Origin of the sequence: Methylocystis sp. MJC1 (assembly GCF_026427715.1) — a bacterium.
Classification (GTDB): Bacteria; Pseudomonadota; Alphaproteobacteria; order Rhizobiales; family Beijerinckiaceae; genus Methylocystis.
Map to the genome: position 1 here is coordinate 3,849,222 of NZ_CP107558.1, position 56,845 is coordinate 3,906,066.

The following is a 56,845-nucleotide window of genomic DNA, read 5'->3' on the forward strand; positions in this document are numbered from 1 at the left end:
AATGACGAAGTCGAGCGAATGATCGACATGCGGTCGGGTCCAACCGCGTTTCTCGGCGACTTCGGCAAGCGCGCTCGCGACATCGAGCCGGGCGAAAGATTGCGCCAGCGCTTGCAGCTCCTTCGAGCTAGCGAGAATCTCTCCGGCGAGCGCGTCGAAGATGGCAAGCTCACGCGCCAGCGCGCGATCGGCGGCTGATGCGATCTTGCTCTGCAGCTCGACAAGCTCCAGCGTCGAAAAGCGCATGGCGTCCGCCATGGTCTGACGATGCGTGAAGATCGAATCGAAAGGCGGGCGCAAGAGCTTCTCGCCCTGCGCCGCAGGCGCTTCGAGGAAGAAGCCGAGAAAGTTGTTGTGCTTGACTTTGAGCTTCGCGCCGGCCTGCTCCGAGTAGCGCGCTTGCAGAGAGGCGATCACCACGCGGCTCTCGTCGCGCAGCGAACGCGCTTCGTCAAGCGCGGCGTCGCGACCCTCGCGGATGAAGTCGCCATTGCGCTTGTCGAGCGGCGGGCTGTCCTTCAGGCTTGTCGCAATCTCATTGGCGAGCACTGCGTCGGCTGTTGCCAGCGTCGCCGCTTCGCGGGCGATCTCCGCCGGCGCCTCGGAGCCTGCGAAGATCGCAGCAATGTCGCGGGCCGCGGAAAGCGCCGCGCCGACGCTCGCGACGTCGCGCGGCCCGCCGCGCTGCAAGGCGAGACGCGAGACGGCGCGCGCAAGATCGGGCGCGCGCGCGAGCTTGCCCCGCAAGGACGCGCGGATTTCCGGCTTTTGGAGAAAGAAAGCCACGGCGTCGAGCCGCGCGTCGATCAAAGCCGGATCGGTTGACGGCGCGGCAAGCCGTTCGGCGAGAAGCCGCGCGCCGGCCGACGTCACAGTCAGATCGACGACCGAAAGCAACGACCCCTCGCGCGCGCCTGAGAGCGTGCGGGAAAGCTCCAGATTGGCGCGCGTCGCGGCGTCGATGTCGAGCGTGGCGCTTTCGCGCAGGCTCATCGGCCGCGACAGCGCCGGGCGGCAGCCCTTTTGCGTGCGCTCGACGTAAAGGATAGCGGTCGCCGCCGCGGCAAGCTCAGCCTCGCTCAGCGCGCCAAAACCTTCGAGCGTCGAAACGCAGTAGAAATCCATGAGTCGGCGCGCCGCATCGCCGGCGTCGCGCCCCAGCGGGGCGACGGGCGCGTCAAGCCCAGAAAAGATCGTCGCCAGCGTCTCTTCCCGGCACAGCGTTTCGGCAGCGACGATCTCGCGCGGCTCCAAGCGCGCCAGCGTGGAGGACAATTCGCTTTGCGCGCAATCGGCCACCGTAAAGACGCCCGTCGAGATATCCACGCTTGCCACGCCATAGCGCCAGGACCCATCGCCCCGCCCGCGCGCGACGGCAGCAAATGCATTGGCGCGCGCAGGGTCGAGCAGCGCGTCTTCGGTGATCGTGCCCGGCGTGACGAGGCGCACCACGTCGCGCTTGACGACGGATTTCGCGCCGCGCTTTTTGGCTTCGGCCGGGTCTTCGATCTGCTCGCAGACGGCGACGCGAAAGCCGAGGGCGATGAGCTTTTGCAGATAATCATTGGCGCGCTCGACCGGCACGCCGCACATCGGAATATCTTCGCCGAGATGCTTGCCGCGCTTGGTGAGCATGATGCCCAGCGCGCGCGAGGCGATTTCGGCGTCCTCGAAAAAGAGCTCGTAGAAATCGCCCATGCGGTAGAAAAGCAGGCAATCCGCGTTCGCCGATTTGATCTCGATATATTGGGCGATCATCGGCGTCGCGCGCGCCGCGCCGGTCTGATCCTGTCCTTGCTCCGCTACTTTTTCCATGGCCGCACTTTAGCGGCGGCCCGGCGGCGACGCCATTCGAGGGCGCCTTTCTGTTGTGGAACGCAAGAAAAAAGCCCCGGATCGATGATCCGGGGCTCGCGCTTACCTCCAGAACGCCAGCAGGATAATGATGGGGATCGGCACCCCGAGGAGCCAGAGCAGAACGGAACGGCCTACGCCCATTTTCGCCTCCTACCAACGCATGATGGATGAGAAGCCCAGATTCTCGTCGCGATGACGCCCGCCGAGCGTCGCGCCGCCCCAGGCGGACGCCGCCGCGAGCAGCATTGCCGTCGCGGCGACGAAGCTCGCGATGATTCCGGCCTTGCGGGCCTTGTCGGCAAGCTGCTTGGCGCGCTCGTGATCGTCCTTCACCTGCTGCGCAACGGCGTCGACGCGGGTGCGGGCGTCGGCGGGAGAAACGCCGCTCGTGGAGGCGAGCACGTTTTGGAGATAGCTGCGGTCCTCGTCGCCGATCTCGCCTGTCGCCTGGCCGCGCGCGACGATGCGGGAGACGATCTGGCGCGTTTCGGTTTCATTGGCGCCTGACGGAGCGGCCCCGGCCCGCGCGCCGCCGTCGCCGCGCATGAGCGTGTCGACGCGATAATCGACCGGGTTGGTCATCCCGCTCTGCTGCGCCTGCTGGGTCGCCTTTTCCACGCCCGCTTTGCCGATGTTGTAAAGCGACGAGCCAGCGGCGAAGGCGACGATGAGCACGGCGGTCGCCCAGACCACGAGCCCATGCGCGCCGTCACGCACTTCCGCCTCGTCGCGGGGCGCGTCGATATTGCGCCGGCGCAGACGCCCGCAGACATAGCCCCCGGCGACATAGCTCGCGACCGTCACCCAAAGCACCCAGAGCGCAAGCGCGAGGGCGTGGGTGAAGGGCGAGGCGCCTTCATAGGGCGAGGCGAGCGACAGCCCGATTCCGGAGCCGAAGGCCGCCATGACGAAGGAGATGGCCGTCGTCACGGCGACGCCCGCGAGAATGGCGCCCCAGTCGACGGCGGTGAAACGCGAGAGCGCCAGGCGCTCGGCGGTGGGCTCGATGCCCCGCCCGATGACGTCTGCCATGGCGACCTCCTACCGCAAACCGAGGAGAGACAAGATCGCCATGACGATCACGACCAGACCCACCAGATAGATGATATTGTGCATCGCGGCCTCCCTTGCGGCGCGCAGGTGCGCCGGGAGCTGAAAAGAGATGCGACAACGCGGAAGTGGGGCGAATGTTCCGGCGAGCGGCCGGGGGCGAGGAGGCCAGGCTGCGCGCCGCTTATGTTCGATCTTATGGCACAGCCAGGAGCGCCAACGCTTTTTTTGGAGATGCTACTCCGAATTGGGTGTCCTCAATAAAACGGACAAGTCCGTGTATAAATTGCCCCCTCAAACAGAACATTATTCTCTTCGGAGACTTTCCTCTCAACGCAATTAGAGTGTCCAAGCGGCGACTACTTAACAAGAAATAAACCACCCTGTTTTACAAAGCTCGGTCTGCAACTTCAGGATTCTGTAGGCCCCCGAAACCCCGATATGACAGCGCGCCTCCATCTGTCGCCAGCCTCTTCGGCGCCTTGGCTTTCCGTCATCATGCCTGTCTACCGGGGCGAGCGATGGATCGACGCCGCGCTGCGCTCGATTGCCGCAGAGCCCGAGGATGGCGTTGAGATTCTCATTTTGGACAGCAGCCCGGACTCGACCACGTTGGAGATCGTCCGGCGATACGATTCCTTGCTAAACCTGCGCATCATGAAACTCGACGAGGGTTTGATATGGCACGCCAAGACCAACATCGGCGTAGAGAGGGCGCAGGCGCTACATATTTGCTGGCTGCACCATGACGATCTTTGGCTGCCAGGGCGCATCGAGGCGATCAGAAAGTGGATAGAACGCGCTCCCAACGCCGCGCTTCATTTGGCGCCGAGCGCTATTATTGACGCCAATGGCCGAACGCTAGGGGAATGGCGCTGCCCGCTGGATAAAGACGCCGAGACCGGCTCCGAGGAGACCATGCAACGCCTGCTTGTGCAGAATTTTATTTCGGCGCCAGCGCCGGTCTTCCGAAAAGACGCTTGGCTTTCCTGCGGCGGGCTGGATGAATCGCTCTGGTATACTGCCGATTGGGATTTGTGGCTGAAGCTCGCCGCACTGGGCCCGGTTCATTACCACAGCGAGGTAACGACCGCATTCCGGGTCCACAACAGCTCTCTCACGGTGACAGGCGCCCGCAAAATCGAGGAGTTCTCGCAGCAGATGCAGATCGTTTTCGACCGGCACCTGCCCACTCTCGCTGAAATTGACAAATGCGCGGAAGCGGCCGGCCGCGCCTCTATCCGTGTCAACGCCGCGCTTGCCGCAGCGTCCGGAGGCGATTTCAGCCTATTGGCGCCGGCCGTTGCAGCGGTGATGGGACTCGGGCCGCGGGGCGTCGCGCGATATCTGAGAGACTCCCGCATTTATGATCGGCTGGCGCCTCGCCTGCGGGCGAAGTTCGCGGGAGCCTTCTGATCATGGCGCTAGGCCCTCGTATCCGTGGCATTTTTGGCCCCTATGAGCGCCACGTCGCCGAAGCGTACAGGGCGGTCTTCCTCGATATCGACGCCTTAGCCGATCGCATCCGCAAGTGGGCTCCCGATGCAAAGGAGATATTGGAAGTAGGGTGCGGCGAAGGTGCGGTGACCGAGCGTCTGAGCGCCGCCTACCCCAACGCCCAGATTACGGCGATTGATCTGACGCCGCGGCTTGGTCGCCTTTACGCTGGGCCACGCGAAAGGGTGCGTTTTTTGCAAGTAGACGTTCAAGAAATCGCGAGGGTGAATCCGAATGCCTTCGATCTCGTCATTATGTCAGATGTCTTACATCATGTTCCCACCGAAGGACGGCGCGCCCTGCTTGATGCGATCCGACGGGCAACGGCTGCAAATGGCAAATTCGTGCTCAAGGATTGGGAGCGGACCCCGACGCCGATCCACTGGCTTTGCTATGCGTCCGATCGATACATCACTGGCGACGCCATTAGCTATCTGACGAGTGACGAACTGATAGGAGAGATTGGGGAAAGCTTCGGGCGGGCCGGATGCGTCGACGAGGCGCGCATTGCGCCATGGCGAAACAACATCGCCATATTGGTTGCGCCATGACCTTGCGTTTGGCGGCGGAAAGGTCCGCACGCTATACGCTCATCGGCGCATTCTGCGCCGCGATGCACAACGTGCTTTTGATTGGCGGGGATTACCTCGGACTCCATTACGCCCAGATGAATCTGGCGTCCTTTTCTTTCGTGACGCCTATAGGCTATCTGCTCCATTCTGCCTTTACTTTCCAGACGCCCAAATCGATACGCGCCTTTTTGCGTTATGCGTCCGCCATCGCCGCGGGCGTGCCGCTTTCCATCGGCATCATGGCGTTTCTCTGCGACGGCCTCCGTCTCCCAGTCGCCATCGCAACGCCGATCGCGACTCTCGTGCTGTTCCTATGGAACTATTGCCTTGCCCATTGGGCGATACTCGGCCGGTTCTGGCGGCGCGAGACATGGTCCAACCTCTCGCGATAGGCCCCGGCGCGCTTTCCGCTAGATCGGTGTCGGGCGGCAAGCGCGCCAATTCGCTTTAGCGCCCGTCCGCCCGCGCCTGGCGGCGAAGACCTTGGGGCGGAACGCCAAAGGTTTGGACAAAGGCGCGACGCAACCTTTCGGGGTCCCCGAAGCCCACCTTGTCTGCGATTATTTCGATCGGTTCGACTCCCGCCTCCACCCGTTCGCGCGCGACCTCGAGCCGCATCCGCTCCACGGCCTTGGCGGGGCTCAAGCCGGTTGCGGCCGCGAAGGCGCGGCTGAAATGGCGCGGGCTCATGCAAGCCTCTTCCGCGAGCTTCTCGACTGTCCAGCGTCGATCGAGCCGCCCGCGCACTTTTTCGAGCAGAAGCGCGAAGCGATGGTCGGGACTATCGAGGTCGAGCAGCGTCGAAAATTGCGACTGACCTCCCGGCCGGCGAAAATAGACGACCATCTCCCGCGCCGCGCGCTTGGCGATCTCCTCCCCCAAATCCTCCGCCGCCAAAGCAAGGGCCAGATCGACGCCGGCGCTGACGCCCGCCGACGTCCAGACCCGGCCCTGACGGATGTAGATTCTATCGGCTCTGGTCCGCACGCGCGGAAATTTCTGCGCGAAAGCCGGCGCGGCGCGCCAATGTGTCGTGGCGGATAATCCGTCCAGCAAGCCCGCGGCGGCCAGGATGAACGCGCCCGAGCAGACGCTGCAGAGCCGGCGTGCGCGTCGGTCGGCGTCACGGACGGCGTCGAGCGTCGGGTTGCAGGCCATTGCCGTTCGTGCGCCCTCGCCGCCGACCACAATCAAAGTGTCGATCGTCTCGATGTCACAAAGCGCTTCAACTTGCAGCTCCACGCCGGAAGAGGCGCGCACGCGCCTCTTTTCTTTCGCCGCCAGAACGATGCGATAGGCGCCGCCCGCCGCAAAGCGCGAAGCGATCTCGAAAACCGTGATGGGACCGGCGGCGTCGAAGAGCTGAAAGTCCTCATAAAGGAAGAAGACAATGGTCCGGGTCATAGCCTAAAATGAGGGAAAAAGGTCATTTCGACAATGGCGCGCCCAATGTGAAATAAGAGCGCCCGAAAATGGAGGCGCCCCATGAGCACACGCCCTTTCACCATCGTCTTCGCGCTCTACGACGGAATGACCCAGCTCGATTTCACCGGCCCGCATGAGTTTCTGAGCCGGGCGCCAGGAGCCGTGACCATTATCGCCAGCCGTGACGGCGGCTCGGTGAAATCGGAGCGGCTCGAATTCGGCGGGACCGTTCCTTTGGTGACTGTTTCGAGCTGCGATCTTCTTTGCATCCCCGGCGGGCTCTCGGCGACCGCGGTCGCGCTCGACCGGATCTTCATCGCGGAGATTCGGCGTCTCGGCCTCGGCGCGCGTTATGTGACGTCGGTCTGCACGGGGTCGCTCATTCTTGGCGCGGCCGGTCTTCTGAAAGGAAAGCGCGCTGCTTGCCACTGGGCGTGGCGCGATCTTCTGCCGCTGTTCGGCGCCATCCCCCAAGCCGACCGGGTGGTTCGCGACGGCGACATCATCACCGGCGGCGGCGTGACGGCGGGGATCGATTTTGCCTTGAGCGTTCTCGCGGAGATCGCCGGCGCCGATGTGGCGCAGGCAATCCAGCTCGGCCTCGAATACGACCCTCAACCGCCCTTTCATTCGGGCTCGCCCCAGTCGGCGCCGCCCGAAATCCTCGCCCGCTTCCAGGCGACGGCCGCCCCGCTCATTGAAAAACGGCGCGCCCAGGCTGAGGAGGCCGCGCGCAATTTAGGGGCCGAGACGTCGGCGCCCGATCTCCAGTGATGAAACGGCGGGCAAAGCCCGCCGTTGCAAGCGTCAGAATTTGACTTTGATGCCGCCTTGGACGCCGATCGGCGCGCCGGCGTAAATCGAGCCGGTGGCGTTCTGCGCCAAATAGGCGCCGGGGGCTTGAAAGCCGTACATCAGGGTGTTCGTGACATTCGTCGCCCCCGCGACCCAATTCTGGTTCAGCAGATTATTGACCTGAACAAAGGCGGTGAACTCCTTGAGGAAGCTGTCCGATAGCTCCCGCTTGTAGTGGGCGTTTAGGTTCACCAGCCCATAGCTCGGGATGGTGAGCTGGTTTCCATTGTCGATATAATAGGAATACTGGTAGATATACTCGATGAAGGCCCCGATCCCTCTGAAGTCCCCATTCGGCTGATCGTAAGTCAGCCGCGTTGTGAGCTGATGGGCGGGCACGTTGGGGACTTTATAGCCGGCTCTGTTCAGATAATAGGTGTTGGCGCTGTAGGGCGCGCCGCCGCCGCTATTTCTCTGCTCGATGTAATCCGTGAAGACCTGGTTGTTGTAGGTGTAGTTCACCAGCCACTTCAATCCCTCGCGCAGCTCGTAATCCGCCGCGAATTCGGCGCCGCGGTGGACGGAGCCGGGGGCGTTGAACTGGTAGCTCAATTTGCCTGCGCCGGGCCGCTGCGCCAGAATCTCGTCGGTCCACCACTCGTAGAAACCGGTCAAAGAGACGGTGAGCTTGTCGTTCGGGGTCCAGACAATGCCGCCGTCGACGCCCGTATTGGTTTGCGGCTTCAAGCCGGTGTTCGGTCCGAAATTGCCCTGCTGGTCGACAAAAAACGCCCCGTAATTCGGCGTGCCGAAGCCGCGCGACGTGCGCGCCCGCACCTGCCACTCGCTGTTCGGCTGCCAGGTGAGCGAAGCCTCATGCGCCCAGTTCACCCAAAGATTATTGAACTTCGCCGATCCGAAGCTCGTCGGAAGAAGCGGGTTATCGGCGTTGGCGTAGCCGAGGTTGTCGGACTGCGAATTGTTTCGGCTCGCCTCGATGTCCATGCCGATGACGGCGGTGAGCGTCGGCGCAAGCGCATATTCCGAACGGAAGCGAGAGCCGAAATTGGAGACGAGCACGTCCTGCTTATTGGTGAGCTGCGGCATCACATTGCCCGGGCCGAACATGGCCAGAGGCTTGGTGTTGGTCGTGAAGCGGCTGCTGTTGTAATAGACTTCCACATTGTTGCGCAGATCGCGCCCGAGGAATTGGCCGAGGGTCGTCACATCGGTTCGGATGTCCACCCCAGGGACGTTGGCATAGGTGTTTGGGGTGTCGATCGGCTGCCAGAAATCCTTGTCGTAATAGATTCCCGTCGTGCGGATGACGGTGCTGGCGTCGACTTCATGTTCCCAGCGCAAGCCGAGCGCGTCGAAACGATCGTTGCGCAACCAGCCGCTCTGCGTGCCGGTGATCGGCAGCGACGCGCCGTTCACGCCGTTGATGAACAGGCTGGTGCCGCCACACGATTGGTTCGCGAGGCCCAGCGCCGGCGAAATGGCGTAGCACCCCCTTTGGAAGGGGTTCGCATAATACTGGTTGAGCGACAAGCGCGCCGGCAGCTCGCCATAGAGCTGATTATGGATGAATTTGAAGGTCACCTTATCCTGCGGAGTCACCTCATAGGTCGCGCGCAGATTCACGGTTTGCGTGTTGCTGTTGTTGTTGAGCGTAAACCCTTCGAGCCGCATGTCGCTTGCGAAGACTGCGAAATCGAGCTTGCCGACCTTCTTGCCGAAAGTCATATAATTATTGACGTAGCCGAAGCTGCCCCCTTCGCTCCCCGCTTCAACGCCGTCGATCTCCGCGCCGCTGCGCGTGCGGAAATTGATGGCGCCGCCAACCGCGAAATTACCGAACAAAGCCGATGACGGCCCGCGATACACATCGAAGCCGGCATAGGCATGGGGATCGACCCAGTCGGTGCGCGAATAACCGTCCGGCATCGCCATTCTGAAGCCGTCGTCCATCAGAATGATCCTTTGGATCGCGCCGCCGAACCGCGCGCCCGAGCCGCGGATCGAAATGGTCATGTCCCTTGGACCATTGCCCTGTTTGAACGACACGCCCGGGGCGTAGCGAAGCATGTCGCCGACTGTGCCCAAGGGTTGTTCGGCGAAGGTTTTGGCGCCGATTTCCGTGACCGTCTGACCGGTTGGCGCGCGGTAAATGGGGAGCTTCAATTTTTCGGGGCTGAAACCCGGCGCGGCCTGCGCGCTGATGAGCGGCGAAGAGGCGGGAGCGACGTCCGTCCGCCCGGTATGCGCCGAACGATTTGGTACGCTCGCCGCAGGCCTTCCGCCTGTGTGTTTTTGGCGTTGCCCGCTGATGTCGATCATCGGCAGACTTTGTTGCGCGCAGGCGTGAGAATTCGCGATAATTGCGATAGCGAGCAGCGACGCGCCCGCCGTTAGAGACTTCCGGCACATGGGAAGAAGCTTTCGTATCTCGAAACAGGAAAGAACGCCCGAAAAGCGCTGCGCCATGCGATCGCGCGATCGCTTATGCGAGAGACTATCGAGAACGCTTCGGGGCGCAGCTTGCGCTCGTATCGAGCGGCGTCTCCTCGGACGCGCAATCGATCGAGGCAGGAAAAGAACTAAATCGTCGGCGGCGCAGTGGCCGACCAAGCAGTCAGCGCGCCCTCTACAGGCGCGGGCGGAATATCCACTGCTGGGAATTCGAGCGCAGTCGGCGCGTCAGGAAACTCTACGAGTAGGACAATCGCCTCGATCAGACCGAGGCGGACATGATCCTTATCGCTATCGAAGCGGCAAAAAACGCAGCATTCGAGGCCATCCGCATGATGATCCGTTTGATCGCCGGCATGCTCTCGGCGCTCGCAGATGGTATTTTGCGGGCCGGCGGAACGCTCGACGCCCACGTCCGTCGCGCTTGCAGCCCAAAGCAGATTGCCGAAAACGCGCGGCGCGACGCTGAGCATAAGGCAAACGATCAGCGCCGCATGCATCACGCGCGCTGCTAGAGCCGATCGTTTTACTTTCCGCCGCATGACGTTAGGGAGTAATACCCACCGCCAAGCTGGCGCAAGGCGGACCAACGAAGGCCGTCTCATGTTTCTTGGCATGTTGCACATCCGCAACACATTGCTTGCATTGTTTTCGACGAGACGCGCATCCATCGCGTTTCAAACGCTTGTGATCCGCCCCCCGCCGCCGCTATGCTGCGCCGCCGAAGGCGCTGCAATCGGAAAGGCTTGCGGAACATGAATGAGAGCATGAGCGATCGTCCCGTGGTCACCGACAAGGAGGCGCTGCTCTTCCACTCGCGCGGGCGGCCGGGAAAGCTCGCCGTCGTCTCGACCAAGCCCATGGCGACGCAGCGCGATCTGTCGCTCGCCTATTCGCCGGGCGTCGCCGCGCCGGTGCACGCCATCGCCAAAGACCCGACGCTCGCCTTCGATTACACGACGCGCGGCAATATGGTCGCGGTCATCACCAATGGCACGGCGATCCTCGGCCTCGGCGATCTTGGGCCCCTCGCGGCAAAGCCGGTGATGGAAGGCAAGGCAGCGCTCTTCAAGCGCTTCGCCGACATCGATTCGATCGATCTCGAAGTTGACACCAAGGAGATCGACGAATTTGTCGCCGCCGTGCGCTATCTCGGGCCGTCGTTCGGCGGCATCAATCTCGAGGACATCAAGGCGCCCGAGTGTTTCGTGATCGAAGAGCGCTTGCGCGCGCTCATGGATATTCCCGTCTTTCATGACGACCAGCACGGCACGGCGATCATTTCCTCCGCCGGCCTCATCAATGCGCTGCTGCTGACGGGCCGCGACATCAAGACCGCGAAGCTCGTCTGCAATGGCGCGGGCGCGGCGGGCATCGCCTGTCTTGATCTCGCCAAGGCGCTCGGCTTCGACCACCGCAACGTCACGCTCTGCGACACCAAGGGCGTGGTCTATCGCGGTCGCGAAGCGGGCATGAACCAATGGAAGAGCGCCCACGCCGTCGAGACGAGCGCGCGCACGCTCACCGAGGCGCTCGAGGGCGCCGATGTCTTCTTCGGCCTTTCCGTGAAGGGCGCGCTGACGCCCGACATGCTGAAATCCATGGCGCCGGACCCGATCATTTTCGCGATGGCCAATCCAGATCCCGAGATCACGCCGGAAGAAGCGCGCGCGGCGCGGCCGGACGCGATCATCGCGACGGGGCGCTCGGACTACCCCAACCAAGTCAACAATGTCCTGGGCTTTCCCTACATCTTCCGCGGCGCGCTCGACGTGCGCGCCAAGACCATCAACATGGAAATGAAGATCGCCGCCGCGCAGGCGCTGGCCGATCTTGCGCGTGAAGACGTGCCGGACGAAGTCGCCAACGCCTATCGCGGCGCGCGCCCGCGCTTCGGCCGCGACTATCTCATCCCCGCGCCTTTCGATCCGCGCCTCATCTCAGTGATCCCGCCGGCGGTGGCGCGGGCGGCGATGGAGTCGGGCGTCGCCCGCCGTCCGATCATCGACATGAAAGCCTATCGCGCCGAGCTCTCGGCGCGTCGCGATCCGATCGCCGGCCTCATGCAGACGATCTATGAGCGCGTGCGGCGCGAACCCAAGCGCGTCGTCTTCGCCGAGGGCGAGGAGCAGCAGGTGATCCGCGCGGCGGTCGCTTATGTGAATCAGGAATTGGGCGAGGCGGTGCTCGTCGGCCGCGAGGATCGGGTGAGGGCCAACGCCGCCAACGCCGGCGTGGAGCTCGTTCCCGGCATCGAGATTCACAATGCGAAGCTCTCCCAACGCAACGGCGTCTATGCGCAATTCCTGTTCGAGCGGCTGCAGCGCAAGGGCTTTTTGTTCCGCGACTGCCAGCGCCTCATCAACCAGGACCGCAACCATTTCGCCGCCGCCATGGTGGCGCGCGGCGACGCCGACGCCATGGTGACGGGCGTCACCCGCAATTTCTCCAATGCGCTCGAGGAAGTGCGCCGCGTCGTCGATCAGAAGCCCGGCCATCGCGTCATCGGCGTGTCGCTCATTCTCGCCAAGGGCCGCGTGGTGGTCGTCGCCGATACCGCGATCACCGAATTGCCGGAGGCCACCGAGCTCGCCGAAATCGCGATCGAAGCGGCGGGCGTCGCGCGGCGCATCGGCCTCGTGCCTCGCGTGGCGATGCTGGCTTTCTCGACCTTTGGCTATCCGCCGGGCGAGCGCACGGCGCGGGTGCACGAGGCGGTGCGCGTGCTCGACCAGCGCCGCGTCGATTTCGAATATGAGGGCGAGATGGGCGCCGACATCGCGCTCAACAAAGACTTGATGAGCGCCTATCCCTTCTCCCGGCTGAAGGACACGGCGAATGTCCTCATCATGCCGGCCTTCCACTCGGCGGCGATCTCGACCAAGATGCTGCAGGAACTTGGCGACGCCACCGTCCTCGGCCCGCTGATCGTCGGCCTCGACAAGCCCATCCAGATCGTCCAGCTCGGATCGACGGATACGGAGATCGTGAACATGGCGGCGCTCGCCGCTTTCGGCCTCGGCGGCTAGCGCGCGGCCCGGTACGTTCCGGCCTGAATAGCCCGCACTGGGGCTTGGTCATTCCCGGCGGGCTGAAAGCCCGACCGGGAATCCAGAGCCACAAGAGCGCTGATTTTGCTCTGGATTCCCGAGCGCTCGCTTTGCGAGCGTCGGGAATGACGGCCCTAGCAACGGGATTTCGTATTAGAAATTGATGCGCAACAGGTTCGACATGGGTAGGCCATAGAAGAAGCCGAACGCGAAATGGATCACGAGATTCGTCGCGCCGAAACCAAAGGCAAAAAGGCCAAGATTTTCCGTGGCGCTTCTCAGATATTGGCGGTTCCTGAGCTTCGGCCGCCGGGGCGCGCGAAGGACGCGTGCTTCCTCAGGTTCCGGTTGCGCCACAGCGGCCGCCACGGCGCTGTTGAAGGAATAATGAAGACGGCTCATTGCGATGGCCCCATTTGCGAATGTGGTTGCCAGCTCGTATCGAAAGTAGAGGACACCACGCCGCCTAACGCCGTTTGAACCCGCGTGGGACAACTTTAATCAACGGCACGGTTTTTTAACCATACGGTTTGGCCCAAGGTTTTCAGACGGGGCGACGCCAACGAGATATCAGAGCCCGATGAGGTGGAGCGGCCTTGTATACTCGACTTTAACCATCTGAAATAAAGGCGGCAGAAGTCAGAGTTCGACGATTTGCACGTCTAAAAGGCACCCATCCCAAAGAGAACGCGCAAAGGCGACGGCCTCCTCCAGCGACTCGGCGGGGTGCGAACTGATCAAAATGAAACGTGGCGTGCTTACCCATCGCCGACAAGCAGTTGATCGATTGCATCTTCAACCGCTGCACAGTCGTCGCCGACCACCGCGATCAACTTGACGCCATCTGTAACGCACTTCGCGACGAAAGGCCCCAGCCTGCGCGCAGTCTGGGCCCTGTTTTCAGGACGATCTTGGGAAAGTAGATCACATCTCGTATTACTGCGCCGCGAGTTTGATCTCGGGATAGGTGCAGCGCTCGGCGCTCTTGTCGTCGACATGGAGATGCGACGGCGGCTCGGCGAAGGCGATCCCGAGCGTCTGCCAGACATCGGCCATCGCTTCAACGAGATGGGCGATATGCTCATGCGTATGGCGCGGCGTCGGGGTGATGCGCAGGCGCTCCGATCCCTTGGCGACGGTCGGATAGTTGATGGGCTGGATGTAGATATTGTGCCGCGTGAGCAGCAGATCGCTCGCCGCCTTGCACAGCTCCGCCTCGCGCACCATCACCGGCACGATATGCGAGCCGTTTTCCAGCACCGGGAGACCGGCGGCGGCGAGCGCATGTTTGGTGATATGAGCCGCGCGCTGATGCGCGGCGCGCAGATCGGAGCGGCGCTTCAAGAGCCGGACGGCGGCGCAGGCGGCGGCGGCCACCGGCGGCGGCAAAGCGGTCGAGAAGATGAAAGCCGGCGCGTAAGAGCGAATAGCGTCGATGACCGCGGCGTCGCCGGCGACATAGCCGCCCATGGCGCCGAAGCCCTTGGCCAGCGTGCCCTCGATGACGTCGATGCGGCCCATGACGCCCTCGCGCTCGCAGATGCCGGCGCCGCGTGGGCCATACATGCCGACCGCGTGGACTTCATCCACATAGGTCATGGCGCCGTAGCGCTCGGCGAGAGCGGCAATCTCGGCGACAGGCGCGACATTGCCGTTCATGGAGTAGAGGCTCTCGAAGATGACGAGCTTCGGCCGGTCGCCGGCTTCGATCAGCAGCTCCTCGAGATGGGCGAGGTCGTTGTGGCGGAAGATTTTCCGTTCCGCCCGCGAGCGCTTCACGCCCTCGATCATGGAATTGTGATTCGAGGCGTCGGACAGAATCACGCAATTGGGCAGAAGGTCGGCGATGGTCGAGATCGCCGCGAGATTGGAAATCCAGCCCGAGGTGAAGACCAGGGCCGCCTCCTTGCCATGGAGGTCGGCGAGCTCGTGCTCCAGCTCGACGATGGCGTGGCTTGTGCCCGAAATATTGCGGGTGCCGCCCGACCCGGCGCCAACTTTGCTGGCGGTCTGCAGCATGGCGTCGATGACCTCGGGGTGCTGGCCCATGCCGAGGTAATCGTTCGAACACCATACGGTGACGTTTTCGATCGAGCCGTCATCTCGAATCCATCGGGCGACGGGGAAGCTCTCCACGTCGCGTTCGAGATGCGCGAAGATGCGATAGCGGCGTTCGTCCTTCAGACGGGAGACGGCCGCCTCGAAATATCGCCGATAGACCATATGACCCAACCCTCGATCTTTGACGCCCATCAAACCAGACTGCCGGCCCCGTCCTGCCCTGCGCCTTGTTTGGACGTTTTCTTACATAGCCCATCCTAAGCCGGAAAGCGAGTGGCGGAACGTCGCGGCAAGGCTCCAAGCTCGGCAGTCTGCGCGCGGGTTCACAGACCGGACATGGAGACTGCCTAAGTCTCGGCCGGTCTTATGTAAAAGGGGCGTATTATGAAATCCTTTAAGATCGCGCTGGGCCTTGCAGCGCTCGCAACGGCGCCCGTCTGCGCGCAGGAAGGCGATCACCGCTCGGGCGGCCACGCCAGCCTCGGCGATTTCGACAAGATCGTGGTCATCTACCAGGAGAACCACAGCTTCGATAATCTCTACGGACTCTGGGACGCGGTCGGCGAGCGGGAAATCAATGGCCTGCGCGCGCTCGAACGCTTCGAGCATGCTGGACAGCCGGGGCCCTGGGTGCAGATCCGTTCTTCCGCCGATGGGTCCAAGCCCTATCTCTGCCTGCCGCAGAACGACGTCAATCTCACGTCGCCCGCGCCGCTCGCCACAATCTGCACGGATGACACGTCGGGAGCCGGCTCGCCGATCAACGGGGCCTTTTTCGATCGGTTCCAGATCGATGAGCATATCGCGTCGGCGGACACGACCTGCCCGGCTCCCGGCGTCTTCGCGCCGAGCGGCGTGGCGAAAGGCCAGGGCCTGGCTGGCGGCTGCACGCGCGACATCGTGCATCGCTTCTATTCGGAGCAGTATCAGATCAATGGCGGCCAGCAGAATCGCTATGTGACCGGCAGCGACGCGATGGGCCTCGTCATGGGCTACTACGACACCCGCAAGCTGCCGCTCTACAAATATCTGCACCAGCCCGGCGCGCCGAAATATGTCATCGAGGACAACTTCTTTCAGGCGGCCTTCGGCGGCTCCTTCCTCAACCATCAATGGCTGATCGCGGCGAAGACACCGGTCTTCGCCAATCCGGTGACGGACGGCTCCGGCAACGACCTTCACTCGATCGTCGACGCCAACGGCATGCCGACCAAGACGCCGCTCTATTCTTCGACGAACGCCGCGACGGCGGCGACGCTGCGCGACAGATCCTTGACGGCCTACTGCGCTGGAGACGCCCGCAACGCCGCGAACCTGCCGCCTGCGCCCGCCGGCGTCGCCTGCGGTGATTACGCGGTCAACACCACGCAGGCCTGGGCGTGGCCCTACGCGCCCGGAACCGCCGACGCCAAGCGCCTTCCGCCGCTCGCCAATCCGACGATCGGCGACCTGCTGAGCGCGAAAAACATCGACTGGGCCTGGTATTCCGGCGGCTGGGACAATGCCGAAGGCAACACGAGCGGCAAGGGCTGGACCAATGGCGTCGGCGGCGCCTGTTTCGATCCAAACGCCAACCCGCAGACGGTCGGCGGCGTGCTCCGCTGCCCGGATAAGAACTTCCAGTACCACCATCAGGCGTTCAACTACTTCGCCGCCTACGCCCCGGGCACGGACGCCCGCAAGGCGCATCTGCTCGACGAAGCCGAGTTCATCGACGCCGCCAAGAACGGCAAGCTCAAGGCTGTGAGCTTCGTGAAGCCGCTGGGCGCGGACAATGAACATCCCGGCTATGCGAGCGAAGCCGCCGGCAGCAACCATCTCGTCGAGCTGGTCGACGCGATCGTCAAAGGTCCGGACGCGCAGAAGACACTCATCATTGTCACTTATGACGAGTTCGGCGGCGCCTGGGACCATGTGCCGCCGCCGCCCCACAATGTCGACAAATCCGCGCCGTCCGATCAGTGGGGCCCTGGCACACGCATTCCTGCGCTGATCATCTCGGCCCGCTTCCGCCGCTCCGGCGTCGACAGCCACGCGCATGACACGACGTCGGTGCTGAAGTTGATCGAGGAACGCTTCGGTCTCCCGTCGCTCTCCTCGCGCGACGCGGCGGTTCGCAGCCTCTCGACGGCGGTGACGATCGCCCGCTAAGGCGCGCCAAGCGGATCAAGGCCCCGGCCGGCGCGCGAGCCCGGCCGGGGCTTTTTCTTTACGACGCCAACGCGTCCAACACCCGCGCCCAGCTACGCGCGCCCTTGTGGAAGGAGGTGTAGCTGTATTTCTCGTTGGGCGAGTGGATGCGGTCGTCGTCGAGGGCGAAGCCGATCATCAGCGCATCCATATTGAGGTCGCGCTTGAAGGCGCCGACGATCGGGATCGAGCCGCCGCAGCCCGCCAGCGCCGCCTCCTTGCCCCACTCTTCCGTGAGCGCCCGCCGCGCCCGATTCAGCGCTTCGGAACCAAAGGGAAGCTGCAGCGCGTTGGAGGCGCCGTGGTTGATGAACTCGACCTTGGCGTCGGCCGGCAGACGCTCCTTCACAAAGGCGCGGAAGCTCTCGAGCACCGCTTTGGCGTCCTGCTTGCCGACAAGCCGGAAGGAGAATTTGGCGGACGCCTCCGCGGGCAGCACCGTCTTCGAGCCCTTGCCGGTATAGCCGCCGACGACGCCGTTCACGTCGCAGGTCGGCCGCGCCCAAATCTGCTCCAATATGCCGCAGCCCTTTTCGCCGCCGATCCGCGTCAGGCCGATCTCGCCGAGCCACGTCGCCTCGTCGAAGTCGAGCGCGCGCCACTGCTCGGCGATATCCTCAGGGATTTCCGGCACGCCGGCATAGAAGCCGGGGAGCGTCACTTTCCCTTCTTCGTCATGCAGATCGGCGATGATTTTCGCGAGCACATGGACGGGATTGTTCACCGGCCCGCCGAACATGCCCGAATGCAGATCGTGGCTCGCGATGCGGATGAAGACTTCTTCCTGCGCCAGGCCGCGCAGCATGACCGTGATCGCCGGCGTGGTCGCGTTCCACATGCTGGTGTCGCAGACGAGCGCAATGTCGGGCTGCGAGAGCTCGTCCTTATTGGCGGCGAGGAAGCCGGGGAGGGAAGGCGAGCCCGTCTCCTCCTCGCCCTCGAAGAGGAAAGTGACGTTGCAGGGCAGGCCGCCGTTCTCTTCGAAGGCGCGGCAGGCCTCGATGAAGGTCATGAGCTGACCCTTATCGTCTGAAGCGCCGCGCGCGACGATCTCGTCGCCATCCTTGCCGGCCGCAAGACGCGGCGCAAAGGGGTCCGACTCCCAAAGTCCCAGCGGATCGGCCGGCTGCACGTCGTAATGGCCGTAAAACAGCACATGCGGCGCGTCCTTGCGCTTCGCCTTGGCGTGGCCGACGACGATCGGATGGCCGGGCGTCTCATGTACATCCGCCGTATATCCCAAGCCTTTGAGCTGGTCCGCCAGCCAATTGGCGGCGCGCTGGCAATGCTGGGTAAAGGCGGGGTCGGTCGAGACCGAAGGGATGCTCAAAAGGTCGAAGAGGCGCTGGGTCGACGCGGGGAGATTCGCGTCGATCGTGTTCAGGACGGCGTCGATCGTGGCCATGGAATCAAGTCCTTCGCAGTTGGAGCGAGGCTAGTGCGAAGTTAGGGCAGAGGAAAGGCCGGAGAGATCACTGGCTCGACGCCTGAGCGCCATCCGGCTTCTTGCGCTTGCGCTTGGGGCGGCCGCTTTTGGTGAGATGTTTCCACTCATGCGGCGCGAGGTCGATGGTCTGCGGGCCGGCCGGCTTGTCGGGGCCCTTGCCACGGTTTCGGATGCGATTCAGCACCGCCGAGCGCACGGACGGCGATTTCAGCGCGAGCCCTGCGACATCCGAGGCGAAGCCCGGCAAGATCAATAGGAAAGAAGCGAGCGCCTGAATCGCCCCATCGAGCATGGCGCCCTCGGCGCGCCATTTTCCGCGCTCCCGCCAGACGGCGAGAAGCCGCTTGACGTCCGCAAGGCCGATCCCGGTCGTGCCTAGCCCGAGCAGGATCGCGGCAAGGAGCCCGATCGCGCGCAGGACAAAGGCGAAGGCCAGAATTTCCAGCGCGAGCCAAAGGCCGAGCGCCAAGCCGATGAGCTTCGTCCTGTCGGTCACTCGTGGAACACTCCCGCGCTCGCAAACGCTTGGCCGCGCACGCCCGATGGGGCGCGGAGCCGGCCTTGATTCGTGACATGTGAGCGGCGACATGTTAGCCGACAAGAGAAGAATCCGGGAGTGACCAATGTCGCCGAGCGGCGAACCTTTCGACCCGTCGCTGATCGTCTTTGCGGCGCTCGCCATTTTCGTGGTGTGGAAGCTGCGCTCCGTGCTCGGCGTGCGCGTCGACCGCGACGCGCCGCCGCCCACGCAATTCGAGCCGCGCCGCGCGCCGATGGGGCCCGCCCCGCTGCCGGGCGCCGCGCCCGCCGACGACCTGCCGGCGGTGCGGCCCGAGGATCGTTGGAAGGGCGTCGCCGAGAATCGCGCCGAGGCGATCACGGGGCTCGACGCCATCGCCGCCGCCGATCCGCGCTTCGACGGCAAGGGGTTCGTCGAGGGCGCCCGCCGCGCCTATGAGATGATCGTCGGCGCTTTCGCCAAGGGCGACCGCGACGCCCTGCGCCCGCTGCTCGCCAAGGATGTCTTCGACGGCTTCGCCGGCGAGATTGCGCGGCGCGAGGCTGAAGGAGAGACGGTGGAGACGGCGATCGTCGCCATCGATTCGGCGCTGGTCGATTCCGCCAGCGCCGCGCCGCGCCTCAATGAAATCACCGTCCGTTTCGCCGTGCGGCTGATGAATATCCGCAAGGACAAGGCGGGCGAGGTCATCGAAGGCGGCGCCACCACGCCGGTCGAGGAGCTTTGGACCTTCGCACGCGATCCGCGCGCCTCGGACCCCAATTGGAAGCTCGTCGCCACCCGCGCCGTCTGATTCCGTGCGTCCTCCTTCGGATCTCGAATCGGTCGCCTTCGATGCGATTGCGGGTTTTGGCGAGGACGATCTCGACGCCGCTTTTCCGGTCTTCCGGCGCTCCGCCGAGCGCATCGTCGCCGCATCGGCCGAACAGCGGCCAGCCTGTCCGCCGCCGCCGGAGCTGATCGCCGTGGCGCGCGCGGCGCTCGAAAGGCCAGAGTCCGGCGCGGCCTTCTTTCGGCGCTGGTTCGCGCCATTTCGCCTCGGCAAAAAGGGCTTTGTCACCGCCTATTACGAGCCGGAGGTCGTGGCGCGCCTCGCCCCTGAGCCCGGTTTCGAGACGCCGGCGCTCTCGCGCCCGTCCGATCTCGTCACATTGAACGACGCGCCGCTTTCCCTATCGTCCGGGGAGGCGCTCACGAGCGCACGGCGCCTGCCGGATGGAAGTCTCATTCCCTATCCGCCGCGACGCGAGATCGAGGAAGAGGGGGCGGCGACGGGGTCGATCCCGCTTGCTTACGTCCGCGACCCGGTCGAGCTCTTCCTCATTCAGGTGCAAGGCTCCGCCCGATTGCGGCTTGCGGACGGAACCGCGCTCGCGCTCACCTATGACGGTCGCAACGGCTGGCCTTACACCTCAATCGGCCGGTTGATGATCGAGCGCGGGCTTATGCCCGAAGGCGCGATGTCGCTCGAAGGGCTGAAGGCGGCTCTGCGCGATATGGGAGTCGGCCCCGGTCAGCCTGGCCGAAGGCTGATGCAGGAAAATAGGTCTTATGTTTTCTTCCGCATCGACGACTCGAAAGACCGAGCGCTCGGGCCGATCGGGGGCGAAGGCGCGGCGCTCACGCCGCTGCGCTCCATCGCCGTCGATCGGTCGATCTGGTGTTACGGCCTCCCCTTCTGGATCGCGGCGGGCGTTCCCTGGGAGAGGGAGGCGGATACACGGTTCGCGCGGATGATGATCGCGCAGGATACGGGATCGGCGATTTTAGGCGCGGCGCGCGCCGATCTATTTTTCGGTTCGGGCGCGGGGGCCGGAGCGTTGGCAGGCCGCGTCAGGCACGAAGCGGATTTCCACGTTTTTCTACCAAAAAAGGACCCATTGCCGTGAGCGACGACAGGCGACGCTATTCCCGCCGGCTGACTCGCGCCGAGTCGGAGCTTTGGTCGATCGTCACCGCCAGCGTGCGCCCTTTCCGGGCGCGGCCCGCTCCCGTCGCCGAGCCACCCGCGCCGGCCAGCGCTCCCGAGCCGGTGCGGGAGAAGGCGCCCGCGCCTGTCGCCCATCGCGATCGGCCGCCGGCGCCCAAGCCTGCGACGCCTCTCGTCGAGATCGACCATCGCACGCGGGTGAAGATCAAGCGGGGACGGCTGGAGGTCGGAGCCAAGCTCGATCTTCACGGGATGCGGCAGGACGAGGCGCAGCGCGCGCTCAACGCCTTCCTGCGCCGCGCGCAGGCAGAGGGCGCCAAGGTCGCCATCATCGTCACCGGCAAGGGCCTCTCGCGCGAGGAGGGCGGCGTGCTGCGCCGCGTCGTGCCCATGTGGCTGCAGGCGCCGAGCCTGCGCGACGTCGTTGTAGGCTTCGGCGAAGCGGCGCGCCATCACGGGGGCGAGGGCGCGCTTTACGTGCAGATCCGCCGGGCGGATCGCCACCGCGTCAGCTGATCTCGGCAGCAGAAGAAAAGCGCCGCGTTAGGATTGAGCAGGCGCCGCCGCGAGCGCCGCAGGCTTCTCCACCGGCGCGGCGAGGAAAGCGGCTGGAATATTGGGGCGCCCTTCCTCCGTGATCTGCGGGGCCGAATGCGGCGGCGTCTTCCATTCGAATGCGTCGAGCCGGCCCGTGGCGGGCGACATCGGCAGCCAATGTTTGGAGACCACCCCATCGGCCATCCAAGCCGGGTCACGCGGGGCCCGGCTGCCGCGCGCCAGCCATTCGCGCACCGGGCCGCTCTGGCCGTTCTCGGCGTCCTCGATTTCCGCCATCAGCAGGCAGGTATGAGCGCTCGGATGTTGCCCCTCCGCGACGAGCGGCGCGAGCGCCTCGCGGGCCTTGGCGAAATCGCGGGCCGCAAGCGCCGCCTCAGCGACGATATGGCGGCTTGCGGGCGCCTGGGTCGCAAGCTTGGCGAGCTTTTCGACCCGCGTCACGCGCTGGCTGTTCGATTCCCCCGGCAGCGCTTCAAGATAGAGGGCCGCAAGCTCGGGATGCGGCGAAAGCGCCCAGACGCCCTCGACGAGCTTGGCCGCCTGCTTGTAATCGCCGTGGCGAATGAGCACTTGGGCGGCGGTCACGGCGGCGGGAACGAAGCCCGGCCGGCGCTTGAGGGCCTGGCGGGCGAGATGTAGCGCATCATGGGGATGTTCGCGCTCGCGCGACACCGCCATGGCCGTCTCGATGACAGCCCGCAGCTTCTGCGCCGAGACCAGGTCGATCGCCTTGACGCCGACACTTTTTTCCAGAGCCTCGCGCGCCTTCTCCCAATCGCCAGCCGCGGCGAGATGCTCCAGCACGGCGGAGCCAGCCCAGGGTAAGGGCGCGATCTCATGGGCGGCGTTGGCGAAATGCGCCGCCGCCTCGGCGTCCTCGCGGCGCTTGGCCTCGATATGCAGCCCGCGCAGGCCGAGGAGCTTGGTCTCCGGCTTCAGCGTCATCTTGTGAAAGGCCTTGGCCGACGTCGCGCGGTCGCCGGAGAGCTGCGCCGCCTGGGCGACGAGCATTTGGGTCAGCGGCTCCTCGGGCAGGAGCTTCTCGGCGAGCTGAGCGGCCTTGCGGGCGCGCGCGGCGTCGCCGGAGCCCACGGCGATCAACCCTTGCGAGATCACGTCGAGCCCCTTCGCCTTGCGTCGCTCACGCGAGCCGCCGGCCATGCGGCGCGGAAGTCGCACCAGCGCGACGGCAATGGCCCAAATGAGGATGACCGCGGCGACAAGGGCCAACAAGCCGCCGACCGCGACGGGAATCGAGGTCTCGATATGCTTGCCGGCGAATTCGAGCGTCAGCGAGCCGGGCTGCTGAATCAGCCATTCGAGCCCATACGCGGCCACGGCGAGCGCGATGATGAAGAAGAACATGAAAAGCATGACCTTCGCTCCCGCTTATTTCTTGCCGACGGCCGCGATGGCGCCGCGCAGCAGATCGTCGGCCGCCTTGGCCGCCTCGCTGTGTTGATGAAGGGTTTGGCCGAATTCCTTGGATTCCGCTTTGGCCTCTTCCGGCAGGCTGTCGTAAAAGCTTTCGGCGCCGGCGAAATCGTTTCGTCCGAGCGCGGTTTCGATATGTTGGAGCTTGCCGGCGACGCTCTCGGGATGGGCCTGTCCTGTCGGCCGGACTTTCACGAGCTTGCTCGCGCTTTCCAACAGCTGTCCGGTCAGATCGCCTTGTGGCGCCCCCGAATGGGTCTCGTGCGCTTCGATCTTCTTGGCGATCGCCTGCAAGGACTCGCGCAGCTGCGCGCCGGTCGGAGCCCCCTTTTCCGAGAGTTCGATCAACACCGGCGCAGGCTCCGCGTTCAGACGGGAAAGCGCCGCGATTTCTTCGCCGAACGGCTTGCCGGCCTCGAGATCGCGCTGAAGCGCGAAAGCGACCACAACCGTGGCGCTCGCCGTATCCACGGCGGAGACGACGACCGGCGCCGGCGCGGGCTTCGGCGTCTCCTCGGCCCTGGAAACCTCTATCTCGGGAGCGGCGCGCGCTTCGCTCTTGGGCGCCTCGAACTTCTGCCGCAAAGCCAGGACTTCGTCGCTCAGGGCTTCGATGCGGCCTTCGAGCGCCGAAATGAGGTCGCGGTCTGTGAAGCCGTCGGCGGCGGGGACCTCTCCCTTGGCGGCCGGCGCGGGCTTCGGCATCTCTACCGGCGCGGCGGCGGGGGCAGGGGGCGGCGGCAGGAGCGTCGCCTCCTCGGCGGTTTCGACAGGCTTCTGAGCCGGCTCGGGGAGGTCGAGGGGCTTAGCCTCCGTCGCAGGAGCTTCGACCGGTTTCTCGGGCTCCTTCACGGCTTCGGCTGGGGCCGGCGGCGCGGGGGGTGGCGCGGTTTCAGCCGGCGATGGGGCAGGAGCGGGCGTAAGCGGCGCCTTGTCGAGCAAGGCGTGGCGCGAGGCCGCCTTGGGCGCGGGTTTCACCGATCCCGTCAGATCGTCAAGCAATCCCCGCGCCTTGTCGACAGCGCCCTGCGCCGCGACAAGACCGGCGTCGATATGATTCGCAACCTCGTCGACGCGGGGGTCCACGTGCCGGAAGGTCAGCACGCCATAGCCGGCGGCGCCCAGCGCGACCAACAAGGCCAGGGTCGAAACGACGAGCTTGGAAGCAACGCCTCCCGAGCGGCGCTTCCCCGGCGGACGGGCCGGCGGGACTTGCGCCTCCGTCGCCGCGGGAGTCTCGACCTCGGAAGCTTGATCCTTCGTCACCTCTGATTCAGGCGCCGCCATGCTGATCGTCCTCGCTGCGTTTCACCCCGTGGTGAAGCAGGTATAAAGTACGCAGGTTGCGCGCGAAACAGGCTAATGCGCCCGCATCCGCTTGTCAGCCGGCGGCCTCCATCAGCGCGAGGGTGCGGCGGGCGATATCCAGATGGAGCCGCTCGACCATTTTGCCGTCGATCTGCACCACGCCCTTCTCGGCGTTTTCCGGCTCGTCGAATATGGCGATGATCTTGCGGGCTAAATCGACTTCCTCGGCGCTCGGCGCGAAAATCTCGTTGACCGGCCCGATCTGGCTGGGATGGATCAGCATCTTGCCGTCGAAGCCCATGTCGCGGCCCTGCTCGGCCTCGCGCCGCAGCCCCGCCTCGTCGTTGAAGTCGTTGTAGATGCCGTCGATGATCTCGATATTGTGCACGCGAGCCGCCAGCACGCCGGCGGAGAGCCACGACACGAGCGCCAGCCGGCCGGGCGTGAGGCGCGCGCGGGTCGATTTGGCGATGTCGTTCGGCCCCAGCACCAACACTTCGAGGCGTGAAGCCGGATCGTCCGCCGCGCTGGCGATCTTCTCGATGTCGAAGATGGCGCGGGGGGTCTCGATCATCGCCCAGAGTTTGGTCTTGAACGGCGCGCCGGCCGCAACAATGTCGGCGGCGGCTTTGAGAATGTCGTCGCGGGAATTGACCTTCGGGATGACGATCGCGTCCGGCCCCGTGGGCGCGATTGTTGAAATATCGGGCTTGTACCACTCCGATCCGCGCGCGTTGACGCGCACCACCACCTGCCGCTGGCCATAGCCGCCGCCCGTGACCGCTGAGGCGACCTGCTCGCGCGCCATGGCCTTGGCGGCCTCGGCGACGCCGTCTTCGAGCTCGAACATCAAAACGTCGGCGGGAAGGCTTTTGCCTTTTTCCAGCGCGCGGGCGTTGGAGCCGGGCATGGCCAGGACGCTGCGTTTCAGTTTCGAAATCATCTTTGAGCTCGCTCGAGTGATAGGTTCATCTTTTTCTTGCCGCGCCGGCTGGTCTACACAATAAGAGGCTTCTCCGCCATTCACATCTCGGAAACAATTGATGGCAGCCGAAACCGGCCCCGCGAGCAAGGGCGGCCTCCCGCCGCGCCTTATAGAAGGATACGAGGTTTTTCTGTCCGGCCGCTTCCGCGCGGCGCAGACGCGCTTTCGCGCGCTCGCCGAAGAGGGCCAGAAACCGACGACCATGGTGATCTGCTGCTGTGATTCGCGCGTCGACCCCGAGTCGATCTTCGACGCGGGGCCGGGCGAGCTTTTCGTCCTGCGCAATGTCGCGGCGCTGGTGCCGCCTTACGAGCCCGACGACCATTTCCACGGCGCGTCCGCCGCGCTCGAATATGCGGTCATGGCGCTCGAAGTTAAGCATGTCGTGGTTCTGGGTCACGGCCAATGCGGCGGCGTGGAGGCCTATGCGACGATCGCCGCCGATCCCGAGACGCCGCGATTGAGCCACAGCGATTTCGTCGGCGATTGGATCAAAATGCTCGCGCCGGCCGCCGAGCGGCTCGGCGAGGAGCCCGATCCCGAAGACAAAGATTATCTGCATCGGCTCGAATTCGAGTCGGTCAAGCAGACCCTCATCAATCTGCGCAGCTTCCCCATGGTGCAGGTTTTGGAGCACCGCGGCTATCTCAAGCTCCACGGCGCCTTCTTCAGCGTCTCGGATGGAAAGCTGCTGGCGCTCGACGAGCAATCGGGGGACTTCCGTCCCATCGCCGAAAAAGCCCACGCCGACGCATTTTTGGAGGCGCGCTTTTGACGGACGTCCCCATGATCGCCGGTCTGCATGAGCTTGCCGGGCGCTATGACGCGCTGCTGTGCGACGTCTGGGGCGTGCTCATCGACGGCAAGAAGCATTTTCCGCGCGCCGCCGACGCTTTGCGGCGTTTCCGCGCGCAGGGCGGGCGGGTGGTGCTCATCACCAACGCCTCGCGGCCGGACGCCGAAGTGCGCCGGCAGCTTCTGGGGCTGGGCCTGCCGGAAGACGCCTTCGACGATCTTGTTTCTGCAGGCGAATTGACGCTGCGGGAGATCGTCTCACGCAAGGGGCAAGCCTGCTATCATCTCGGCCCGCCGCGCGACAACGGCCTTTTCGAGGAAGCCGGCCGGCGCCTCGGCGCCCCGGTCGCGAAGGTCTCCCCCGAGGAGGCGGACTACGTCGTCTGCACCGGCCTTTTCGCCGAGCGCGAGGAAATCCCGCAGGATTACGACGAAAGGCTCGCGGCCCTGAAAGCCCGCGATCTCACCATGCTCTGCGCCAATCCGGATATTGTCGTCGCCATCGGCGATGACATCGTCTATTGCGCGGGCGCGCTCGCCGAGCGCTATGCGGCGATGGGCGGCAAGGTGCTGATGTTTGGCAAGCCGCATCCGCCGATTTACGCCGCCGCCCTCGAACGCCTTGCCGCCCTAAGCGGCGGTACGGCCGATAAGAGCCGGATCTTCGCCATGGGCGACGGCGCGCTGACCGACCTCGCCGGAGCGGGGATGGCGGGGCTCGATTGCGTCTTCGTCACCGATGGGGTGCACGCCGAAGAGCTGCGCCCGAAAGGCGGAGCCGTCGATCGCGACGCGCTCGCGCGCTTGACAGAGCTTGCGGGCGCGCGTCCTGTCGCTTTGGCTAGCGAAGTTTTCTGGTAAAAGGGGGAAAATGGGCGCTTCGCCCTCCCCGTCAAACGATCCGGTGAATACATGTCGACGCCGTTCAAAATCTACTATTTCGAAGACCTGAGCGTCGGCATGCGCGAGACGCTGATGAAGGCCGTGATGGACGACGACGTCATCGCCTTCGCCGACCTGTCGGGCGATCGCAACCCGATCCATCTGTCGGACCATTTCGCCTCCAAGACGCGCTTCGGCGAGCGCATCGTGCACGGCCTCTATACGGCGTCGCTGATTTCGACCGTCATCGGCATGTATCTGCCGGGACCGGGCGCGGTCTATCTCTCGCAAACCTTGAACTTCCGCGCGCCCGTGAAGATCGGCGACGTGATCACCGTCGTGGTCGAAGTGGTGGAGCTCGTCGAAAAGGGCCGCCGCGCCAAGCTTAAATGTGAATGCCTTGTCGACGGCAAGGTGGTGCTCGACGGCGAGGCGACCGTAATGGTGCCGTCCCGCGAGCAGGCGGTACGGCCGGCGGAGAAGCCGGCCACGGCGTGACGCGCGCTCTCCCGTGACGCAGTCTTCCTTCATCCTCGCCCGAGACCCGATGGGACCGCCCGCCGGCCTCGAAGGCGCCGTCGTGGCCATCGGCAATTTCGACGGGCTGCATCGCGGCCACCGGGGGGTGATCGCCCGCGCGCGGGCGCTGGCCAAAAAGCTCGGGAAGCCCTGCGTGCTCCTGACCTTCGAGCCGCATCCGGCGGATGTTTTCGCCGGCAAGCCGGTGATCTTCCGCCTCACGCCCCCAGAGGCCAAGGCGGCTCAGGCCGCACGGCTCGGGCTCGACGGGATGATCGTCCTTTCCTTCAACAAGGAGCTCGCCGCCCGACCGGCCGAGGATTTCACGCGGGACATTCTCGCCAAACGGCTGGGACTCTCGGCTATCGTCGCGGGCTATGACTTCCGCTTCGGGGCCGGCCGTAAGGGCGATCCGGAGTTCCTCAAAGCGGAAGGCGCGCGGCTGGGCTTTGCGGTCGAGATCGTCGACCGCATCACTCAGGACGAGGAGGGAAGCCTGGAAGCGGTCTCCTCCACCGCCACGCGCGAGGCGCTGGAAAAAGGCGAGGTCGAACTGGCGCGCCGTCTCCTGGGCCACCCTTACTTCGTGCGCGGCGTCGTTCGCCACGGCGACAAGCGCGGCCGCCTGCTCGGCTTCCCGACCGCCAATATCGCACTCGACCCATCGAACCGGCTGCGACACGGCATCTATGCGGTCACGATGGAGGTCGACGGCGTCCTGCGCGACGGCGCCGCCAATTTCGGGCGCCGGCCGACCTTCGATAATGGCCCGCCGTTGCTGGAAGTCTTCCTCTTCGATTTCTCGGGCGATCTCTACGGCAAAGAGGTCGAGGTCGCCTTTTTCGACTTCATCCGCGGCGAAGCGAAATTCGACAGTGTCGAGGCCCTGATCGCCCAGATGGAGGACGACTGCGCCAAGGCGCGGGAAATCCTCGCGCGCCGCTGAAACATGCGCCCGCCTCGCTTGGTTTGAGGGTGGGCGGCCCTAGCCTCTTAGTCTTAACTCTTTAGGCCAGGAGCTACGACCATGAGCGGCGCACGTCTTTTTGCGGCTTTTCTCTCTCTCGCCGGGCTTGCGGCCATTTCCGCGAGCGCACAGGCGCAGCCCAAGCGGGTTCTCATCATCGGCGACAGTCTCAGCGCCGGCTATAATCTGCCGGAGGGAACCTCTTTTCCCTGGGCGCTCAACCGGCGGCTTCACATGCGCGGCCACAGGGACGTCGCGGTTCTCGACGCGACGGAAATGGGCGACACTACCGGCGACGCGCTGGAGCGACTGCCCAAAGCCTTTGCCTATGGCGCCGACGCCGTCATCGTCGAGCTCGGCGGCAATGACATGTTGCAGCGTGAAGACCCCTCCGTCGTCTATCGAAATCTCGACGCCATCGTCCGCTACAGCAAGGCGCGCGGCTCGCGCGTGATCCTCGCCGGCATGCTTTCCTATCCGCGCCGCCGCGATCCAACCTACAAGCTGCGCTTCGACTGGGTCTATCCGACGCTCGCCGCCCAGCAAAAGGTCGCGCTCTATCCCTTCTTCCTCGACGGCGTCTACGGCAATCCTGCGCTTATCCAGGACGATAACAAGCATCCCAATGTGCTGGGCTCGGATTATATCGCGGCGCGCATGACGCCGATGGTCGAGCGGACGTTGCAGGCGCCCGAGCGCCGGCGCTACCACGCTTGGCGGTGAAAACCGGCCGTCATTGCGAGGAACGAAGCGACGAAGCAACCCAGAGCCCCGCGGCGGCCCTGGATTGCTTCGCTTCGCTCGCAATGACGGCGGGGAGGCGGCGGCGTTGAGAAGGGCTGCATTGCGGCGGAGGTTGTCCGTCCCTATCTTATCGCTTCCGAGAGGTAAGCGAAGATGAGCAACGAACCGAGAGGCAATATAGAAATCATTCCGCCGGGTCAGAGGTCGCGCGCCGAGGCGGAGGACGACGGCTTCCCCACCTCGCGCGTCTGGATTTCCTCGGGGCAACGCGAGGTTAAATTCGTCAAGCTCGGCCCGTTCCAGAGCATGCTGGTCGGCGCCGGCCTGCTGCTCTTTGTGGGCCTCAGCCTGTTCTTCCTCTCCGGGCTCCTGCTCGTCCTCGTCCCGGCCGTCGCTTTGCTCGGCGCGGGCGCCTGGGTGGCCAATGCCCTGGGCTTGGGCCCCTTCCGGCGGCTGCGGTAGATTTTTTGAGGCTTTTCGGCCTCCGCGCCCCTTGCTAAAGAGGGGCATGCTGATTTTGTGGCGCATACGAATTACCGGCCCGGTCCGCGCTTGAGCTGTGCTCGCGCGGGTTCCGGGTTTTTGGCGCAATTGGCGCTTCCTTTCCAAATCCATTATGTGACGCGGACCTTGCCGGCCGTCCCGGCGCCGCCCGACCCCGGTTTCGAGACCCCATGAACGACGACACGCCCAAAGGGCCCGACTATTCCAAGAGCCTCTATCTGCCGGTCACGGATTTTCCGATGCGCGCCGGCCTGCCGCAGCGGGAGCCCGAGTTCCTGAAGCGCTGGGAGGAGATCGGCCTCAACGCGAAAATGCGCGAGGCGGCCAAGGGCCGGCCGAAATTCACGCTGCACGACGGCCCGCCCTACGCCAATGGCAATATCCATATCGGCCATGCGCTGAATAAGGTCCTCAAGGACATCGTCACGCGCAGCCAGCGCATGACCGGCAAGGATTGCGTCTATGTGCCGGGCTGGGACTGCCACGGCCTCCCGATCGAATGGAAGATCGAGGAAGAAAACTACCGCGCCAAGGGCAAGAAGAAGCCCGACTTCGCGCAGCCGGACGAGATGATCGCGTTTCGGCGCGAGTGCCGGGCCTATGCGGAGAACTGGCTCTCGATCCAGCGCGAGGAGTTCAAGCGGCTCGGCGTCGCCGGCGAATGGGACCGCCCTTACGCCACCATGGCCTACCCGGCCGAGGCGATCATCGCCCGCGAGATCATGAAATTCGCCGAGAACGGCTTGCTCTATCGCGGCTCCAAGCCGGTGATGTGGTCGGTCGTCGAGAAGACGGCGCTGGCAGAAGCGGAAGTCGAATATGAGGACCACACCAGCGATACGGTGTGGGTGGCGTTCCCCATCCCGCGCGGTGCGGACGAGGACCTTGCCGACGCGCGCGTGGTGATCTGGACCACGACGCCTTGGACGCTGCCGGGCAATCGCGCGATCTCCTTCTCCTCGAAAATCGCCTACGGGCTTTATCGCGTGACCGAGGCGCCCGAAAACAACTGGGCCTTCCCGGGCGCCAAATTCATCCTTGCCGACAAGCTGGCGGGAGACGTCTTCAAAGCCGCCAAGGTTGACGGCTTCGAGCGGCTGCGCGACGTGCCGGCGTCGACGCTCTCGGAACTCGTCTGCGCCCATCCGCTCGCGCATCTGGGCTATGCCTTCGACGTGCCGCTCTTCGACGGCGATCACGTCACCGACGACACGGGCACGGGCTTCGTGCACACGGCGCCGGGCCATGGCCGCGAAGACTTCGATATCTGGATGGCGAACGGTCGGCGTCTCGCCGAGTCCGGCATCGACAGCCGCATTCCCTATACGGTCGACGAAGACGGCTTCTACACCAAGGAAGCGCCGGGCTTCGCCGGCAAGCGCGTGCTCACCGAAAAGGGCGAGAAGGGAGACGCCAATGAGGCCGTGATGGCGGAGCTGGTGAAAGCCGGCAATCTCATCGCGCGCGGGCGGTTGAAGCATCAGTATCCGCATTCCTGGCGCTCGAAGAAGCCGGTGATCTTTCGCAATACGCCGCAGTGGTTCATCGCGATGGACAAGCCCATGGACCGCGCGTCTTCAGGCGCGCGTGGGGGCGCGGCAGAAAGCGCTCGGTCCAATGCGCCCACCTTGCGGGAAATCGCGTTCGAAGAAATCTCCCGCACCCAATGGACGCCCGCCGCCGGCGAGAACCGCATCCGCGGCATGATCGCCAATCGTCCCGACTGGGTCGTCTCGCGCCAGCGCGCCTGGGGCGTGCCGATCGCCGTCTTCGTAAAGAAGGGCACGCATGAGATCCTTGTCGATCCGCGCGTGAACGCCCGCATCGTCGAGGCGTTCGAGAAGGAAGGCGCGGACGCCTGGTATGAGACGCGCGCCGCCGAGCGCTTCCTCGCGCCCGACTATGATCCCAACGACTATGAGAAAGTCGCCGACGTTCTCGACGTGTGGTTCGATTCGGGTTCGACGCACGCCTTCGTGCTCGACGATCCGACGAGCTTCCCCGCGCTTGCCGGCATTCACAGAAAGCGCGACGGCGGCGACGACGAGGTGATGTATCTCGAAGGCTCGGACCAGCATCGCGGTTGGTTCCACTCTTCTCTTCTCGAAAGCTGCGGCACGCGCTTGCGCGCGCCTTACGACGCCGTGCTGACGCATGGCTTCGTGCTCGACGAGAAGGGGCGCAAAATGTCGAAGTCGCTCGGCAATGTCGTCGCGCCGCAGAAGGTGATTTCGGACTCGGGCGCCGACATCCTGCGCCTGTGGGTCGCGGCCTCCGATTACGCCGACGATCTGCGCGTCGGCCCTGAGATTCTGAAGACCTTCGTCGATCTCTATCGCAAATTGCGCAACACGCTGCGCTGGATGATCGGCGCGCTCGCGCATTACGGCGCGGACGACGACGCAGCGCTGGAACACGCAAGCGAGCTCGAGCGGCTGATGCTGCATCGTCTCGTCGAGGTGGATGCGCAAATCCGTGTTGCCTATGCGGCCTTTGACTACAAGCGGGTCGTGGCCTTGCTCACGCCCTTCATGACGAGCGATCTTTCCGCCTTCTATTTCGACGTCCGCAAGGATGCGCTCTATTGCGAGCCGCCGTCGAGCGTGAAGCGCAAGGCGTCGCTCGCCGTCATCGAACGCATCTTCCGCTGCGTGACGACATGGCTCGCGCCGATCCTCGTCTTCACGGCGGAAGAAGCTTGGCTCGCGCGCTATGCGGACGCCGTCTCGGTGCATGTCGAGAGCTTCCCGGACATTCCGTCGCATTGGCGCGACGAGGCGTTGGCGAAGAAATGGGAGGGCGTGCGCGCCATCCGCGCAGTGGTGACGGGCGCACTCGAAATCGAACGCGCGCAAAAGCGCATCGGCTCCTCCTTGGAAGCGGCGCCGGTCGTTTATGTCGCGGACGGCCATTTGCGCGCTGCGCTGGATGGCGTCGATTTCGCGGAAATCTGCATCGTGTCGGACATCGTCATCGAGACGGGCGAAGGACCGGCCGAAGCCTTCCGCCTACCGGAGGTAAAGGGCGTCGCGGTTGTTCCGAGCCGCGCGAGCGGCGTCAAATGCGCGCGCTCCTGGAAATATTTCGACCCCGCTACCGCGGACCCGGACTATCCCGACGTCACGCCCCGCGACGCGCAGGCGCTCAAAGAGTTGAAGGCGCTTGGGCGCTGGAGCGCGTAGCGGTTCGAATGAAAGAAGGCTTGACGCGGCTCTGCCCCCTCCCCAACCCTCCCCCGCTTCGCGGGAGAGGGAGTGAGGCGCGTCGCGCGGAAAAACTCGCGGGTCCTGATGAAGGCCGCGGCCTTGCCCCCTCTCCCGCGTTAGCGGGGGAGGGCTGGGGAGGGGGCCTTTGAAAGTCCTCCTCGCCTTTCTCGCCAACACCGCGACCAATTTCATCATCGGCCTGATGGTCGCGAAGTTCCTCGGCCCCGAGGAATATGGTCGCTTCGCGCTCGCTTTCTCGATCGCAGTCGTGGTGCAGACGGCGCTCTACGACTGGCTGCGGCTCTCGGCAACGCGCTTCTATTCCCAGCGCACGCGCGAGAACGAGCCCGTCATCCGTTCGACGCTCGGGACGTCCTTCGTCGTCGTCAGCGTCTTTCTGGCGTTGAGCACCTTGCTCTATTCGCTCGTGGGCCCCGAACTCGACTTCGACAGCGAGCTGATCCTTCTCGCCTTGCTCACCGCGACCGCGAACGGCCTGTTCGACTATTCGACCGCCCTCGCCCGCGCGCGTTTCGAAGACGGCGCCTATGGAAGGCTCGTCTTCGTCAAAAACATCCTCGCCTTTATCCTGCTCGGCGGCGGCGCCTTCATTTTCCATTCGGCGGGCGTCGCCCTCGCGGGCGGCGTTGCAAGCCTATTGGGCTCGGTGTTTCTCACGCGCGCCTCGCTACGCGATCCAGACGCGCGCTGCCTGGGCGCCAAACGGGAGACCGCGAAGCTTCTCATCGCCTATAGCGCGCCTATCGTCGCGGCCCATCTGCTGTACACGTCGATGCCGCTGGCGGCGCGCTCGATCGTCGCCAGCGTCTACGACTTCGCCGAGACCGGCCAGTTCGCCCTCGCCTATGACCTCGGCATGCGCGCCATCATGGCCTTCGGCTCGGCGCTCGACGTGCTTTTGTTTCAAATCGCCGTCGCGGCGCATGAGGAGCACGGCGAGGACCGCGCCCGTGTCCAGGTCGCGCACAATATGAGCGTCGTCTTCGCCTTTCTGCTACCGGCCTGCGCCGGGCTTTGGCTGGTTCTGCCGTCGGTCGAAGCGCTGATCGTGCCCGCGCAGTTCCGTGGCCCTTTTGGTCATTATCTCGGGTTGCTGATGCCAGGGCTGTTCGCCATGGGGATCATCAACTTCGGCTTGAACCCCGTTTTCCAGATCAGCAAGCGCACCGGCCCGCTGATCGCGGCGGCGCTCGCTGCAGCCGTGACCTCGCTGACTTTGCTTTTTGCTTTGCCCTGGGGCGCTGACGCCTCCAACCTCGCCGTCGCCCAGGCCGGCGGCTACTTGGCCGCGCTCGCTGCGACGATTTTCTTTGTGCTGAAGGCGCAGCCGGTCTGGCCGTCGTTCTGGGATCTTCTCGCGGCGATCGTCGCCACCGGTGTCATGCTCGTCGCGCTGATCCCGATGCGCAGCATGGCGCCCGGATTTGCAACGCTGCTGCTGCAGATCTTCTCGGGGGGCGCCATCTACGGCGTGATGGTCGCGGCCTTCGACATCGCCGGCCTGCGCACGCAGGCGATCGCCTGGCTCCGGCCCCGCCTCCAGCGGGCGTGACAGAAGCGCTGGCGCGCTTATGTTAGGGTTATCGTGTTCCAGCCGGTGAGGTTTTTGCGATGGTCATGCCGCTCTACGACGACGCGCCCCTGCGCCATCTCAAGCGGCCGATCGTCAATCACGCGCTGATCGTGGTCAATATTCTGGTTTTCGTGGTCGTCTACAGCGAGATTCTCGGCGATCCCTTAACCATCATGCGCGGTTTCGCCATCATCCCGCGCGTGCTCTTCGGCGAGGCCGATCTCGCCGATTGGATCGTCGGCCCACCGGCGCCGGCGACGCTGGTCACCTCGCTGTTCTTCCACTCCTCGCTGCTGCATATCGCGAGCAATATGCTTTTTCTCTATGTCTTCGGCGATAATGTCGAAGACGCCATGGGCTCGCTGCATTACCTGCTGTTTTATCTCTGCTGCGGCGTTATGGCGGGCGTCTTCTATGTCTATGCGACGCCCCAATCCATCGTGCCCCTTGTCGGCGCCTCGGGCGCGATATCGGGCGTCTGCGCGGCCTTCCTGCTGCTCTACCCGCGCGCCACGGTCACGGGGTTCTTCCCGCCGCTCACCTTCGTGATGTTTCCTTTCTGGCTCATCACGCTTGCGGAAAAATCCCGCCCGCCGCTGCGGCCGCTTTTCGGATTGAAGCCGCCGCTGTTCTCCTTCCACGCTTCGGGCTTCATCTTCATCGGGGCCTGGATCCTGCTCCAGCTTTTGAACGCCAGCTGGGGCGGCGGCGAAAGCCATATCGCCTGGATGGCGCATGTCGGCGGCATCGTGGCGGGGCTGGCGCTCACGCCGTTTTTCAAGCGGCGCAAGCATAAGCTTTTCGACCGCGGACCCCATGGCGCGACCAAGACGTCGCCTGCGCCGCAAGCACTGCCGCCGGAAGAAACGCCTTTCGAAAACTGAGGGGGCTTGAAAAAGGGGCTTGACCTCCCCGTTTGACTTGCGCGCGCGCCCCCGTTACCAGACCGCCACAGTTTTTAGCGGGACGCGCTGCGTCCGCCCTTCATCTCCAGAGGTCGCGCGATGAAAATTCTCGTACCCGTTAAACGGGTCGTCGACTACAACGTGAAAATCCGGGTGAAGCCCGACGGCTCCGGCGTCGATCTCGCCAATGTGAAAATGTCGATGAACCCGTTCGACGAAATCGCCGTCGAAGAGGCGCTGAGGCTGAAGGAAGCCGGCAAGGCGACGGAAGTCGTCGTCGTCTCCATCGGCCCGGCCAAGGCCGACGATACCCTGCGCACCGGCCTCGCCATGGGCGCCGACCGCGGCATTCTGGTCAAGACCGACGAGACGGTCGAGCCGCTCGCCGTCGCCAAGATCCTCGCCAAGATTGCGGCCGAGGAGCAGCCGGGCCTCATCATCCTCGGCAAGCAGGCGATCGACGACGACTCGAACCAGACTGGCCAGATGCTCGCCGCTTTGCTGGGCTGGGGCCAGGGCACTTTCGCCTCAAAGGTCGATCTGACCGACGGCTCGGTCGACGTGACGCGCGAGATCGACGGCGGCCTGCAGACGGTGAGCCTGAAGCTTCCGGCAATCGTCACGACTGATCTTCGCCTCAACGAGCCGCGCTATGCGTCGCTCCCCAATATCATCAAGGCGAAGAAGAAGGAGGTCGCCGTTAAGGCGCCGTCCGACTACGGCGTCGACATCACGCCGCGCCTCGAGGTGCTGAGCACCGCCGCCCCCGCGACGCGCGCCGCCGGCATCAAGGTCGGCTCGGTCGCCGAACTCGTCTCCAAGCTCAAGGAAGCGGGAGTTCTCTGATATGGCCATTCTGCTTCTCGCTGAAACCGCCAATGGCGCACTTGCGCCCTCGACCGCCAAGGCGCTCACCGCCGCCTCGCAGATCGGCGGCCCGGTCCACATCCTCATCGTCGGCCCCGGCCTCGACGGCGCTGCGGCCTCGGCCGCCAAGCTCGCCGGCGTCGAGAAAGTGCTCTACGCCGCCGACGCCTCGCTCGATCATGTTCTTGCCGAGCCGGTCGCGGCGCTGATCCTGTCGCTCGCTGGCTCGTACGACGTGATCATCGCCCCCTCGACCAGCGCGACCAAGAACGTGCTGCCGCGCGTCGCCGCGCTACTCGACGTCGCCCAGGTCTCGGACATCATCAAGGTCGTCTCGCCCGACACTTTCGAGCGCCCGATCTACGCCGGCAACGCCGTGCAGACAGTCCGCGCCAAGGACGCCAAGAAGGTCATCACCGTCCGCACCACGGCCTTCGCGGCCGCGCCCGAGGGCGGCTCGGCTCCGGTCGAGACGATCGGCGCCGCCGCCAATCCGGGCGTCTCCACCTTCAAGAGCGAGGAGCTCGCCAAGTCCGAGCGTCCCGAGCTGACCTCGGCCCGCATCATCGTCTCCGGCGGCCGCGCGCTCGGCTCCGCCGAGAACTTCCAGAAGGTGCTGGACCCGGTCGCGACCAAACTCAACGCCGCGATCGGCGCTTCGCGCGCGGCGGTCGACGCCGGCTATGCGCCGAACGACCTGCAGGTCGGCCAGACCGGCAAGGCTGTCGCCCCCGAGCTCTACGTCGCGGTCGGCATTTCCGGCGCGATCCAGCATCTCGCCGGCATGAAGGACTCGAAGATCATCGTCGCCATCAACAAGGATGAAGAGGCGCCGATCTTCCAGGTCGCCGATTACGGGCTCGTCGCCGATCTCTTCCAGGCGGTGCCGGAGCTCGACGCGGAGCTTGCCAAGCTCGGCAAGTAAAAAAAACCGCTCCCCGCTCCGCTGGTGGCGGGGAGCGCAATCCTGACATTTTGAAGCTTGCCGGTTTTCTTTCGACCCATTCGCGCGTTATATTGCAGTGCAACGTTGGCCGCATTTGCATCGCAGCCGTCCCGCCCCTTTGACGGCGGTCCTCTCGCTATGGTGTTCGAACTATGAGCTTCGAGATTCGCAAAGTCGGCGTCATCGGCGCGGGGCAGATGGGCAAGGGCATCGCGCATGTCTGCGCGCTTGCGGGATTGGACGTCGCGCTCAACGACACCACACCAGAACGCATCGAGGCCGGCATCAAGGATGTCGGCGTGCAGATGAAGAAGTCGATCGAGCGCGGCTTGCTCACGACCGAGGTCGTCGATAAGGCGCTACCGCATATCTCCGCCGCCCCGGCCCTTCAGGATTTCGGCGACTGCGACATCGTCATCGAGGCGGCGACCGAGAATGAAGAGGTCAAGCGCAAGATCCTCTCCGACGTTGCAACCGTGGTGAAGCCGGACGGCATCATCGCCTCCAACACCTCGTCGATTTCCATTACCCGCCTTGCCTCGATCACCGGCCGGCCCGAACGCTTCATCGGCATTCATTTCATGAATCCGGTGCCGCGCATGCAGCTTGTCGAGCTGATCCGCGGTATCGCGACCGACGACGCCACTTTCGAAGAGGCAAAGGGCTTCTGCGCCAAGCTTGGGAAGACGGTGACGGTCTCGGAGGATTTCCCGGCCTTCATCGTCAACCGCATCCTTTTGCCGATGATCAACGAGGCTATCTACACGCTCTATGAGGGTGTGGGCTCGGTCGAGGCGATCGACACGGCCATGCGGCTCGGCGCCAATCATCCAATGGGCCCGCTGCAGCTCGCGGATTTCATCGGATTGGACACCTGCCTTTCGGTGATGCAAGTGCTCCACGAAGGCCTGGCCGACACCAAATATCGCCCTTGCCCGCTGCTCGTGAAATATGTCGAGGCCGGCTGGCTCGGCAAAAAGACTCAGCGCGGTTTCTACGATTATCGCAGCGGCACGCCGACGCCGACGCGCTGACGTCTCACCGCCCTCCTAAGAGGCGCCCCCCTGCCTTGTTCCGCATGGGGAGACGTGTTAGGCGGGCCCCACTTTCCGCCATCCGGCGGCACGGCTGGAGATTCTCAAATGACCGATACGAATGGAAACGGTGGCGGCGCGCAGGGCGGCGCTCCGGCCCTGAACGCGCTGGTGCAGTATCTGAAGGATTTTTCCTTCGAGAACCCGAACGCCCCGAATTCGCTCGGACCGCAAGAGCAGGCGCCGAATATTTCCATTCAGGTCAATGTCAACGCCAAGCAGCTGGCGCCGACCGACTTCGAGGTGACGCTCACCCTTGACGCCAAGGCCGGCGAAGGCGCGGGCCTGCTGTTCAAGCTCGATCTCGAATATGGCGGCGTCTTCCGCCTCATCAACATTCCGCAGGAGCAGATTCATCCCATCGTGATGATCGAATGCCCGCGTTTGCTGTTCCCCTTCGTCCGCCAGATCGTGGCCGACGCCACGCGCGACGGCGGCTTCCCGCCGCTCTATGTCGACCCGATCGATTTCGTCGCGCTTTATCAGCAGAAGGCCGCCGAAGCCGCCGCTCAGCCGCCGGTCGCGAACGCCTGACGTTTCTCTAATTCCGTTCTCGCATTGGGGCTCGTTATTCCCGGCGGGCTGAAGCCCGACCGGGAATCCAAAACCCACAAAAGCGCTGGTTTTGCTCTGGATTCCTGATCGCTTCGCTAGCGCGAAGCGTCGGGAATGACACCGAACCAAGCAAGCGGATCTCGTATGAGACTATTCAAGCGGCGGAGGGCGATTGCTCTCCGCCTTCTTGTTTTTTGGGCAGATATTTTTCCCAGATCGCAGATTTGAGCCCGCCGACGAAAGCGAGATGCGCCTCTTCCTCTTGCGCCGTCAGACGGCTCGGCAGAGGTTCGGGGCGGGCGCGCAACAGATCGCCGATCAGCGCGCGGCGCGTCTGGCTGACTGTCGCGAGCGACAGCGCCGCTTGGCGTCCGCCTCTCAGCTCCGCATAGACTTCCGCGAGCAATCCAGCGTCGAGGAGCGCCCCGTGCTTGTCGCGACGCGACAGATCGACGCCGTAGCGTTGGCAAAGCGCGTCGAGCGAGGCCGGGCTTCCCGGATGCAGCCGGCGCGCCATGGCGAGCGTATCGACGATGCGCGCAGGCGCGAGCGGCGGCAGCTTCTGCAGCGCAAATTCGGCGTTGATGAAGCGCACGTCGAATTCGGCGTTATGGGCGACCATCGGCGAATCTTCGATGAAGTCGATGAACTCGCGCGTGATCTCGGCAAATTTTTTGTGCTGGGCGAGGAATTCCCGCGAAAGACCATGAACGCGGAAAGCCTCTTCCGGCATGTCGCGCTCTGGATCGATATAGACGTGAAAGACTCGGCCACTGGGAATGAGATTCAAAATCTCGACGGCACCGATTTCGACGACGCGATCACCCTTAAAGGGATCGAGGCCGGTGGTTTCCGTATCGAAAACAATCTCGCGCATCTGACTTAATCTCTTATTCGACAAGGCGCCACGAAAGGCTGAAAACTTGGCGGATGAGGGTTGGGGGCGATCACCGAAGCAAGGCGTCCAACTGACGGATCAACTCTCCAACCCGTCCCCCACCTGGCGGGGCAGGCGGATACCGCCTCAAGACATCTCGCACCACGGGATGCGCCCGAATGCGCGATTGCACGATGTGCTCGGCTCCAACAGTGGGATCGTCTCCAGTGGAAAGTTCGAAAGCTCGCGCAGCATGCGCGGGCGAACCAAGGATGTGCTTGACCTGGGTAGCCTTGGCCAGAGGATGGAGAAACGCCGCGCCGGCTGCGGCGAGGGCTGCGCGTGCGGCGTCGCTCGCCGCGACCTGCCCTGCATCGCGGGCCTCCTGAGCCGCCCGCTGTGCAGCCCATGCGCTGTCACGTAACGCCTTCGTCCGCTCGCCTCCATTCGCAAACGACTGCGCAGCGTCTATTGCGGCGCGTGGGCGGGTATCGTCAGGGCGTTCGCGTTCGAAGATCGCCAATGCCGGCAGCGCGCAGGCCACCGCATAGCGGGCAATTTCCCTGATTTCGACTCGGCTGAGCTCGACCTTTGCGGCGTGATCCAACATGGCTTCATCCTACTTGCCGCCGCGCCATTCGTGGATGGAGATTGCTTCCCCGATCTCAGGTCGTGGTAGGCGCGGCATGCGAGGCGGTCTCAACTGCGTTAACCGGACAGGCACGCAACGGCTTCCCAGAGCGCGACTCACCTTCTTCTTTCGAGTTCATCGAGAACGGCCTGCACTTCCCGCCGCGCCGCGTCCATCCCCTTTTCGGTATGCACGATAAAATCGGCGCGGGCGCGCTTTTCGGCGTCCGGGATCTGTTTAGCGAGAATGGCCGCGAATTTCTCTTCCGTCATGCCCGGCCGCGCCAGGACACGCGCCTTTTGCACATCTTCCGGCGCAGTAACGACGACAATAGCGTCGACGCTCTTTTCCGCTCCGGTCTCGAAAAGAAGCGGCACGTCATAGACGATGATCGACGCGCCCTTTTTCTCCTGCTCCTTCAAGAAATCGTCCCGCGCCGCCCAGACGAGCGGATGAACGATCGCCTCGAGCCGCTTCAATGCGTGTGGGTCCGCAAGCACCTGCGCCGCGAGCCTCCCGCGATTGACGACGCCGTCAACCGTTACGCCTGGAAAAGCCGTCTCGATCGGCGCGACAGCGGCGCCGCGATAGAGGTCATGGACGATCTGGTCGGAATCGAGCACGGGGACGCCCGCCTCGCGGAACATTTGGGCGGTCGTCGATTTCCCCATGCCGATGGAACCGGTAAGGCCGACGCGCAGCATCGCCCGGCTCACGCGGCAAGCGCGCCCAGGCGGCGCAAGGCGTCGAGGAGGGGTAGAACAGGCATGCCCATGATGGTCCAATGGTCGCCGCAGACCTCGGAAAAGAGATGCGCGCCGAGCCCTTCGACCTGATAGCCGCCGGCGCTCGTAAACGCCGCGTCGCCCATCGCGTCGAGATAGTCGTCGATGAAGGACGCGCTCAGCGCCCGCATGGCGAGATCGGCGTGGACGACAGTCTCGAAGCAAACCGCGCCGTCCCGACACAGAGCGATCGCCGAATGCAGACGGTGGCGCCGACCGGAGAGGAAATCCAATAGCTCGGCCGCCTTCTCCCTATTCTCCGGCTTGCCGAAAATCCGGCCCTCGCAGCTCGCCACCTGATCCGCGCCGAGCACCAGGCGCCCGCGCTCAGCCACGGAAACGGCGGAGGCCTTCGCTCTCGCCAGCGCCAGAGCGATCGCATCGGCCCCAACCGGGCCGAGCGAAGATTCGATCGCGCGTTCATCGAGATCGACAGGGCGGCAATCAAAGGGAACTGCCGCCTGCGCGAGAACCTGCCGCCGGCCCGCGCTTTTGGAGGCGAGAATCAGCGGCTCGGAGACACGCCAGAAGGGGAAGGAAGCGACGTCGCTCACGTTAAGGGCTCGATCCACAGGCTCGGCTGGAAGGTGGGAAAGCGGGGACAATTATGCGGCCGCAAGGACCGCCCTGTCGACTGCTGGGCATATCCGCCCCAATCCATCAACAGGGTACTCCCTGTCGCCGGATTCGCCGTGAATCCGAGACTCAAGACTCATAAACAGCCAATGCGCCTGTTCTCCACAAGGAATGATAGACGTAAAAGACTGTAAAAAATTGGTATACGTTCAATTCCCACTGTCCGGCCCTGGCTCGTTAAATTTGTCCAGATTCGGCTCGTCCTGTGGGAAAAGTGTTAACGAAAATTAACCTTTGCGGCGCATCGGTTAATAAAAAGTAAATCAATCCCATTTTTAAAGGGTTTTTAATTTTATCGCGTTCGGGCTAGGTCTGGGCTCACCGGAGCCAAGCGAAGCGGGGAATGACCAATTGTCCGAGGAAAAACGCCTGATATCCGCCCTTCGCGGCAATGCGCATGACGTTCCGCCACTGTGGCTGATGCGTCAGGCAGGACGCTATCTGCCCGAATATCGCGAGCTGCGCGCCAAGGCGCAAAGCTTCCTCGACTTCTGCTACACGCCGTCCATGGCGGCGGAGGTGACGCTGCAGCCGATCCGGCGCTTTCATTTCGACGCAGCGATCCTCTTTTCCGATATCCTCGTCGTGCCCGACGCCATGGGCCAAACGGTCTCCTTCGAGAGCGGCGAGGGTCCAAGGCTCGATCCCATCGAGACGCCGGAGGGTGTGGCTCGGCTTGGCGCATTCGAGATCGGAAAGCTTTCTCCGGTTTTCGAAACCATCGACCGTGTGAAATCCGAGCTGCCCGCCGACGTAGCCTTTATCGGCTTCTGCGGCGCGCCTTGGACGGTCGCGAGCTATATGATCGCCGGCAAGGGCACGCCGGATCAGGCGCCGGCGCGGCTTTTCGCCTTTCGCCATTCTGAGGCATTCCAGCAGCTGATCGACAGGCTCGTCGACGCCTCGGTCGACTATCTGCTCGGCCAGATAGCGGCGGGGGTCGAAGCTGTTCAGATATTCGACTCCTGGGCAGGCGTTTTGCCCGCCAATGAATTCGAAGCTTGGTGCGCTCGGCCGATTGCGCGCATTGTCGCGCGGCTGAAGGAGAAGAGCCCGGAAACGCCGGTCATCGCTTTCGTGCGCGGCGCCGATGCGCAGCTTCCGGCGCTCACCAGAAAGCTCCATGCCGATGGCTATGGGCTCGATACGGCGCTCGATCCCAAATGGGCCGTGGCCGAAACCGCCGCCAATGTCTGCCTGCAGGGAAATCTCGATCCGCTCGCGCTGCTGGCCGGCGGCGCGGCGCTCGATCGGGAAGTCGATTCGGTTCTCGAAGCTTTCAAGGGCCGGCCGCATATCTTCAATCTCGGCCATGGGATTTTGCCGCAGACGCCGATCGAGAATGTGGAGCGGCTTGTGGCGCGCGTGCGGCGCGGCTAATTTCACCGTGGGCTGGAGCGGCTATATGTACATTTGGATCAAGGCTTTGCACGTCATCGCCATCATTGCCTGGATGGCGGGCCTGCTCTATCTGCCGCGGCTTTTCGTCTATCATGCCGACGCGGCGCCCGGCCGGCAGTCCGAAACCTTCAAGGTCATGGAGCGCAAGCTTTACCGCGTCATCATGACGCCGGCGATGATTATCGCTTGGCTGACGGGGCTCTTCATGGCCGTGGATGGCGGCGCGTTTCAACATCCATGGTTTCACGTGAAAGCAACGCTCGTCGTCTTACTGACGGCAACGCATATCCACGACGGCTTTTTATTGAGCCGCTTCGCCAGGGACGCAAACGCTCATCCCTCCCGCTATTTCAGGATGATCAACGAACTGCCGACCCTGCTCATGATCGGGATCGTCGTCATGGTGATCGTGAAGCCGTTTTGAACGCTCTTGCATCCCCGCTGAAAAAGATTTATGTAGGGGACCTTACCTCTGGCAGATAGTCGTATCAGCGACCGCCGATTCCCTCCGGCGCTCGGGAGAAATCCTCCCGCATCCTGCCCGCTCTCCTGAACGCTCGTCTCCTTCGAAGGCCCACATGCGGGAAATCAAACTTTCGGATTTAAAGGCTAAATCCGCCGCCGAGCTTCTCGCATTCGCCGAGGAGCATGAAGTCGAAAACGCTTCCCTGCTCCGCAAGCAGGAACTGCTTTTCGCGATCCTCAAACAATTCGCCAGCCGCGACGTCGAAATCGTCGGCGAGGGCGTGGTGGAGGTGTTGCAGGACGGTTTCGGCTTCCTGCGTTCGCCCGACGCCAACTATCTGGCCGGTCCAGACGACATCTATGTGTCGCCGTCGCAGATTCGCAAATTCGGCCTGCGCACCGGCGATACCGTCGAGGGCATGATTCGCAGCCCGAAGGAAGGCGAACGCTATTTCGCGCTTCTGAAGGTCAATACGATCAATTTCGAGGACCCGGAGAAGGTGCGCCACAAGGTGCCTTTCGACAACCTCACCCCGCTTTATCCGGATGAGCGCCTCAAGCTCGAAATCGACGATCCCACGAAGAAGGATTTGTCGTCGCGCGTCATCGATCTGGTGGCGCCTATCGGCAAAGGACAACGCGCGCTCGTCGTCGCGCCCCCGCGCACCGGTAAGACCGTTCTCCTGCAGAACATCGCCCAGTCGATCACGACCAACCATCCAGAGTGCTATCTGATCGTGCTGCTCATCGACGAGCGTCCCGAGGAAGTGACCGATATGCAGCGCTCCGTGCGCGGCGAAGTGGTCTCCTCGACCTTCGACGAACCGGCGGTGCGTCACGTGCAGGTCGCCGAGATGGTGATCGAGAAGGCCAAGCGTCTCGTCGAGCACCGTCGTGACGTGGTCATCCTCCTCGACTCGATCACGCGCCTGGGCCGCGCCTACAATACTGTGGTGCCCTCCTCCGGCAAGGTGCTCACGGGCGGCGTCGACGCTAACGCCCTGCAGCGGCCGAAGCGCTTTTTCGGCGCCGCGCGTAATATCGAGGAAGGCGGCTCGCTGACGATCATCGCGACGGCGCTGATCGACACCGGCTCGCGCATGGACGAAGTCATCTTCGAAGAGTTCAAGGGCACCGGCAACAGCGAGATCATCCTCGACCGCAAGGTGTCCGATAAGCGCGTCTTCCCGGCGATCGACATCACGCGCTCCGGCACCCGCAAGGAGGATTTGCTGGTCGCCACGGACATCCTCAAGAAGATGTATGTCCTGCGCCGCATCCTCAACCCGATGGGAACGGTAGACGCCATCGAGTTCCTGCTCGGCAAGCTGCGCGAGACGAAGGGCAATCAGGCCTTCTTCGATTCAATGAATACGTAAGGCGGCGCGCGGGCGCATATCACTGCGCCCGCTTTGTCTTTTGGCGCCATCACCAAAGACCCTAGAGGCTAAGCGTCACACATTTTGGGACGACCGTCATGGCCGGGCTTGTCCCGGCCATCCACGCCGCGCAGTGACAACTGATGCCGGGCGGATGGGTTTCGCTCACGTAGACCGTCCAGATGGAGCGTGCCGTAAACCGTTTCGTCCCTGTCTGAGCCGTGCCGGTTGGGCCGAGCCCGGCCGTAACAGGATGCAAAGTGACGGTTCATGCTGCGGAGCTGATTAAGGGGATGAATTGGCTCGGGCCCGACGTGAACCCGCTCTCCCGTTGGTCTCCGAGCGTCGCTTGTTCCTGAACGCCGCGGGTGTCATGTTGTCCGTAATTCAATGGTGGCGTGCGGTCTGACCCATGGAGACGATCTTCGCGCTCGGAACTGGCCCCGGCCGCGCCGCTATTGCGGTGATCCGACTTTCCGGGCCGACCGTGCAACAGGTTCTCATTGACTTCACCGGCGCGGTTTCAGAGCCGCGCGCCGTGCGTCTCACAGCGCTGCGAGATCCCGAAAACGGCGAAGAGCTCGACCAGGGCCTAACCTTCTTTTTTCCGGGCCCTCATTCGGCGACGGGTGAGGACTATGCCGAGCTTCAGCTCCATGGCGGCAGGGCTGTCATAGATGCCGTGCTCTCAGCCCTTTCTCGGCGCCGCGGTTTACGTATGGCTGAACCCGGCGAATTTGCGCGCCGCGGCTTCGTCAATGGCAAGCTCGACCTTTCCCAGGCCGAGGCGCTTGCCGATCTCATCGACGCGCAAACGGAGGCGCAGCGGCGTCAGGCGCTGCGTATTGCCGGCGGCGCATTGAGGCGTGAGGTCGAGCGTTGGCGGGCCGCTATGATAGATGCTCTTGCGCTTGTCGAAGCGGAGCTGGATTTCAGCGACGAAAGCGATGTCGGGAGCTTCGATCTTGCGCGGCTGCGCCTGTTGCTGGAGCAGCCGCTCGAAGAGATGCGAGCTGCGCTAAAGGATGCCCCTGCCTCCGAGCGAATGCGTGAGGGCTTCCTGGTGATGATTCTCGGCGCGCCCAACGCGGGAAAATCAACGCTTCTCAATGCGCTGGCGCAGCGCGACCTTGCAATTGTTTCACCCACCCCTGGCACAACGCGCGATATGATCGAGGCGCATCTCGATATCGAAGGATTGCCTGTGACCTTTGTCGACACGGCGGGCCTGCGCGACGCCGCGGATGAAATCGAGCGGATCGGCGTAGATCGGGTGCTCGAGAGGGTTGTGACCGCGGATCTCGTCCTCTGGCTTTCGCCGGACGCGCAGGAGCCGAACCCAGGGCTGGCGTCTGAAGTCGATGTTTTGAGGGTCGCCACCAAAACGGATTTGGCGCCGGCCCCTCCGGTATGGCTTGGCGTTTCCGCTAAAACCGGAGCTGGCGTCGACGCGCTGCTGAAAGAGATCGGCCAATTCGCAAAAGACCGCTTGGGAGATGGGTCTTCTGCGCTCGTCATCCGGGAGCGGCACCGCTCCGCGGTCGCATCAGCTATGGCTTGTCTAGAGTCTGCGCTGGTGAGTGAAAAAGACTTGGAATTCCTCGCGGAAGATTTACGTTCCGCGGGAAGAGCGCTCGGTCGTATCGTCGGCTCGGTTGACGTCGAAGACGTTCTCGATGCCGTGTTCGCGCGCTTTTGTATCGGCAAATAGGCCGAGCTGTTTCACGTGAAACAGTGAGAGGGCTTCAAGAGAGAAGCTTGCAGGGGGATATGAAACATTTCGATGTCGTGGTGATCGGCGGCGGGCATGCCGGTTGCGAAGCTGCCGCCGCAGCTGCGCGTATGGGAGCAAAGACGGCGCTCGTCACGCATTCCCGCGCGACCATAGGCGTGATGTCTTGCAATCCCGCGATTGGCGGGCTCGGCAAGGGCCAATTGGTGCGTGAGATCGATGCGCTCGACGGCCTCATGGGCCGCGTCGCCGATCGGGGCGGCATCCAGTTCCGGCTGCTCAATCGCTCAAAAGGTCCTGCCGTGCGTGGGCCCCGGGCTCAGGCTGATCGGAAGCTTTATCGAGCCGCAATGCTTTCAGCCATCGAGGCTGTCGCGAATTTATCGATCATCGAAGTCTCTGTTGAGGACCTTCTGGTTGAAGGGGATCGCGTCCGAGGTGTTTTGACGGGCGCAGGTGAGGCAATTCATGCAGACGCTGTTGTCATCACCACGGGCACGTTTCTTGGTGGGGTGATCCACATCGGAGACGAGCGCACGCCCGCCGGCCGAATGGGCGATCCGCCAGCGCTCGGTCTTTCCCGGAGGTTGCGGACGGCGGGCTTTGCAGTTGGGCGCCTCAAGACCGGCACCCCAGCCCGGCTCGACAGTAAGACGATCGACTGGGAAAATCTCGAAAAGCAATATGGGGACGAGACACCCGAGCCTTTCTCGACTCTCACAGAGCGGATCGATAATCCCCAGGTCGCCTGCGCGATTACGCGGACAACAGCGCGATCGCATGAGATCATCCGTTCTGACCTGCACCGTTCGCCGCTAAAGACCGGCGCGATCTCCGGGCCGGGGCCGCGTTATTGCCCTTCTATCGAGGATAAGGTCACGCGCTTCGGCGATCGTGACGGGCATCAAATCTTCCTCGAGCCGGAGGGGCTCGACGACGACACAGTGTATCCGAATGGAATATCGACTTCCCTGCCGGTCGCGACCCAGGAAGCATTCATTCATTCGATCCCGGGCCTCGAACAGGCGCGAATTCTTCGGCCCGGCTACGCCATCGAATATGACTATGTCGATCCGCGCGAACTTCTGCCCAGCCTCGAAACGAAGCGGCTGAAGTGCCTTTTCCTGGCTGGGCAGATCAATGGCACGACAGGGTATGAGGAAGCTGCCGCGCAGGGCCTGGTTGCGGGGCTCAATGCCGCGCGTTTGGTGCAAGGAAAGAACCCGGTGATTTTCGATCGCGCCGATGCCTATCTCGGTGTGATGATCGACGATCTCGTCACGCGCGGGGTGAGCGAACCCTATCGGATGTTCACCTCTCGCGCCGAATACCGTCTATCGCTTCGGGCGGACAATGCGGACGAGCGGTTGACTCCTAAGGGTTTTGATATCGGCTGTATCGGAGGCGAGCGGGAGACGGTTTATCGCCTGCGCGCAGAGAAACTGGCCCGCGCGCGCGCTCTGTTGGAAGGCGTCTCTTTGACGTCGGCTGCTGCATTGAAGAACGGGCTTCCCGTCAATCAGGACGGTCAACGCCGGAGCGGCTTTGCTCTCCTCGCTTTGCCCTCTGTGACGCTTCGGCGGTTGAGGGACATTTGGCCGGAACTGGGCGAGATTGACCCTGCAACGGCCGAGCGGATTGAGACCGACGCGCGCTATGCCGTCTATCTCGACCGGCAACAGGCCGATATCGATGCTTTCAGAAGAGACGAGGAACTCGCCCTGCCCGAGACGCTGGATTACCAGTCGATCGCCGGTTTATCGGCTGAGCTGCGTGGGAAGCTGGCCTTCTTGAAGCCACGGACGCTCGGCCAGGCCCAGCGGATCGATGGGATGACGCCATCGGCCCTCACTCTTCTCGCAGCGCGGGCGCGGCGGGCGTGAGCGGAATGAGTCGTGCTTCCGCGTTGGAGCTTATCCCCTCCCTGCAAAAGATCGAAGGCGAACTTTTGATTTATGAAGAACTACTACGGCGTTGGCAGACGAAGATTAATCTCGTAGCGCCCAATACGCTGAGTGACATTTGGATGCGTCATTTCGCGGATTCCGCGCAGGTATTGGAGGCTGCGCCTGATGCAAGGCTTTGGGCGGATATTGGATCTGGCGCGGGTTTTCCTGGGTTGGTGACAGCCTTGTTGCTCAAGGATGTCGCTGGCGCTTCGGTGCATTTGGTTGAGAGCGACCAACGCAAGGCCGCCTTCCTGCGGGCTGTTTCACGTGAAACAGGCGCGCGCGTCGAGGTCCATGCCGAGCGGATCGAGAAAGTCCTGCCAACGCTCGCGGAGGAAATCGAGGCCGTCAGCGCCCGCGCTTTGGCTCCGCTCTCTCGTCTTGTGGAAATGGCGCGAGAACCTTTGGAAAACGGCGCAAAAGCGGTGTTTATGAAGGGTGAGGAGTGGCGCGATGAATTGACCGCCGCCGAGGCTGTCGGTAACTTTACCTTTAAGACAGTTCAGAGCCGCACGCATAAGCGCGCCAGATTGATCGTCGTCCATTCACCTTCAGAGGCAAATTTTGTCCGGAGAAAATAACGGCCAGCGCGTGCTCGTCCTTGCCAATCAAAAGGGCGGCGTCGGCAAGACCACCACAGCCATCAATCTCGGCACGGCACTCGCCGCCGTCGGAGAAGAAGTGCTGGTCATCGATCTCGACCCGCAGGGAAACGCCTCGACGGGCCTCGGCGTCGATCGCAAAAGCCGCAAGATTTCGACCTATGACGTCTTGCTCGGCGAATCGAGCCTGGCCGACGCCATTGTCCAGACCGTGGTGCCGCGCCTCTCCATCGCGCCCTCGACACTCGACCTCCTCGGCGTTGAATTGGAAATCGCCGGCGATAAGGACCGGGCGTTTCGTCTGAAGCGGGCGCTTGCCGAGCTTGCTGCGGCGGAGCATCATCTCGATGGTAAACGCTACGACTATATACTGGTCGATTGCCCGCCTTCGCTTAACCTTCTCACCATCAATGCGCTGGCGAGCGCCGATGCGGTCGTCGTGCCGCTGCAATGCGAATTCTTCGCGCTCGAAGGCCTGTCTCAGCTTCTCTCGACCGTCGAGCAGGTGACTCGGACCCTGAACCCGAAGCTTTCAATCCATGGCGTCGTGCTGACCATGTACGACCCGCGCAATAATCTCGCGACCCAGGTCGCGGCGGACGTGCGGCGGTTCATGGGCGACAAAGTTTATGAAACGATGATTCCGCGCAATGTGCGCGTTTCAGAAGCGCCTTCGCATGGCAAGCCTGTGCTGCTCTATGACCTCAAATGCTCGGGTAGTCAGGCCTATCTCAAGCTCGCTTCCGAAGTGATCCAACGCGAGAAGCGTCTCAGGGCGGCGTAGTTTCGGCAACCCCGATTTCGACCATTAGGGAGCGTTTTCGATATGGCAGAAGAACCGCGCCGGCGGCTGGGCCGTGGCCTAGCGGCGCTTTTGGGCGACGCCGGAGAAGAGGCGCCCGCTGAGCGCCCGCGTGGACAGCGCAAGGTTCCGATCGAATTTCTGCGTCCGAATCCTCGCAACCCCCGCACGACGTTTCGGGAGGACGACCTCGCCGACCTTTCGAATTCCATCCGCGAGAAAGGCATTATTCAGCCGATTGTCGTGCGCGCGATACCAGGCGTCGCTGACGCCTATGAGATCATCGCGGGCGAGCGACGCTGGCGCGCGGCCCAGGTCGCCGGTCTTGCGGATGTTCCGGTCGTCATCCACGAGGCCGATGACAAGGAAGCGCTCGAGCTTGCCATCATCGAAAACGTCCAGCGCGCCGATCTCAACGCCATAGAAGAGGCCAAGGGGTATGAGCGCTTGGGCGCCGAGTTCAGGTACTCCCAGAGCGACATTGCCAAGATTATCGGGAAGAGCCGTTCGCATGTGGCGAACACAATGCGGCTGCTGAATCTCCCCGAGGGCGCCAAGGCGCTGGTGCAGGACGGCAAGATTTCAGCTGGCCATGCCCGTGCGCTGCTCGCGGTGGAGAACCCGGAGGCAGTGGCGCGGCAGATCGTTGAACAGGGACTAACGGTGCGTGACGTCGAGGCCATGAGTCAGGCTCAGGCGAACGCCCAACATCCAGCCAACGACTCCGATGCTGGTAAAAAGCCGCGCCCGGAAAAGGACGCCAATACCCGCGCTTTGGAAAAATCGCTTGGCGATTCGCTCGGCATGGCGGTCGACATCAAAAATCAGGGCGAGAAGGGCGAGATTCGTATCCGCTATCAATCCCTGGATCAGCTCGACGCCATCTGCCGCTTATTGAACGGTTGATTACTGGAGCGCGGCGAAGGTCGTTGGATTTCTTGTACAGCTCGCGACGGCCTTCGTTATAGTGAATGAATTCCAATCGACCATCCACCGTCATTGCGAGGAGCAAAGCGACGAAGCAATCCAGAGCCACATCGCCGCCCTGGATTGCTTCGCTTCGCTCGCAATGACGGCGGTAAGATCTGGTAATCAGACCGCGCCAAACTCCGGTTAGCAACTTGGGACTACTCGCCAATAAAAAAACCGGCCCGCGAGGGCCGGTTTTCTTTTAACCCGTGACGTTCGGATTAGAACGGCAGGAGCTTCGGAACGCCCCAATCGCCGCCGAAGCGGTAGGTCAGGCCGGCGGAGACGACCAGCGGGTTGATCTTCACAGCAGCGTTGACCGGGACGAAGACCGGGTTGAGCGCCGCGCCGACCGGGCCCGGGATGAAGGCCACGATATTGGCGTGCGCGTTGGGCTCCACCATGATGTATTTCACATCGACGTTGACGCCCCAATGCTCGTTGAACATGTAGTCCGCGCCAGCCTGGCCGACGACGCCCCAGGACGGGGTGATGCTGGCCGAGTAGAAGCTGGCGGTGGCGCCGAAAGCGCCAAGCGTGGTGGCGGTCGAGCCCGGGGCGAAATTGAGCGCCCAATTGTTGTTGCCGGCGCGGGTGCCCCAGAAGGTCGTGAAGTTCACGCCGACGCCGAGGTAAGGCTGGAAGGCGCCGAAGTTTGTGAAGTGATACTGCAGCATCACAGACGGCGGGAACGCCCAGGTGTGCGCCAGGCTGGAGCCAGCCAGAACGCCCGTGCCCTGGATGTGATGCGGCGAGACGCAGCAGATGGCCTCGATCGCCCAGTTCTTCGTCAGGTAATAGGCGACGTCGAGCATCGGAATGACGGAGGTGGAGATGCTCGTGCTGGCGCCGGGCACCAGGCTGCCATAGCCGGCGCTCAGGCCGGTGGCGAGGCCGACGCTGCCGCCCGGAACACCGAGCGCGGCGAGGGTGGGATGCACCGCGCCCGCGTCATAGATCTTGGCGGTGCCGTCGAGCGGGATCAAGCTGCCGACCTTCAGGCGGATCTGGAAGGGCTGATAGGTGTCGACGAAAACCGGCGGCGGCGGCGGAGCCTTGATGCTCGGCAGATCGGCCGCGTGAGCGGAGACGGCGGCCGTCCCCATCGCAATTGCGGCAACCGCGCCGCGAACAATATTCCTCATCGGAACCCCCTCGAAATCGCTTCGGTGGACGGTCGACGCCGTCGCGCCGAGTCGGCGAGGAAGTTGCTACGTTTTCGGATGCCGCCACTTGACGAAGATCAAGAAAAACGCTGTGGACTGTTCATTCTTTGTCATTGTGTCCGTAGCGCAACATTTTTGTGCTGTTGCCTTGCAGCACGCCCGGCGCTAATCGAGTTTAAATGAAAAACGCTTGAGACTCTCAAGCGATTCCGGCGCTTTCAGCGCCCCTGCGGCGCCCAAAAAAGCGCCGCCTTCGCGCAGGGCCTGCTCATTTGACCGCCAACGCCTCCCCCGCTGAACCCAAGGTCGACGCCGAACTCGCCGCCGCGCATGGGCTCAAACCCGACGAATATCAGCGCATCCTGCAGCTGATCGGCCGTACGCCGAGCTTCACCGAGCTTGGCATTTTCTCGGCCATGTGGAACGAGCACTGCTCGTATAAATCCTCACGCATCCATCTGCGCAAGCTGCCCACAAAGGCGCCCTGGGTCATTCGGGGTCCCGGCGAGAACGCCGGCGTCATCGATATCGGCGACGGCGACGCCTGCGTCTTCAAGATGGAGAGCCATAACCATCCCTCTTTCATCGAACCCTATCAGGGCGCGGCGACGGGCGTCGGCGGCATTTTGCGCGACGTCTTCACCATGGGCGCGCGGCCGATCGCCTGTCTGAACCTCCTTCGCTTCGGCCGGCCGGAGCATCCCAAGACGCGGCATCTTGTCTCGGGCGTCGTTGCGGGCGTTGGCGGCTACGGCAATAGCTTCGGCGTGCCGACGGTTGGCGGCTCGACCGAATTCGACGCCAGCTACGACGGCAACATTCTTGTCAACGCCATGGCGGTGGGCCTCGCTCGCGGGGATTCGATCTTCTATTCGGCGGCGGCGGGCGTCGGAAACCCGATCGTCTATCTCGGCTCCAAGACCGGCCGCGATGGCATCCATGGCGCGACCATGGCCTCGGCCTCCTTCGAGGCGGACGCCGAGGAGAAACGGCCCACGGTGCAGGTGGGCGACCCTTTCTCCGAGAAGCTGCTGCTCGAGGCTTGCCTCGAGCTTATGGCCTCGGGCGCCGTCATCGCTATTCAAGACATGGGCGCGGCCGGGCTCTCTTCCTCAGCAGTGGAGATGGGAGCCAAGGGCAATCTCGGCATCGAGCTCGATCTCGACGCCGTGCCCTGCCGCGAGGAAGGCATGACGGCCTATGAGATGATGCTCTCGGAGAGCCAGGAGCGCATGCTCATGGTGCTGAAGCCGGAGCTCGAGGAGCAGGCCGAGGGCATTTTTCGCAAATGGGGGCTCGATTTCGCCATCGTCGGCAAGACCACCGACGACTTGCGTTTCGTCGTGAAACACAAGGGCGAAGTAAAGGCCGATCTGCCGATCAAGGAGCTCGGCGACGAGGCGCCGATCTATGACCGGCCCTGGGTTCCCTCGCCCAAACAGCCCGTGATCGACCCTGCCGCCGTGACGCCGCCGCGCTCGAATCGCGACGCGCTCTTGAGGCTTCTGTCGACGCCTAATCTTTGCTCCAAGCGCTGGGTCTGGGAGCAATATGACCATCTGATTCTCGGCAACAGCGTGCGTCGCCCCGGCGGCGACGCGGCGGTGATTCGCGTCAAGGAAGGGCCGAAGGGTCTGGCTGTGACGACGGACGTGACCGCCCGCTATTGCGCCGCCGACCCGGTCGAGGGCGGCAAGCAGGCGGTGGCGGAAGCCTGGCGCAATATCAGCGTCACCGGCGCGAAGCCTTTGGCGCTGACCGATAATCTCAACTTCGGCAATCCGGAGCGGCCCGAATATATGGGCCAGTTCGTCGGCTGCCTGCAGGGCATCGGCGAAGCCGCGGCGGCGCTCGATTTCCCGATCGTGTCGGGCAATGTTTCGCTCTACAACGAGACGCAGGGTGCCGGCATTTTGCCGACTCCGGCGATCGGCGGCGTGGGCGTCATCGCGGATGTCGCGACATCCGCGGCGTCTGGCTTTGCGCGCGAGGGCGAAGCGATTTTACTCATCGGCGAAACCAAGGGCTGGCTCGGCCAGTCCGCCTATCTCTCGGAAGTTTGCGGCCGCAAGGAAGGGGCGCCTCCGCCGGTCGATCTGACGGCGGAGCGCAGGAACGGCGATCTCGTGCGCGAGCTCATACTCTCTGGCAAGGTCTCCTCCGCGCATGACCTCTCCGACGGCGGCCTCGCCGTCGCGCTTTCAGAAATGGCGCTTGCGGGCGGGATCGGCGCCGCGGTTTCGACGCTTCCTGACGGACCGGAACACGCCGTTCTCTTCGGCGAAGATCAGGCGCGTTACCTCGTTACGGCGGGCGACGCCAGGGTCGTTTTGGATGAAGCCGCAGCGCATGGCGTCAGCGTCTTCGCGCTCGGCGTCACGGGCGGCGATTCCTTGAAGCTGCCGGGCGAGGCGCCGATATTGCTCTCCGAACTGCGTAAAGCGCATGAAACGCCGCTTCCGGCCTTCATGGCCGGGGACGATAGTGTCTTTCCCGACAATTCATGACGCAAAGAGGACGAACCCAATGCCTATGCCCGCCGCCGAGATTGAAAGCATCATCAAGGCCGCCCTCCCCGACGCGACCATCGAACTGACAGCGCTCGCCGACGACAACGACCACTGGGCTGCGACGGTTGTTTCCGAGCAGTTTCGTGGGCTATCGCGGGTGAAGCAGCATCAGCTGGTGAATGCGGCCTTCGGCTCGCGGCTGGGCGGCGAGCTTCACGCGCTGGCGTTGACGACCCGCGCGCCGTAAAATGACGAGGCCAGAAGCGGCGCCTTGAACGCCGCAGGAAAGGAAAAGCAGATGTCCGACGCCAACAGCCGCATCAAAAGCGAGATCGAATCCTCCGACGTCGTCCTCTTCATGAAAGGTACGCCGCAGGCCCCGCAGTGCGGTTTCTCGATGCAGGTCGTGCAGATCCTCAACCATATCGGCGTGCCCTACAAGGCGATCAACGTCCTCGCCGACGGCGAAATTCGTGAGGGCATCAAGGCCTATTCCAACTGGCCGACGATCCCGCAGCTCTACATCAAGAATGAGTTCATCGGCGGCTGCGACATCACGCGCGAAATGTTCCAATCGGGCGAGCTCGTGGCGCTCTTCGACAAGGAGGGCGTGCCGCACGCCCAGGCCGGCAAGGCGTAAGACCGCTTCCGCTAGAGTCGCGCGCTGTCGGCGTTTGTCATTCCCGGCGGGCTGAAAGCCCGACCGGGAATCGAGAAGCCACAAGAACGGTGATTCGGCGCTGGATTCCCGATCGCTCGCTCAAGCGAGCGTCCGGGATGACGGTGGATCTCTTTCTGCGCGTCTTTCATTTTGATCCGTTTGATTTCCCCGTCGTCCTGCGCCAGTCTCCCGCGCATGATCACGATTTCGATGCGAATGACGCGCGTCTTTGCAGCAGGCGCGCAGCGATGACTCTCCCCCTGGCGCTGACGCAGGGCGATCCTTCCGGAATTGGCCCGGAACTCACGCTCAAAGCCTATGCCGCGCGTCGCGACGCCGGCCTGCCACCCTTCTTCGTCCTCGCCGATCCAATGCAGCTCGCGCGCGTCGCTCAAGCCTTGGCGATCGACGTTGAGATCGAAGAAACGACGCCGGCTGGCGCGGCCGAAGTTTTCCCGCGCGCGCTGCCGGTCGTTGCGCTGGGGCGCGCCGTCGAGGGGGCGTTCGGTCGGCCGAACCCGCAGGACGCCGCCGCAACCATTTTCTCTATCGAACGCGCGGTCGCCTGTGTCGTGGCAGGCGAAGCGCGCGGCGTCGTGACGAACCCCATCGCAAAATCGGTCCTTTACGCCGCCGGTTTCCGCCACCCGGGACATACGGAATTTCTCGGCGAACTGGCGACCCGCCATTTCGGGGGCGCTTATCGTCCCGTCATGATGCTTTGGGCGCAAGAGCTGGCGGTGGTTCCGATCACGATCCACATTCCGCTCGCCGAGGCGCCGAAGCGGTTGACGAAGGAGCTCATCATCGAGACGGGCGAGATCGTCGCGCGCGACCTCAAAGCCCGCTTCGGCCTCACTGATCCCAGGCTCGTCTTCGCAGGGCTCAATCCGCACGCTGGGGAAGACGGCGCCCTTGGGCGCGAGGAGATCGAGACGATCGCGCCCGCGCTCGACGTCCTGCGCGCCAAAGGAATTTATGTCAGCGGCCCGCACCCAGCCGACACGATGTTCCACGCCGCCGCCCGCGCAAAATATGACGTCGCGCTCTGCCCGACCCACGATCAGGCGCTGATCCCCATCAAGACGCTGGCCTTTGATCGCGGCGTGAATGTCACGCTCGGCCTGCCCTTCGTCCGCACGTCGCCGGACCATGGGACGGCTTTCGACATCGCCGGGAAAGGCGTCGCCAACCCCACGAGCCTGATCGAGGCCATCAAGCTTGCGGGACGGATGACCGCGTGATCGACGATCTGCCCCCGCTGCGCGAGGTCGTCGCGCGCCACGGCCTCGACGCCAAAAAGACACTCGGCCAGAATTTCCTCTTCGATCTCAATCTCACGAGCCGCATCGCCCGCGCCGCCGGGCCATTCGAAGATACGGTCGTCATCGAGATCGGCCCCGGCCCCGGCGGGTTGACGCGTGCGCTTCTGGCGCAGGGCGCGCATGTGGTCGCAATCGAGCGAGACCAGCGCTGCCTCCCCGCCTTAAGCGAGATCGCCGCGCACTACCCCGGCCGTCTGACGGTCGTCGAAGGCGATGCGCTGGAGAT

At 63.7% G+C, this 56,845-nt stretch carries 52 protein-coding genes (2 of these 52 only partly in view); 36 read left to right on the top strand and 16 right to left on the bottom strand.

Going from position 1 to position 56,845, the window contains the following annotated elements; genetic code table 11:
- Positions 1–1,815 carry the 5' portion of a DNA mismatch repair protein MutS gene (gene mutS / locus OGR47_RS18495; RefSeq protein WP_165049339.1) on the bottom strand. 846 nt of this gene lie to the left of the window's left edge, so the window shows 1,815 of its 2,661 coding nt (coding positions 1–1,815); its start codon is at positions 1,813–1,815; its stop codon lies off the left edge, out of view.
- Between the two features lie 192 nt (positions 1,816–2,007).
- The gene (locus tag OGR47_RS18500; RefSeq protein ID WP_165049342.1) at positions 2,008–2,889 is read right to left on the bottom strand and encodes a hypothetical protein; all 882 of its coding nucleotides are present in this window, start codon (positions 2,887–2,889) and stop codon (positions 2,008–2,010) included.
- A 459-nt stretch (positions 2,890–3,348) separates the two neighbouring features.
- On the opposite strand from OGR47_RS18500, the gene OGR47_RS18505 reads away from it, so the two are divergent.
- From OGR47_RS18505 to OGR47_RS18515, 3 genes are read left to right on the top strand one after another with little or no spacing between them, the layout of a single operon-like run.
- A complete protein-coding gene (locus OGR47_RS18505; RefSeq protein WP_246729572.1) occupies positions 3,349–4,323 on the top strand; it encodes a glycosyltransferase in 975 nt (324 codons plus the stop codon).
- A 2-nt stretch (positions 4,324–4,325) separates the two neighbouring features.
- Positions 4,326–4,955: a class I SAM-dependent methyltransferase gene (locus OGR47_RS18510; RefSeq protein ID WP_165049344.1), complete on the top strand. Its 630-nt coding sequence runs from the start codon at positions 4,326–4,328 to the stop codon at positions 4,953–4,955.
- Positions 4,919–5,368, top strand: a complete 450-nt coding sequence (locus OGR47_RS18515; RefSeq protein ID WP_206527393.1) for a GtrA family protein — start codon at positions 4,919–4,921, stop codon at positions 5,366–5,368. The genes OGR47_RS18510 and OGR47_RS18515 overlap by 37 nt, the downstream gene beginning before the upstream one ends.
- A gap of 55 nt (positions 5,369–5,423) precedes the next feature.
- Here OGR47_RS18515 and OGR47_RS18520 read toward each other — a convergent pair whose 3' ends face one another.
- Positions 5,424–6,380, bottom strand: coding sequence for a GlxA family transcriptional regulator (locus OGR47_RS18520; protein ID WP_165049357.1), 957 nt, complete (start codon positions 6,378–6,380; stop codon positions 5,424–5,426).
- An 81-nt stretch (positions 6,381–6,461) separates the two neighbouring features.
- Between OGR47_RS18520 and OGR47_RS18525 the strand changes: the two genes are divergently transcribed.
- Positions 6,462–7,175, top strand: coding sequence for a DJ-1/PfpI family protein (locus tag OGR47_RS18525; RefSeq protein ID WP_165049359.1), 714 nt, complete (start codon positions 6,462–6,464; stop codon positions 7,173–7,175).
- 33 nt (positions 7,176–7,208) lie between these two features.
- Here OGR47_RS18525 and OGR47_RS18530 read toward each other — a convergent pair whose 3' ends face one another.
- On the bottom strand, positions 7,209–9,536 hold the full coding sequence (locus tag OGR47_RS18530) for a TonB-dependent receptor family protein (RefSeq protein ID WP_267270094.1): 2,328 nt from the start codon (positions 9,534–9,536) through the stop codon (positions 7,209–7,211).
- A gap of 410 nt (positions 9,537–9,946) precedes the next feature.
- Here OGR47_RS18530 and OGR47_RS18535 point away from each other — a divergent pair, with 410 nt between their 5' ends.
- On the top strand, positions 9,947–10,183 hold the full coding sequence (locus OGR47_RS18535; protein WP_165049365.1) for a hypothetical protein: 237 nt from the start codon (positions 9,947–9,949) through the stop codon (positions 10,181–10,183).
- Positions 10,184–10,435: 252 nt separating this feature from the next.
- Positions 10,436–12,697: an NADP-dependent malic enzyme gene (locus OGR47_RS18540; RefSeq protein WP_165049368.1), complete on the top strand. Its 2,262-nt coding sequence runs from the start codon at positions 10,436–10,438 to the stop codon at positions 12,695–12,697.
- A 174-nt stretch (positions 12,698–12,871) separates the two neighbouring features.
- Here the strand turns inward: OGR47_RS18540 and OGR47_RS18545 are convergent, their stop codons facing one another.
- Both OGR47_RS18545 and hemA read right to left on the bottom strand, forming a co-directional pair.
- Positions 12,872–13,120, bottom strand: a complete 249-nt coding sequence (locus OGR47_RS18545; RefSeq protein WP_165049370.1) for a hypothetical protein — start codon at positions 13,118–13,120, stop codon at positions 12,872–12,874.
- 534 nt (positions 13,121–13,654) lie between these two features.
- Positions 13,655–14,941: a 5-aminolevulinate synthase gene (gene hemA, locus OGR47_RS18550; protein WP_165049372.1), complete on the bottom strand. Its 1,287-nt coding sequence runs from the start codon at positions 14,939–14,941 to the stop codon at positions 13,655–13,657.
- Positions 14,942–15,163: 222 nt separating this feature from the next.
- Here hemA and OGR47_RS18555 point away from each other — a divergent pair, with 222 nt between their 5' ends.
- On the top strand, positions 15,164–16,930 hold the full coding sequence (locus OGR47_RS18555) for an alkaline phosphatase family protein (protein ID WP_165049374.1): 1,767 nt from the start codon (positions 15,164–15,166) through the stop codon (positions 16,928–16,930).
- A gap of 58 nt (positions 16,931–16,988) precedes the next feature.
- On the opposite strand, the gene OGR47_RS18560 is transcribed toward OGR47_RS18555, so the two are convergent.
- Both OGR47_RS18560 and OGR47_RS18565 read right to left on the bottom strand, forming a co-directional pair.
- On the bottom strand, positions 16,989–18,374 hold the full coding sequence (locus OGR47_RS18560) for a M20/M25/M40 family metallo-hydrolase (RefSeq protein ID WP_165049376.1): 1,386 nt from the start codon (positions 18,372–18,374) through the stop codon (positions 16,989–16,991).
- A gap of 67 nt (positions 18,375–18,441) precedes the next feature.
- Positions 18,442–18,912, bottom strand: a complete 471-nt coding sequence (locus OGR47_RS18565) for an FxsA family protein (RefSeq protein ID WP_246729573.1) — start codon at positions 18,910–18,912, stop codon at positions 18,442–18,444.
- Positions 18,913–19,039: 127 nt separating this feature from the next.
- On the opposite strand from OGR47_RS18565, the gene OGR47_RS18570 reads away from it, so the two are divergent.
- The 3 genes from OGR47_RS18570 to OGR47_RS18580 are packed head-to-tail and all read left to right on the top strand — an operon-like array spanning position 19,040 to position 21,382.
- The gene (locus tag OGR47_RS18570; RefSeq protein ID WP_165049378.1) at positions 19,040–19,729 is read left to right on the top strand and encodes a Tim44/TimA family putative adaptor protein; all 690 of its coding nucleotides are present in this window, start codon (positions 19,040–19,042) and stop codon (positions 19,727–19,729) included.
- A gap of 4 nt (positions 19,730–19,733) precedes the next feature.
- Entirely contained in the window at positions 19,734–20,825 is a 1,092-nt protein-coding gene (locus tag OGR47_RS18575) for a murein transglycosylase A (RefSeq protein WP_165049380.1), read from the top strand.
- Positions 20,822–21,382 carry a Smr/MutS family protein gene (locus OGR47_RS18580; RefSeq protein WP_165049382.1) on the top strand — a complete coding sequence of 187 codons (561 nt, stop codon included), beginning with the start codon at positions 20,822–20,824 and terminating at the stop codon, positions 21,380–21,382. The genes OGR47_RS18575 and OGR47_RS18580 overlap by 4 nt, the downstream gene beginning before the upstream one ends.
- Before the next feature lie 27 nt (positions 21,383–21,409).
- Here the strand turns inward: OGR47_RS18580 and OGR47_RS18585 are convergent, their stop codons facing one another.
- From OGR47_RS18585 to OGR47_RS18595, 3 genes are all read right to left on the bottom strand, one after another.
- Positions 21,410–22,798: a heme biosynthesis protein HemY gene (locus OGR47_RS18585; RefSeq protein ID WP_165049384.1), complete on the bottom strand. Its 1,389-nt coding sequence runs from the start codon at positions 22,796–22,798 to the stop codon at positions 21,410–21,412.
- 15 nt (positions 22,799–22,813) lie between these two features.
- Positions 22,814–24,145 (bottom strand): COG4223 family protein, encoded by a 1,332-nt coding sequence (locus OGR47_RS18590; RefSeq protein ID WP_165049387.1) that lies wholly within the window; start codon positions 24,143–24,145, stop codon positions 22,814–22,816.
- A gap of 94 nt (positions 24,146–24,239) precedes the next feature.
- Positions 24,240–25,109: an HpcH/HpaI aldolase/citrate lyase family protein gene (locus tag OGR47_RS18595; RefSeq protein ID WP_165049389.1), complete on the bottom strand. Its 870-nt coding sequence runs from the start codon at positions 25,107–25,109 to the stop codon at positions 24,240–24,242.
- A 100-nt stretch (positions 25,110–25,209) separates the two neighbouring features.
- Here OGR47_RS18595 and OGR47_RS18600 point away from each other — a divergent pair, with 100 nt between their 5' ends.
- The 13 genes from OGR47_RS18600 (at position 25,210) to secB (ending at position 38,708) form a co-directional block, all read left to right on the top strand.
- Positions 25,210–25,926 carry a carbonic anhydrase gene (locus tag OGR47_RS18600; protein ID WP_165049391.1) on the top strand — a complete coding sequence of 239 codons (717 nt, stop codon included), beginning with the start codon at positions 25,210–25,212 and terminating at the stop codon, positions 25,924–25,926.
- Positions 25,923–26,807 (top strand): TIGR01459 family HAD-type hydrolase, encoded by an 885-nt coding sequence (locus tag OGR47_RS18605; protein WP_246729574.1) that lies wholly within the window; start codon positions 25,923–25,925, stop codon positions 26,805–26,807. Before OGR47_RS18600 ends, OGR47_RS18605 begins: the two co-directional genes overlap by 4 nt.
- 51 nt (positions 26,808–26,858) lie before the next feature.
- Positions 26,859–27,326, top strand: a complete 468-nt coding sequence (locus OGR47_RS18610) for a MaoC family dehydratase (RefSeq protein ID WP_165049393.1) — start codon at positions 26,859–26,861, stop codon at positions 27,324–27,326.
- Positions 27,327–27,375: 49 nt separating this feature from the next.
- Entirely contained in the window at positions 27,376–28,293 is a 918-nt protein-coding gene (locus OGR47_RS18615; RefSeq protein WP_165049808.1) for a bifunctional riboflavin kinase/FAD synthetase, read from the top strand.
- Between the two features lie 81 nt (positions 28,294–28,374).
- Positions 28,375–29,037 carry an arylesterase gene (locus OGR47_RS18620; protein ID WP_165049395.1) on the top strand — a complete coding sequence of 221 codons (663 nt, stop codon included), beginning with the start codon at positions 28,375–28,377 and terminating at the stop codon, positions 29,035–29,037.
- A gap of 174 nt (positions 29,038–29,211) precedes the next feature.
- Positions 29,212–29,520, top strand: coding sequence for a hypothetical protein (locus tag OGR47_RS18625; RefSeq protein ID WP_165049397.1), 309 nt, complete (start codon positions 29,212–29,214; stop codon positions 29,518–29,520).
- Between the two features lie 212 nt (positions 29,521–29,732).
- On the top strand, positions 29,733–32,744 hold the full coding sequence (gene ileS, locus OGR47_RS18630; RefSeq protein WP_165049400.1) for an isoleucine--tRNA ligase: 3,012 nt from the start codon (positions 29,733–29,735) through the stop codon (positions 32,742–32,744).
- A gap of 169 nt (positions 32,745–32,913) precedes the next feature.
- Positions 32,914–34,341, top strand: a complete 1,428-nt coding sequence (locus OGR47_RS18635) for a lipopolysaccharide biosynthesis protein (RefSeq protein ID WP_165049402.1) — start codon at positions 32,914–32,916, stop codon at positions 34,339–34,341.
- Positions 34,342–34,400: 59 nt separating this feature from the next.
- Complete coding sequence (locus tag OGR47_RS18640; protein WP_165049404.1) at positions 34,401–35,246, top strand: rhomboid family intramembrane serine protease; 846 nt, start codon at positions 34,401–34,403, stop codon at positions 35,244–35,246.
- Between the two features lie 120 nt (positions 35,247–35,366).
- A complete protein-coding gene (locus OGR47_RS18645) occupies positions 35,367–36,113 on the top strand; it encodes an electron transfer flavoprotein subunit beta/FixA family protein (protein WP_165049406.1) in 747 nt (248 codons plus the stop codon).
- A 1-nt stretch (position 36,114) separates the two neighbouring features.
- Positions 36,115–37,059 carry an electron transfer flavoprotein subunit alpha/FixB family protein gene (locus OGR47_RS18650; RefSeq protein ID WP_165049409.1) on the top strand — a complete coding sequence of 315 codons (945 nt, stop codon included), beginning with the start codon at positions 36,115–36,117 and terminating at the stop codon, positions 37,057–37,059.
- A gap of 173 nt (positions 37,060–37,232) precedes the next feature.
- A complete protein-coding gene (locus OGR47_RS18655; protein ID WP_165049412.1) occupies positions 37,233–38,114 on the top strand; it encodes a 3-hydroxybutyryl-CoA dehydrogenase in 882 nt (293 codons plus the stop codon).
- Positions 38,115–38,222: 108 nt separating this feature from the next.
- Positions 38,223–38,708: a protein-export chaperone SecB gene (secB, locus tag OGR47_RS18660; RefSeq protein WP_165049414.1), complete on the top strand. Its 486-nt coding sequence runs from the start codon at positions 38,223–38,225 to the stop codon at positions 38,706–38,708.
- Between the two features lie 175 nt (positions 38,709–38,883).
- Here secB and dnaQ read toward each other — a convergent pair whose 3' ends face one another.
- From dnaQ to OGR47_RS18680, 4 genes are all read right to left on the bottom strand, one after another.
- Entirely contained in the window at positions 38,884–39,606 is a 723-nt protein-coding gene (dnaQ, locus tag OGR47_RS18665; RefSeq protein WP_165049416.1) for a DNA polymerase III subunit epsilon, read from the bottom strand.
- Positions 39,607–39,676: 70 nt separating this feature from the next.
- A complete protein-coding gene (locus tag OGR47_RS18670; RefSeq protein WP_165049419.1) occupies positions 39,677–40,216 on the bottom strand; it encodes a putative immunity protein in 540 nt (179 codons plus the stop codon).
- Between the two features lie 137 nt (positions 40,217–40,353).
- Positions 40,354–40,941 (bottom strand): dephospho-CoA kinase, encoded by a 588-nt coding sequence (gene coaE / locus OGR47_RS18675; protein WP_165049811.1) that lies wholly within the window; start codon positions 40,939–40,941, stop codon positions 40,354–40,356.
- An 8-nt stretch (positions 40,942–40,949) separates the two neighbouring features.
- Positions 40,950–41,576 (bottom strand): Maf family protein, encoded by a 627-nt coding sequence (locus OGR47_RS18680; RefSeq protein WP_246729575.1) that lies wholly within the window; start codon positions 41,574–41,576, stop codon positions 40,950–40,952.
- A gap of 433 nt (positions 41,577–42,009) precedes the next feature.
- Between OGR47_RS18680 and hemE the strand changes: the two genes are divergently transcribed.
- The 8 genes from hemE to OGR47_RS18720 all read left to right on the top strand — a co-directional run bounded on the left by hemE (position 42,010) and on the right by OGR47_RS18720 (position 50,894).
- Positions 42,010–43,038 carry a uroporphyrinogen decarboxylase gene (hemE, locus tag OGR47_RS18685; RefSeq protein ID WP_165049421.1) on the top strand — a complete coding sequence of 343 codons (1,029 nt, stop codon included), beginning with the start codon at positions 42,010–42,012 and terminating at the stop codon, positions 43,036–43,038.
- Positions 43,039–43,063: 25 nt separating this feature from the next.
- Complete coding sequence (gene hemJ, locus OGR47_RS18690; RefSeq protein ID WP_165049423.1) at positions 43,064–43,483, top strand: protoporphyrinogen oxidase HemJ; 420 nt, start codon at positions 43,064–43,066, stop codon at positions 43,481–43,483.
- Between the two features lie 154 nt (positions 43,484–43,637).
- Positions 43,638–44,903, top strand: a complete 1,266-nt coding sequence (gene rho / locus OGR47_RS18695) for a transcription termination factor Rho (RefSeq protein ID WP_165049425.1) — start codon at positions 43,638–43,640, stop codon at positions 44,901–44,903.
- 412 nt (positions 44,904–45,315) lie between these two features.
- On the top strand, positions 45,316–46,614 hold the full coding sequence (gene mnmE, locus OGR47_RS18700) for a tRNA uridine-5-carboxymethylaminomethyl(34) synthesis GTPase MnmE (protein WP_165049427.1): 1,299 nt from the start codon (positions 45,316–45,318) through the stop codon (positions 46,612–46,614).
- A gap of 59 nt (positions 46,615–46,673) precedes the next feature.
- The gene (gene mnmG, locus OGR47_RS18705) at positions 46,674–48,518 is read left to right on the top strand and encodes a tRNA uridine-5-carboxymethylaminomethyl(34) synthesis enzyme MnmG (RefSeq protein WP_165049430.1); all 1,845 of its coding nucleotides are present in this window, start codon (positions 46,674–46,676) and stop codon (positions 48,516–48,518) included.
- Between the two features lie 5 nt (positions 48,519–48,523).
- Positions 48,524–49,165 carry a 16S rRNA (guanine(527)-N(7))-methyltransferase RsmG gene (gene rsmG, locus OGR47_RS18710; protein WP_165049432.1) on the top strand — a complete coding sequence of 214 codons (642 nt, stop codon included), beginning with the start codon at positions 48,524–48,526 and terminating at the stop codon, positions 49,163–49,165.
- Positions 49,149–49,970 carry a ParA family protein gene (locus OGR47_RS18715; RefSeq protein ID WP_165049435.1) on the top strand — a complete coding sequence of 274 codons (822 nt, stop codon included), beginning with the start codon at positions 49,149–49,151 and terminating at the stop codon, positions 49,968–49,970. Before rsmG ends, OGR47_RS18715 begins: the two co-directional genes overlap by 17 nt.
- Before the next feature lie 42 nt (positions 49,971–50,012).
- Positions 50,013–50,894 carry a ParB/RepB/Spo0J family partition protein gene (locus tag OGR47_RS18720; protein ID WP_165049437.1) on the top strand — a complete coding sequence of 294 codons (882 nt, stop codon included), beginning with the start codon at positions 50,013–50,015 and terminating at the stop codon, positions 50,892–50,894.
- A gap of 284 nt (positions 50,895–51,178) precedes the next feature.
- On the opposite strand, the gene OGR47_RS18725 is transcribed toward OGR47_RS18720, so the two are convergent.
- A complete protein-coding gene (locus OGR47_RS18725; RefSeq protein WP_165049440.1) occupies positions 51,179–52,102 on the bottom strand; it encodes an OmpW/AlkL family protein in 924 nt (307 codons plus the stop codon).
- Between the two features lie 293 nt (positions 52,103–52,395).
- On the opposite strand from OGR47_RS18725, the gene purL reads away from it, so the two are divergent.
- The 5 genes from purL to rsmA form a co-directional block, all read left to right on the top strand.
- Positions 52,396–54,630, top strand: a complete 2,235-nt coding sequence (gene purL, locus OGR47_RS18730; protein ID WP_165049442.1) for a phosphoribosylformylglycinamidine synthase subunit PurL — start codon at positions 52,396–52,398, stop codon at positions 54,628–54,630.
- 19 nt (positions 54,631–54,649) lie between these two features.
- Positions 54,650–54,880 (top strand): BolA/IbaG family iron-sulfur metabolism protein, encoded by a 231-nt coding sequence (locus OGR47_RS18735; protein WP_202070894.1) that lies wholly within the window; start codon positions 54,650–54,652, stop codon positions 54,878–54,880.
- A gap of 51 nt (positions 54,881–54,931) precedes the next feature.
- Entirely contained in the window at positions 54,932–55,273 is a 342-nt protein-coding gene (gene grxD / locus OGR47_RS18740) for a Grx4 family monothiol glutaredoxin (RefSeq protein ID WP_165049444.1), read from the top strand.
- Positions 55,274–55,542: 269 nt separating this feature from the next.
- Positions 55,543–56,538 (top strand): 4-hydroxythreonine-4-phosphate dehydrogenase PdxA, encoded by a 996-nt coding sequence (pdxA, locus tag OGR47_RS18745; RefSeq protein ID WP_165049818.1) that lies wholly within the window; start codon positions 55,543–55,545, stop codon positions 56,536–56,538.
- On the top strand, positions 56,535–56,845 hold the beginning of the coding sequence (gene rsmA, locus OGR47_RS18750) for a 16S rRNA (adenine(1518)-N(6)/adenine(1519)-N(6))-dimethyltransferase RsmA (RefSeq protein ID WP_165049446.1). It continues 622 nt past the right edge of the window; only the first 311 of its 933 coding nucleotides appear in the window; it begins with the start codon at positions 56,535–56,537; the stop codon falls past the right edge of the window. Before pdxA ends, rsmA begins: the two co-directional genes overlap by 4 nt.

Excerpts from the sequence above, each read along its gene's own strand:
- OGR47_RS18500 (WP_165049342.1), bottom strand. The coding sequence starts at position 2,889 with ATGGCAGACGTCATCGGGCGGGGCATCGAGCCCACCGCCGAGCGCCTG.
- OGR47_RS18505 (WP_246729572.1), top strand. The coding sequence starts at position 3,349 with ATGACAGCGCGCCTCCATCTGTCGCCAGCCTCTTCGGCGCCTTGGCTT.
- OGR47_RS18510 (WP_165049344.1), top strand. The coding sequence starts at position 4,326 with ATGGCGCTAGGCCCTCGTATCCGTGGCATTTTTGGCCCCTATGAGCGC.
- OGR47_RS18515 (WP_206527393.1), top strand. The coding sequence starts at position 4,919 with ATGGCGAAACAACATCGCCATATTGGTTGCGCCATGACCTTGCGTTTG.
- OGR47_RS18520 (WP_165049357.1), bottom strand. The coding sequence starts at position 6,380 with ATGACCCGGACCATTGTCTTCTTCCTTTATGAGGACTTTCAGCTCTTC.
- OGR47_RS18525 (WP_165049359.1), top strand. The coding sequence starts at position 6,462 with ATGAGCACACGCCCTTTCACCATCGTCTTCGCGCTCTACGACGGAATG.
- OGR47_RS18530 (WP_267270094.1), bottom strand. The coding sequence starts at position 9,536 with ATGATCGACATCAGCGGGCAACGCCAAAAACACACAGGCGGAAGGCCT.
- OGR47_RS18535 (WP_165049365.1), top strand. The coding sequence starts at position 9,947 with ATGATCCTTATCGCTATCGAAGCGGCAAAAAACGCAGCATTCGAGGCC.
- OGR47_RS18540 (WP_165049368.1), top strand. The coding sequence starts at position 10,436 with ATGAGCGATCGTCCCGTGGTCACCGACAAGGAGGCGCTGCTCTTCCAC.
- OGR47_RS18545 (WP_165049370.1), bottom strand. The coding sequence starts at position 13,120 with ATGAGCCGTCTTCATTATTCCTTCAACAGCGCCGTGGCGGCCGCTGTG.
- hemA (WP_165049372.1), bottom strand. The coding sequence starts at position 14,941 with ATGGTCTATCGGCGATATTTCGAGGCGGCCGTCTCCCGTCTGAAGGAC.
- OGR47_RS18555 (WP_165049374.1), top strand. The coding sequence starts at position 15,164 with ATGAAATCCTTTAAGATCGCGCTGGGCCTTGCAGCGCTCGCAACGGCG.
- OGR47_RS18560 (WP_165049376.1), bottom strand. The coding sequence starts at position 18,374 with ATGGCCACGATCGACGCCGTCCTGAACACGATCGACGCGAATCTCCCC.
- OGR47_RS18570 (WP_165049378.1), top strand. The coding sequence starts at position 19,040 with ATGTCGCCGAGCGGCGAACCTTTCGACCCGTCGCTGATCGTCTTTGCG.
- OGR47_RS18585 (WP_165049384.1), bottom strand. The coding sequence starts at position 22,798 with ATGCTTTTCATGTTCTTCTTCATCATCGCGCTCGCCGTGGCCGCGTAT.
- OGR47_RS18590 (WP_165049387.1), bottom strand. The coding sequence starts at position 24,145 with ATGGCGGCGCCTGAATCAGAGGTGACGAAGGATCAAGCTTCCGAGGTC.
- OGR47_RS18595 (WP_165049389.1), bottom strand. The coding sequence starts at position 25,109 with ATGATTTCGAAACTGAAACGCAGCGTCCTGGCCATGCCCGGCTCCAAC.
- OGR47_RS18600 (WP_165049391.1), top strand. The coding sequence starts at position 25,210 with ATGGCAGCCGAAACCGGCCCCGCGAGCAAGGGCGGCCTCCCGCCGCGC.
- OGR47_RS18610 (WP_165049393.1), top strand. The coding sequence starts at position 26,859 with ATGTCGACGCCGTTCAAAATCTACTATTTCGAAGACCTGAGCGTCGGC.
- OGR47_RS18615 (WP_165049808.1), top strand. The coding sequence starts at position 27,376 with ATGGGACCGCCCGCCGGCCTCGAAGGCGCCGTCGTGGCCATCGGCAAT.
- OGR47_RS18620 (WP_165049395.1), top strand. The coding sequence starts at position 28,375 with ATGAGCGGCGCACGTCTTTTTGCGGCTTTTCTCTCTCTCGCCGGGCTT.
- OGR47_RS18625 (WP_165049397.1), top strand. The coding sequence starts at position 29,212 with ATGAGCAACGAACCGAGAGGCAATATAGAAATCATTCCGCCGGGTCAG.
- ileS (WP_165049400.1), top strand. The coding sequence starts at position 29,733 with ATGAACGACGACACGCCCAAAGGGCCCGACTATTCCAAGAGCCTCTAT.
- OGR47_RS18640 (WP_165049404.1), top strand. The coding sequence starts at position 34,401 with ATGGTCATGCCGCTCTACGACGACGCGCCCCTGCGCCATCTCAAGCGG.
- OGR47_RS18645 (WP_165049406.1), top strand. The coding sequence starts at position 35,367 with ATGAAAATTCTCGTACCCGTTAAACGGGTCGTCGACTACAACGTGAAA.
- OGR47_RS18650 (WP_165049409.1), top strand. The coding sequence starts at position 36,115 with ATGGCCATTCTGCTTCTCGCTGAAACCGCCAATGGCGCACTTGCGCCC.
- OGR47_RS18655 (WP_165049412.1), top strand. The coding sequence starts at position 37,233 with ATGAGCTTCGAGATTCGCAAAGTCGGCGTCATCGGCGCGGGGCAGATG.
- secB (WP_165049414.1), top strand. The coding sequence starts at position 38,223 with ATGACCGATACGAATGGAAACGGTGGCGGCGCGCAGGGCGGCGCTCCG.
- dnaQ (WP_165049416.1), bottom strand. The coding sequence starts at position 39,606 with ATGCGCGAGATTGTTTTCGATACGGAAACCACCGGCCTCGATCCCTTT.
- OGR47_RS18670 (WP_165049419.1), bottom strand. The coding sequence starts at position 40,216 with ATGTTGGATCACGCCGCAAAGGTCGAGCTCAGCCGAGTCGAAATCAGG.
- coaE (WP_165049811.1), bottom strand. The coding sequence starts at position 40,941 with ATGCTGCGCGTCGGCCTTACCGGTTCCATCGGCATGGGGAAATCGACG.
- hemJ (WP_165049423.1), top strand. The coding sequence starts at position 43,064 with ATGTACATTTGGATCAAGGCTTTGCACGTCATCGCCATCATTGCCTGG.
- rho (WP_165049425.1), top strand. The coding sequence starts at position 43,638 with ATGCGGGAAATCAAACTTTCGGATTTAAAGGCTAAATCCGCCGCCGAG.
- mnmE (WP_165049427.1), top strand. The coding sequence starts at position 45,316 with ATGGAGACGATCTTCGCGCTCGGAACTGGCCCCGGCCGCGCCGCTATT.
- mnmG (WP_165049430.1), top strand. The coding sequence starts at position 46,674 with ATGAAACATTTCGATGTCGTGGTGATCGGCGGCGGGCATGCCGGTTGC.
- rsmG (WP_165049432.1), top strand. The coding sequence starts at position 48,524 with ATGAGTCGTGCTTCCGCGTTGGAGCTTATCCCCTCCCTGCAAAAGATC.
- OGR47_RS18720 (WP_165049437.1), top strand. The coding sequence starts at position 50,013 with ATGGCAGAAGAACCGCGCCGGCGGCTGGGCCGTGGCCTAGCGGCGCTT.
- OGR47_RS18725 (WP_165049440.1), bottom strand. The coding sequence starts at position 52,102 with ATGAGGAATATTGTTCGCGGCGCGGTTGCCGCAATTGCGATGGGGACG.
- OGR47_RS18735 (WP_202070894.1), top strand. The coding sequence starts at position 54,650 with ATGCCTATGCCCGCCGCCGAGATTGAAAGCATCATCAAGGCCGCCCTC.
- grxD (WP_165049444.1), top strand. The coding sequence starts at position 54,932 with ATGTCCGACGCCAACAGCCGCATCAAAAGCGAGATCGAATCCTCCGAC.
- pdxA (WP_165049818.1), top strand. The coding sequence starts at position 55,543 with ATGACTCTCCCCCTGGCGCTGACGCAGGGCGATCCTTCCGGAATTGGC.